Origin of the sequence: Roseimicrobium gellanilyticum, assembly GCF_003315205.1 — a bacterium.
Classification (GTDB): domain Bacteria; phylum Verrucomicrobiota; class Verrucomicrobiia; order Verrucomicrobiales; family Verrucomicrobiaceae; genus Roseimicrobium; species Roseimicrobium gellanilyticum.
In genome coordinates this window covers 325566-382552 of sequence record NZ_QNRR01000002.1, presented here as the reverse complement: position 1 = coordinate 382552, position 56987 = coordinate 325566, and the positions used below count along the sequence as shown (strand labels likewise).

Sequence of the window (56987 nt, the reverse complement as noted above, 5' to 3'; positions counted from 1 at the left end):
TGCCATCTGTATCATGCCCGGTGAAACATCCACTCCGGTCACGTGCGTGGCAAGGTAGTCACTGAGATGCCCTCCCGTGCCCACACCAATTTCCAGGAGGCTCCCGGGAAACCGCTCATTCACTGTGGCCACCAGTCTGTGACGAGTGCTGGAAAGGAACGGCTCAACGAGCGGATAGAGCCACCTGGCCCAATTGTAGAATTCGCCTGTGCTCTGATTAAGTCCGATGTCCACGCATGTGATGGCCTGGAAATGCGCCTTTTCGTACTGCGAATGTCGTCGCATAGAAATGCCTGAACATCTAATCAGCGATCACCCGTGAGAGGGAGGCAACGTAGACAAGAGGTAACCTGCAATAGTGCCCATGACCTCGACTGCGCACTTGGCTTCATGACCCGTTACTGTGGGCAACCAAGGTCTGCCATGCCCAGTACCCTGCTTGTTGCGCAGCTTATTGACCGCACAGCCAACTTCGTAGAGAGCACGCTGCACCCGTCTCTCAGGCCCCTCTCCGGGGGTGGGTGCGTCCTGAGGTGTCGCTAGACCTGCCACAACAAACGCCTGTCCCAGTAAAGTCGGAAAATTTGATGTTTGAGGGTATGTTCCATAGCGCTCTGTAACGATGTGGGCTGCAGTGGCCTCCAACAAGTCCTTTGAAGTGCCTGTCAAAAGGGCGGCATCTTCCACACCTTTTCTAGCCCTTTCCACATATGCTCGCAGAGCCTTGGTCAGGGGCACTCCCTCCAATGAATCCAGCGCTGAAGGTTGCAAGACGCCATCCGTGGCCAAGTTAAAACCTTGCTCAGCGAAACATGCCCTGAGACTAACAATAGCTTCGACACCTACGAAATTGGAAGAAGCTTCTCGAAAGCCACCGTTGGATCGAACATTCGAAACAAGCAACGCCACGAACCGCTCACCTTTAGCGAGGTCATTTTCGAGAGCCCAGCTAAGGATAGCCCGCACTCTCTTGGCCTTTCCAACAACCTGACCTTGAGCCTTTGGATCACCTTGTGACAATCCACATTGATTGACCATGAACTCGATTTCGTTGTGGCTTGGATATCGAGTTTCGGATTGCGCATCATCTACTACCTTCGCGAGTGCAAATACGATCGAGTCCGAGAGAGGCGCGGAATTTGCCATGGGTTCTGTCAGGTTAGGCATTCAACGCTCACTGTCGCACCGGCTTACGCCGCCATCGCCGCCGGCGTTCCCACCTGCTTCAGCAAGTCATCCACCAGGCCATCCACCTTCACCTGCTGCGCTTCACCTTCGAAGTTGAGGATCACGCGATGACGCAGGGCGGCATGGGCGATGCGCTGCACGTCCTCCGTGCCCACGGCGGTGCCACCGCGCACAGCACACCAGACACGGGCGCCGCGGATGAGGGCCTGGAGGCCACGCGGGCTGGCGCCGTAGGAAACATAACGGCCCACGGCAGGCAGTGCACCGGCTTGGTCCGGATGGGTGCCAAGCACGAGTTGCGAGGCATACGAAGCAATGGGATCTGCCACAGGAATCTGCGTGAGCAGGTACTGCAGGCGCATGAGTTCCACGCCGCTTAGCACGGTATTGAGATGCGGTTCGTCAAAGCCGGTGGTGCGGCGGGAGATCTCCACGAGCGATTCCAGGTTCGGGAAGGGCACTTTGATCTTGAACATGAAGCGATCGAGCTGCGCTTCGGGCAGCGGATAGGTGCCCTCCATTTCCATCGGGTTCTGCGTAGCCAGTACGAAGAAAGGTTCGGGCAGACGATGACGCTCGCCACCGGCGGTGACAGCCCGCTCCTGCATCACTTCCAGCAGGGCTGCCTGCGTCTTCGGTGTCGCGCGGTTGATTTCGTCCACGAGCAGAAGGTTCTTGAACACCGGACCGCGCTCGAAGTGCAACACACGGCGGCCATGCGCATCTTCATTCACGATGTGCGTGCCGAGGATGTCCGCCGGCATGAGGTCCGGGGTGCACTGCACACGTCCAGGCTCCAGTCCTACGACTTGCGAAAGCACCCGCACGAGGAACGTTTTGCCCAGGCCCGGGACGCCTTCCAGCAGTACGTGACCGCCGGCGAAAATGGCAATGAGGGTTTCCGTAAGCAGATCATCGTAGCCCACGATGGCCTTCTGCATCTCAGCCTTCAACTTGCCGAACAGGGCACGGAATTCTTCCAACTCATCTTCCAGCGGCTTCATGGGCAGCGTGCGCACATCCACATGCACCGGCTGCGGAGGATGCGTCTCCACAGGAACTTCGGGCATGGGGGAATGATACTCCGCCTCAGGGGCAGCAACCGGGGCCTGCGGAGCACTCTCCGCCACAGCAGCAGTGCTGGCTGTTGTTGGTTCCACCGCGGCCGCCCCACCCTTTTTGTTCGCTTTCTTCATGGGTCGCTTTTTCGCACTCTTTGCGTCCGCCGCAAGTGCGTCCTGATCAAGAGGTGCGGGCGGATAGTCGGGAAGGGAAGAGTCGTCAGGCATGGGGAAGCGAGGTGAAAATCAGTCGTTTGAATTCGCGGAATCAATCTGCCATCTCATTTCTTGGAGGCGTCCTTCGGAAGAAAGGCTAACTGAGCACGTCCCAGTTTGTCCTGATCTTTTGTGTCTTTCACGTGGTCCCACATCGCTTTCTTCAAGTTTGCCGGTACCAGCGCAAGATCCCCAGGCCGTTCTTTCGAAAAAGTCCAGCCACCCAAGAGCCGTGCCGCTCCCTCCCAGTGAGCAGGCGTAGCCATCCCCGCCGATTGCATGGCTTCCACCAATTCGCCGGTGCTGTAAGTTAGCAGGAGTTCCTCGCCGATAGTTTCATACCCAGGATAGCCTGACCACGGTCCGGCCCCCGAGCCATACCATGCGCAGAGAGCCAGCACCCGTTCCTGGGCACTTGGAAATGTTTGTTCCAATGCCGCTTGCAAGGGAGCTAGCGTCTTTGCACGGCCGACAATATCCTGATCACGGTCCCAGATGTTTTCAAGCCCTTTGGGAACGGCTGCTAGCCAGCGAACCCAGTTTTTGGAACGCTCTTCGTCACTCCTGGCATTTTCATTCACTTCTCGGCGCGGTCCAAACATCCCTCGCTCTTCAAACCATCGAACCATCAGTTCTGGATTCGTCAGGGCGGCATCACTGCTCCAGAGAGTGCATCGGATGAAGACGCCATGATGATTGGAAACACGAGCCAGGAGTTTCTCCGCACGGTAGAAATTCATACTCTCGGTACCAGCACACGCACAAGCAAACGACATCTCGGGTTGCTCTACTTTCAAGGCCCGCCCCAAGAGTTCGATTTCCTCACGGTCGGTTGATTCATACAACATCTGTCTTCCTTGGAATGGATCACCGAGAATCACCAGACGATCTGCTTTGGCAATGGCCTTGTCCAGCGCCACGACGTCCACAGGCTTCTTGAAGTACAAATAACCAATGACACCGACTACCACGGTGCTCAAGGCGACCAGCAGGCCAAATGCCCGCTTCTTGTGGAACTTCCATTCTGCCATAGCCTACCCCGTTTGTCCGTTCCCTATTCCTTCTCAAACCGCTTCCGCAGCTCGGTAAAATACCTTCTCACCTGCTCTCTCCGCGCAGGCGGCAGCGCGGACTCATCCAGCGCGTTCTCCTCGGCAGCGATGGCATCCAACGCGGTGGCTTGAGCACCACGTGAAGCCTGCTCGTTGCGGGCTTGCCCTTCCACGGCACGTACGGAGGAGGCGCCATCCGCATTGCTCTGGGCATTCACCGTGACTTGCTGACCTGCTTTGTTACCGGGGGTGGGAGTGTTGCCCATCTGCGTGGTGCCATTCCCGGCCTGCTGACCACCTTGGTTCATGCCGGGCGTCATGCCCAGCATCACAGCGCTCGGCTGTTGACCGGGATTGGTACCGGGGATAGGCGCGATGAGCATGGGCTGACCGGGCTTGGGCGGCTGGCCTTGTCCCTGACCCGGCTTGCCTATGGCCATGGGCTGCTGATTCTGCTGACCAGTGCCAGGCACGGGCGTAAGGACGGGAAGGTTCTGGCCGCCCATTCCCTGTTGTCCTTGCTGCATCTGCGGCGCGTTGGAGAGGCCGGGCATCTGCATCGGAGACATCTGCGGCGCGTTCTGCATGTTCTGCATCTGGCCTTGGCCCTGCTGGCTTTGGGGTCCCTGTTGCCCTTGCTGGCCCTGCTGCCCTGCGAGTTGCTGCATGCCCTGCGCGCCCTGTCCTGCGATGTCGCTGCCGGATTGCCGGAGTTGCTGGGCCAGTTTCTCCAGTTGGTCGCGCGCTTTCTCCCTCGCGGCGAGCGTGCGCATCTTGTCCGCCAGATCCTTGAATTCACGGCTGGCCTCCTTGGGCAGCGTCTGGGTCATCTGACGATCCGCCGTGAGCACATGCTGGCCCACGGTACGCTCCTTGTCCTCGGGCTGGCCCTGCTTGCCGATGTCCCGCAACGTTTCCGTGAAGCGGTCACGCGTTTCATTCGTGAGCGTCGGATTCCCCAGCTTTTCTGCCACATCATCCGCCTGCTTCGCGGTACGCTCAGCGGACTTCTCCGCCACCGCATCGCCGAGCTCCGCCGTGTCCGCATGCTTGCGCATCTCCGCGACCATCTGCTCGGAGGCCCAAGCGGCATCCCCTGCCCCGAGCTTCGCGGCCAGCCGTTCCGCATCACGCGCACGCTTCTCCAGATCGGAGAGCACGTCTCTTGCGGTCTTGCCCTCGCTGTCCTGCAGGGCCTTTGCGGTGTCCTGCACGTCCTTCTGCAGCTTCTCGACTTCCTTCTTCTCCTCCTCGCTCAGCGATTTCAACTTGTCCTGATCGAGCTTCGTATCCGCGAGTTTCTTGCCCTCCTGCACCGCGAGTTCCTGCCCCGTGGCGGTGAGCGGCGTGTCCGGCAGATGGATGACTCCCATCTCCGGCAGGAAAAGCATTCCCAGCGCCACCACTGGGAACAAAGCCATCCAGCGCACATCCTTCAGCGGCAGCGGGAGGTCCGCTGCGAGATTGTGCATGGCCGGGGCGAGCTTCGGCGTGTAACGCGCGAGGTGCATCTGCTGGCCGGCAGTGCGTTTCTCCACAGGCTGCTGCTCAAACCACCACGCATTGGCAAAAGCATCGCCTCGGGAACTCGCCTTGTCCCAGAACGCCAGTGCGCTGTACGGTCCGGGGCGTTTCCAGGCAGCCCAAGCCAGGCAGCCAGCACCCCACGCCAGCACCGCGCTGAACGCGAACCATCCCGTGATCCAATTCCAACCCAAAAGCCGCAGAACGATGAGTAATGCGAGGGCCGCGGCGGCGTAGCGCCAGGTGGCCAGCACCAGCAGCAGTCCCTTGCGCACAATCAAACGACGCTCCACCACCTGCGCCGAGGACGCAAAGGCATGAGCCATGGCAGCATGGACACTTGCGCTGGCACTGCCAGCGGACGGGGCTGCCGCGCTCGTGGGAGGTTCAGCGACCGGGGTCATGCGAAATCACGATAGGGCTGGGCGGTTTTCAGGGGAATTTCCTCACCAGAGTATACGCCCGCCATGGGAATGTCTTGTGAATTGAGCAGCAGGGAGTTTACAGAATTTCCGTCGGCTGCCGGGCCTCCCACAAGCGCAGCGCCATGGCGGGATGGCGAGTCACCATCGTGACGCAGGCATCGGCATCCGCACCTGGACGATGCGTGGCGGAGACCTCAGCTTCTGCCTGGCTTCCAGCCTGCTTTCCTCCTCAAAGTCCCTGGTCAGGCCCGTGTAGGCGTAGCAGGCCTCACAAATGAAATGAGCACTCAGGTAGTACCAGTCGCGCGTGCCATCCGTCCAATAGTCACTCTCAAAAGTAGTACCAGTCCATGAAGTGTTTCGGAAGGAGTGCTTCGGGAGGTAACGCTCCACCTCCGCCCGCGTCATGCCCGGCCGCACCTGTCGGGCTCTCTTTTCCCACCGCAGTCGCTCCTCCTGATGCAGCGCGATTTCCGCCTTGTCGGTGACCCGAGACGGTTTCCTGTCCGCCATCGCGCAGGATGTGAGAGCTCCGGCAAAAGCGATGAGCGACGCCAGACGGAGGAAGGAGGTCAGGAAACGGGAGTTCATGGCAGAGATGGATCAACCATGAAACGAAAACTCCGGGTCCGGTATTCAACACAAATGCAGAACCACGTGTTGCTGGTTCACTCCGACCACACTCGTCCACTACGCGGAGTATCGATCCGGTAGTCCGAAAACTTCCTCTCAAAGATCTCACGCCCCAGAGCTTCCGCATTCGCGAGCGATGCGGCAGGATCCCGCGTCACTTCTCCCCGGCTGTTCCCAATGCCGCGAGCCAAGCCCACAAACTCCGAGTGCGTGTAGCGCGCATACTCCTGAATCTGGTGGATGATGCCGAGCGACGCACCGGGATAAGTCTCCTCCGAAGCCAGTACCAGGCCGATACGCTTCCGCGTCATGCCCTCGATGACACGAGCCGAGTCGGGATAGGATGCCGCGTAGTAGCAGAACGTGCGGTCAAAGAACGCCTTCGTCTGCGCGGATAGACCGTACCAGTAGATAGGTGAGCAAAACACCACGCCAGCCGCCGGCAGGAAGTCCTCAAAGAAGAGGCTGCGGAACCCATCCTGAATACTGCACTCACCATCGGCGCGGCGGCAAGTGCGGCAATCACGCAAGAAACTCGTGATGTGATCATCAATGAAACGCAGCGCGACGCGTGCACCGGCAGCTTCCGCGCCCTCTTGCACCGCACGCGCAAGCGTCGCGGAGTTTCCCTCGCGTCTTGGACTGCCGATGAGGATGAGAAGCTTCTTGGCTGAGGATTCAGGCATCGGCAGGAGTTACGTGTGAGGATGAGTTGCCGGACAGGCGAAGTGCACAATTCGCGCCACAGCCGACAGCCAGGAACAGGAATATCTCCAGTCCTCGGAACCAGCGCTCCCACACCACAACCCACTACCTCCCTTGATACACCGCGTACCTCCGCGCCACTGCAAGGACCGTACGAAGAATGTAGGCGTCATTCTGGGGGGAGCGCTGGTTCTCCTCCGACCAACGATCATAACCAAGTTCTTTGAAGGCTACGTCATCCACTTCTCCCAGAGCCATGAGGACATCGCGGATGAATTTCCAGCCCTTGAGCTGTTTGTCCTTCAGCACCCGTGTGCCATCCACATAGGTCATGGCAGCCAGCCGCTTCAGTGCCGGTGTATCAGGAAGAGCGCCGCCCTCCGTCTCTATTCTGGCGAGCAGGGGATTCCAGAACTGCTCGGAAGCCTCATACTTCATGGAAAAGAGCTTCGCCTCCTTCTCCTCTGATGGCGGCCAGGCTCCTGCAAACTTCACCGGACCAAGCCCCCCCACCCCCAGCGCCCGTTCTGACCAGCGCGCCGTGCCCTCGGTGTACCAGGGATTCTTGAAATAGGTCACGCTATTCTGCACAATGTGGAAAAACTCATGGGTGGGTGTAAACTCCACCGACGGCCTCACTGAGGTGGCCACATTGAAGCACAAGCTCTGCGTGCCCTCAGGATCCTTCTGTCGCTTGAAGCTCTGCAGTTCATCATAGGCCACCCCTTTGCGTTTCAGCACATCCTTGTGCCGCATGTGGATGTCGAGATAAGATGCCTCCTGGAATCGCTCCGTACTGAATGGATCCGGGAAACGCAATACATCCACAAACAGCGTCTGCGCGGCAAGAGTCTGCGTGAGCAAATCTTCCACCTGATCGGGAACATCATTGCGGTTCAGATCCAGGGGATACACCGCATGCTGGCCCTGCTTGTAGTAGAACACGCGAATCTTTCCCGATTGGTGCAGCCGCAGCTTCGGCTGCATCGCTACGGAATACTGCGCACTGGCCACGGGTGCATGCGTCAGGACGCAGCATCCGCCGAATAAGCACATAGCAATTGTCCGCCAGAAGGCCGGCTTGGGGATGCGAGCCATGCATCAGATGATGCCGGTAAATCCTCCCCTTTGGCAAGGATGATGCCCTTCATCGCGGCCTACGTGCGAAATTTGAAGGTTGGATCAGGAGCAGCGGAATCGTGCTACTCTGCGAAGCCATCACGCCCCATGGAAAGGCATGCCATCCCACCTAAAGCAATTCCCCCGACACCGCTACTTGGCGATGCCAGGGGAAGCTACATGATCAGCCAGGGGTCAGGCCTCAGCGACCAAGGTGCATGGCCTCTTCGACGCGCAAGTCGTCTGCAGAGGGTTTTGATGCTGACTTGGAGACGCCTTCAGAGGGGGCACCCTGCAGCCACCGGCGAGCAAGTTCTTCACGAGCCCGATCCCAGTGTGCTTTGGTGGGCCCTTTGCCGGATCCTTCAGCCTGGCTGTACTCATAGGCCAGTGCTTCCAGAGACGTTTCCTCATCAAAGTGAGCGCCCACCGCCGACTCGGATGTCATACGAGAGCTGGCTCCCGCCTCCAGGGCATTCATTCCTGGTTTCGACTGTAGATTCTGGTTTTGAGTCTGCATGTTCGCGGATCGCATCTGGGCACGATCTTGGACCTACCGGGATAGGCTCCCGACGACAGACCCTTCGGCAGTGGAAACACCCGGGAGGGCCTACTCGATGTCCTGCGCGATCGTCTTGTCGAGATAGCCCATGAGCTTCTCCATGCCATCCCCCTCATTTGCAGAGATGGGAAAGATTTTGATGCGCTTGAAGCGCTCCTTGAGCCTCGCCAGATTCTCTTCGGACTCAGGCAGGTCCATCTTATTCGCAAGGATGCACCACGGGCGCTTCGCCAGTTCGGAACTGTAGAGTTTTATCTCCGTACGCAGCGTCTCGATGTCATTGATGGGATCGCGCGCTTCGCTGCCGGCAGTGTCGACTACGAAAAGCAACACACGACAGCGCATGATGTGGCGCAGGAAATCGTGTCCGAGACCCACGTTCGCATGGGCACCCTCGATGAGGCCCGGGATGTCTGCCACGGTGGCACGGCGAGTGTCGGTGAACTCCACCACGCCCACGTGCGGTTGCAACGTGGTGAAGGGATAGTTCGCCACCTTCGGCTTGGCATGGGAGAGCTTCGTGAGCAGCGTGGACTTGCCGGCATTTGGGAAACCCACGAGACCGGCATCAGCAATGCTGCGCAATTCGAAATGGAAACGTCCTTCCTCGCCGTCTTCACCGGCGGTGGCCTCCATGGGTGTCTGGTTGGTGGGGCTCTTGAAGTGCTGGTTGCCCTTCCCTCCCCTGCCGCCCTTGCAGAGCACGTATTCCAGCCCCACCTCGGTGAGATCCGCCACGGGCTCAAATTCTTCCGTCGGCTCGCCCGTCTCTGGATCGAAACCTTCGATGATGCGGCTGATCACCAGTCCCGGTGGCACACGGAAGATGCCGTGCTCGCCGGACTTCCCAGTACGCTGCTCACCCATGCCTCCCTGGCCATCCTTGGCGTGGAGCTTGGCATTGAAGAAAAAGTTGCGCAGGCTGTCCGTGCTGGGGTCCACTTTCAGGATCACATCCCCTCCCCGGCCGCCGTCGCCGCCGTCCGGGCCACCCTTGGGCCGGTACTTACCGCGATGGAAATGTACGCTGCCGTCCCCGCCTTTACCGGCGCGGGCATGGACTTTGATCTGGTCTACAAACATGAGGCGAGCCGTCCAGTATCCCGAATTCGGACTGGGCGTCAAACAGCAGCGCAAACTTCACGATATTCCCCCTGCGGAGAGGCGGCTACGGCACAAGGAAAATCTGACCGTTGCGTGGGTCGCGAACCTTCTGCCCGGCGGAGAGACCTCGCACGTCCAGCATATTCTTCACTTCCTGCTCGACGCCAGGGGGATAGACGAATCCCGGCTTGCCCGGCACGCGCGTGCCGTACTCGGCGGGCGCCTGCGGTGTAGCTGGTTTCGTGGCAGCTGTCTTGGCTGCGGCTCGCGAGCTGGGCTGCTGGTTCAACGCGGCGGAGGTTTCCGAAGGGAATTCCTCACGACGCTGGGACGTGCCGTAGGCTTCTGAGGCGGCTGGGCCATAGGGGTCCAGATACCGCGTCTCCGTAGGTTGGCGCATCGCATTCACGTCTGCGTCTGTGATCACCGGAGGCGCGCCACCGGGTCGTGCTTGCAGACGCACCGCAGGCATCGAAGGTTGCACCGTGGTCACGGTGACTCCGCCACCCGGCGAATACACTGAGCCTCCTGAGGAGTAGGCGCGGCGCTGTGGCACCATGCTGGGCGGGAGCCACTGCTGGGTGACAGGATCCCAGACGCGCGAGGCGGGATTTTCCGTGCCCCGGCGGGGCTGCGGGCGCGAACTCTCGTTCTGAATCTCAGAGTCATAGTGCGGAGTGGTGGTGACCGTGTAAATCCGCTGCTTGCGTACGGAGCGCACTTCGGGATTCGGCACGGGGTCCTCCAGCTTGCGGGCGGTTCTGTAGAAGAAATTGCCCACACGGTTGGCGGCAGCCTCAATCTTTTCTGCAGGTGATTGCGGCGGTCTTGCGGAGGCAGGAGGTGTGACTGCGAGAAGGCACGCAGCACCTCCAAGTAGCATCCACGCCAGCCTCTGGGGCCGTGATGCCGAAATGCTCATTTTCATGGAAAGGAGGGGTTACAAATTGAGATTGGTAACAATCATGGATGAATCGGAGAGCCCTCTGGAGCTGGATGCCGCATGGTGTTCCGTCGATTAATTCTCCCGGAGAAACAGCCTGCTTGACCTGAAGCAGCGACCATGTCACGGAAGCCTGCGTTTCCCCACTCACCCCGCCAGTTCCCTTGCCCCGTCCGATTGTCGCCAGCTACTGCACCACCTTCCTGAAGCCGGAGATGCTCCACATCTACCGGCAGATCACCGGGTTGCAGAGGTATGAAACGTTTGTCATCTGCAAGGAACGGCAAAGCGAGGATCTCTACCCCATGCCCCAGAACGGCGTGGAGCTGGCACCCGGGGTGCGCAGCAATTTTCTCCGCCGCTTCTGGCTGAAATACATCCGCCGCGAACCTCCGATTGTGTATCGCGGAGAATATGGTGTGCTGGCAAATCTGCTGGGGCGTCGGGACGCGGACCTGATGCATGTGTATTTTGGCCACACGGGTGTGCACCTGCTTCCCTTTATCCAGCGCTGGCCGAAGCCGGTGGTCGTCTCTTTTCACGGCATGGATGTGCAGACGCGCGCGCATGATCCCTCCTATGAGGTGAAGCTGCGTGAGCTCCTGCAATCCAGCACGCTGGTGCTGGCGCGCTCGCAGTCGCTGCTGGATCGCCTGCACGAGCTGGGCTGTCCGGAGAGCAAGGTGCGCATGAACCGCACCGGCATTCCACTGGACCTGTATCCCGAAGTGAAACGCGCCTTCCCACAGGATGGCGCCTGGCATCTCGTGCAGGCCTGCCGCCTCATCGAGAAGAAAGGTCTCGACGATGCGCTGCATGCCTTTGCACAATTCAGCACGAGGTACCCCAAGGCGCGCTTCACCATCGCAGGCGAAGGTCCTCTCCGCGAGTCCACCGAGGCTCTCGCCGCAAGCCTGGGCTTGGGCGACCGCGTGCGCCTTGCCGGTTTCCTGAAGGGTGCGGAACTTTCCGCTCTCTATCACGACGCACATGCCTTCGTCCACCCGAGCCGCATGACCTCGGACCAGAATCAGGAAGGCGTGCCGAATTCCATGCTGGAAGCCATGGCAACCGGGCTGCCGGTAGTCTCCACCCTCCACGGCGGCATTCCCGAAGCGGTACGTGATGGCGTGACCGGCTTTCTCGTGCCGGAGCGTGATCGTGAGGGATTGCATCATTCACTGAGGAAGCTCACCGAATCCGAGACCACCTGGCGCACGATGGGCGAAGCGGCGGCGGCGGATGTGCGCAGAAATTTCGAATCCACTCAACAGATCGCGAATCTGGAGGCTGCGTATGATGAGGCGCGGGAGCTGGGCGCGGTCGGGCGACATGCGCGATGAAAGTGTTCCTTAATTGACCGCGCCCGCATCAAATGGCATGCAGTGGATGCTCTTTCTCACTCGCCGCCCCGTCGATGCCCGATCCCCTGCCCCACGTCATTTCTCTCTGCGGCACCTTCTTGAAGCCGGAGATGCAGAGCATTTACCGCCAGGTGACGGGGCTGAAGCGCGTGCGCACCACCGTGTACACGCAGAGCCACGAGAATGCGGAGATGTTCCCCTTCGAGCCAGTGGTGACGCTGAAGAAGCTGCCCCGGCCGAGATTGAAGGGGAATTTCCTGCTGCGCTTCTGGTTCAAGCATGTGATCAAAAGCTGGCCGCCGCCCTTCCCCATCAACAAGGAGGTGAGCCCGTACTATCCGTATGATCTTGTCGAGCTGTTGAAAGCGGACAAACCGGACCTCGTGCACGTGTACTACGGGCACAAGGCGGTGCACTACCTGGATATGCTGGAGGCTTGGGGTGGCCCGTTCGTGGTTTCCTTTCACGGAGTGGATGTGTCCAAGTTCCTCGATCAGCCCGAGTACGTGGCAAAGCTGAAGACAGTGTTTAAGAAGGCCAACCTCGTGATGGCGCGCAGCCAGTCCCTGCTGGATCGCCTGGAAGAACTCGGGTGTCCCGCGGACAAGCTGCGCATGAATCACACACCCATCCCGCTGGAGCATTTGCAGGCGGAAGTGCGCCAGCCCCCCAAGGACGGTCAATGGCGGCTCGTGCAGGCCTGCCGATTGATTCAAAAGAAGGGCATTCTCACCACGCTGAAAGCACTCGCCATCGTGAAGCAGAAGCATCCGCTGGTGCGCTATGTGCTCTGCGGCGAAGGACCGCTGAAGCCGAAGATCGAGGAAACGGTGCACAAGCTCGGTCTTGAGGACAATGTGGAAATGCTTGGCTGGCTGGATCAACAACAGCTGCTGGAGCAGTACCGCATCGCCCAGATGTTTCTCCATCCCAGTCAAAAAACCAAGGAGGAGGATCAGGAAGGCATCCCCAACTCCATGCTTGAGGCAATGGCCACTGGCCTGCCAGTCGTGGCAACGATGCATGGCGGCATTCCTGAAGCGGTGCACTCCGGCGAAGACGGCCTGCTTGTTCCTGAAAAGAATCCGGAGGAACTCGCCCAAGCCATCCTGAAGATCATGGAGACGCCCTCGGAACTGGCTCGCCTCTCCCAGAATGCAGCCGCGTCCGTACGGGAGAATTTTGGCAGTGAAACGCAGGTGGCAGCCATGGAAGACGTGTATCTTTCCGCCATCTGCCTGCACGCCACGCACGGCAAGACTTCGGTATGCTGTCCCTGATATTGACGCGCTCTCTTTTCGCACGCCTGACTGCAGCAGCGCTGCTTGTGGGGGCGCTGTCGTCTACTGCTGGGCGTGCCGAGGAAAAATCGCTGCCGCCCGTGGTAACGCTCCCCTCTGTGGCCAGGGAGGTCACTGTCGCAGAGGCCGCGCCGCTCGTGCAGGCGCAGACCGTGAGCATCCTGGACATCCGCACGGCTGCCGAAGTGAAGGAACAGGGCCGCATTCCCAGTTCGAAGCATCTCGACTTTTTCCGGGAGGACTTTAGCCCGGTGCTGAAGGATCAGGTGAAACTCGACCCGGCCAAACCATGCCTGGTCTATTGCGCTCTTGGAGGCCGCGCCCAGCATGCTGCGCAGCGGCTGGCGGCTCTTGGATTTAAGGATGTGCTCGTACTTAAGGACGGTTACAACGCCTGGAAGAAGGCGGGGCTGCCTGTGGAAATGCTGAAGTAAGCACCGTTTTCCTCTCCCCGTGGGTGCGGTACGCATGACCCCGTGGGTCATTTTTCCACAGAACCATCAAATCTGTCCGCTCACGCCGCAAATCGGAATAAAAATCGCACTGCGGGCCTCTAATTTGCTCCATGTTGCGTCGTTAAAGAAACACTCAAATTCGGTTGCCTCGCCGCTGTGAACGATCTAAATCACGAGTCTCAAAAATTAAGCTTTACACTGATATTTACTTAAATTATAGCTGGTAAGCACTTTTGTAAGGAATTTCCCCGGAGCGTCGTTATACTTTTCCATGCAAGCCCTCGCCATTTCTTATCCAGCACGCATTGTTTCCGGAGAGCTTCCCTTCGATGTCACAGCGATCGTCGGTCTTACCTGCAAACGGCAAAGAGCCACCGCTATGAATGAGTATCTCATTGCCTCCATCGAAACCGCCCAGCGAACCATCCAGCGTTTTGCCGAGGCGGGATTCGAACCTGCCCAAGCCATCGAGCGCCAGCTTATCTGGTGTTGGAAACGCGCCCAAGGAGAAGTGGATGGGCCGCCCCCCGCAACCCTGTGCATGAGCTACATCATGGCCCAGGAATTTGAGAAATACGGATCCTACCCCATGCTCGCGCACCACCTGCGCGCCATCGAAGCCATGATCGACCTTTTGGACATGAACGCGGAGGACGCGGCGAAGTATGCCGCGCTATCCGCTTGAAGGGATGCCTTTTTCCCAGCGCTGTGAAAGACGCTGGAAACTCAGTGTGAGTACTTGAGTTCACTCAAAGCACACCCCGCCCCGTGGAGTTGGTAGACCACGGGGCGATTTTTTTTGTCCTGACGATGCCGGCCCTCTTCTTTACCTTCTTTTCACCGTGGCGGCAGGAGTTTCCCCGAACATATTCTGATAAGCGTCGGTGAACCTCGTCAGATGAGTGAATCCAACCTGCACGGCAACAGTTTTGACAGCGCTCGATTCTCCACGAGCAGCGACCAGTGCATGGCGTGCAGCACTGAGACGCCGCTGCCTGACGAAAACCAAGGGACTCACTCCATAAACTTCCTGAAAGGCCAGCTCCAACGCGCGAGCGCTTAACCCGGCAACCCGGCAGAGGGTTTCCATATCGAGTTCCCCGCCGAGATTCTCCTCAACGTAATTGCGCACAAGCCTCGCGATGCGCCAGTGATTGCGCACAGTGCGGCGCTCTGCCTCCGCCTTGTGGCCAGCGAGGGCCACACACAGGGCCTGGAGCACGCTCCCTTCACACTTGCGGTCCCAAACCTCAGCGCGCAGAATCGCTTCCGGACTCGTGGGCGTGAAAATCTCCCCCGTCGATTCCCGCAACAAAGTCATCGCCGCACCGGACAAACGCAAGGTTGCGGTGTGTTTCAAGATTTCCGAAAGCGGCAATTGGAACAGCGCACGCACGGCACGCTCCAGTCGTTCCTGTGAGATGATGAAATTTGTAAAGCCATACCCCCCCGGCACCCGGTACGCGCCCTCGTCTCCGGGGGTTAACACCCCGAGGCAGTCCTGGGAGAGTTCGTCGCCATTGAGCCATGAGGACCCTTTCCGTTTGGTCGACATGACCGCAGTCACCATTCCATAAGGCACGGTGCCGTGAATGCACAGTCCGCGGCTGTACTGCTCCCGGCAAAAGACCATCTGCATGCTGCCTCGATAGAGGCACTCTCCCTGAAAGTCCCCCGCTTCCATTTGGTCATAGCGGATGTCAAACCCATCACCGTTGTGCATCTCGGAGAGCTGACCACATTCCTCCGGTGCGATGAACAGTGTTTCCATGGAGCTGGATGCAGTGAGAGCAGCGGTTCGTTACGAGGCAGCAGTTGGGAAAAAGGCGCTCCTCTTTTTCGCTCTTTTCTTCCACATTCGTCACGCACGAATGCATACATAAAGGTTTACCTCTTCGTTGCAACGCCCTCCTACGAAGGGAAAATGCAGCGAACCAAGGCGTAAACCAGCGCTTACCCCGCAAACCACCGGTTTGAAATGACAATCCCGTGCCAAAACTTGGACGCTCCGTCGATCCACAGCGGAAGACGACCTGCTTCCATGTTCATGCCCATCGCCAAACTACCTGTGCTTCCCGCATCATCAGCGCTGGCTTACTCGGACAAAACCGCTCGGGCAAATGCCTGCAACTGGGCAGCAGTGAGGACGCCGAGCGTGAGGACCTTCACCATCTCGCCTACGACGAAGCCGATGTGATGCCAGGTCTGCGGTGGTATTCGGCCAGCCATCACCTCCATGACGCGGGCATCCAGCGTAGGATAAAGAGCAAAGGTCTGGAATGCGAGGATCCCGGTTGCCACACCGAGGAGGATCACACTGCCTCGCGTACGCACCACCCGGATACGCAGCACCAGGAACCATGAAAAGGCACAGCACACCCACTCGATGCGGTTGAGCAGGTGAAACACCCGGTGGCCAATGGCCAGTGCATGCTGCAAGGCCGGAGTAACCACATCGAAGTTCTCGATCTTGAGTGCCTGAAACTTCGCCGGAGCCTCCACAAAACTGATGGCTACGATGAAGGTGAGCCAGACGAGGGTGATGACAAAGGAGTAGAGGGCGAGACGACGCATGGAGCGGAGATGCTCCTGCGGGGAGGAAGCAAGATCAATCAGACATTGCACGAGGTGACTGAGATATCATGCGAAAGAAAATAAGATAATGCCTTAATTTTTGTCTCGACAGATATGTGGTGGTTTGGCAAGATGAATTATACAATGAATAAAGATTTAGAATAAACTGAGCCAATTAGCGCTACTATACCCTCTCAATCTTCAACATTGATTGTATGTTCTGGAAGAAACTCACGATTCAGGTGCGGGGAAAGTCCCCGATGGTGTTTGTTGGTCGAATCGAGCGTTGCGGAACCCAGCTTTGTGCCGTCCGCAGCGAGGAAAATGAGGTAGTGTTCCATTACCGTCCCGACGACGTCGTGTCTTTGATCGAAGAAGACGCGGACGAGTTGTCCTACGCGTAGAGAACGTCTCAGATACTGGCGAAACTTTGGACCAATTCACCCCAGATCACGCGGCAGGCTGCGTATCTGGGGTGAATTGGTTTTCTGGTGTGCGTCTCAGGATTGATTGCAGGGGGCAGTCAGCGCAGTCATCTCGCTCCGCCTGGCGCAACGTGGATCCCATGCATGTGATCCACACACCGACACTGGCGCAATCTCAGCTTTGAGCAATATCCTCATCCCTCGCTATGGAACCGAGTTCTCCCGCTCCTGTCGGCCACACTGGCTTCACCGTTTACGTGGACGAGAACTCGCACTACCGGGATGAAGAAGAGCGTTACACCAAGGGAGTGTATCCAACCTATGAGGAAGCGCTGAGCATTGCCAAGAGCATGCTGGAACAGGATCTCCACCAAAGTCTTGAGAATGGGAAAACTGCCACGGAGTGGCTGGATCTCTATTTCACATTCGGAGAGGATCCGTGGATCTCACCCACGCCTGACGGTGTCGCGAAATTCTCCGCGTGGGACTACGCACGGGAACTGGCGAAGCAAAAGGCACCGCTGTCCTGACTCACTTCCCCGGCAATTCCCACACGGGGTCAAAGCCTTCCGAGTTCTTCTTCAGCAGCTCATCCACCACCCGGGACATGAGCAGAAGTGAGGGACCGTCATCCGGATAGTCATCGAGGAGCTGGCCGAGGAGGCTGGAGGCTTTGCGAAACTCAGCTGTCTCGAAAAGCTGCAAGGCGGTCTCATACTCGGTCCGCAACCGGTGCCAGGGATCGGTTTGGTCCGCGCCTTCCAGCTCATGAATGTACACCGGCGCATTGATGTTGTTCACGCGAATCCGCGCGAGCCGCCGGGAAAAGATGGGCACAGTCAGGCGTTCGATCGTGTTGCTCGTGGCCAGCATGCGGGCACGGGCGTACTTGCAAGCGCCCTGGATGCGGCTGGCGAGGTTCACGGTATTCCCCAGCGCGCCGTATTTGAACTTCTGCGGTGTGCCGATATTTCCCACGTAGGCATCACCGGTATTGATGCCCACGGAGATCTCTGTTGGATGACCGATTTCCTGCTGCCACTTCTCGTTCAGCTCTGGAAGGCTGGCCTGCATAGCCAGGGCCGTACGACACGCGCGATCGGCGTGATCCGGCTGGTGATGCGGTGCGCCCCAGAGAGCCATGACCTGATCGCCCGTGAAGTCCACCAGCACTCCTTCCTCCTCCATGATGCAGGCGGACATCGTGCCCAGCACATCACTCAGCCAGCGAATGGTCCGCTCCGGGCCGTGCCGCTCGCTCACCCGGCTGAATCCGGAGATATCACAAAATAATACACTTACCTCCACCCGCCGCCCTGCCGCAAGCTGCTCGGGGTGACGATGCAGGTGGCGCGCAAGCTCTGGGGTGAAGTACTGCGCCAATTCACGCTCACGAAGGCGCTGGCGCTCCAGGCAGGCATTCACACGCGCGCGCAGCAGCCGGAGGTCGATGGGGCGCGCGAGAAAATCCACCGCACCCATCTCGATGCCCCGGATGGCATTGGCATTCGCATCAAGTCCCGAGATGATGATGACAAAGGTGTAGCGCAGCTTCCTGCGGAGACGCAGAGCCCGCAGCACCTCAAAGCCATTCATCTCGGGCATCACGAGGTCCAGCAGGATGAGGTCGAAATCCATCTCATCCACGCGATCGAGCGCCTCCCTGCCCGTGGTGGCAAAGACGACCTCATGCCCCTGTGAAGTGAGAAAGCGCCCCAGCACCTCGCGGCTGCCCGCACTATCATCTGCGACCAGGATCGTCGCACCCGAAATAGGCGCACGCGCCTCCTCCTCGTCATCGAAAGGAAGTGTGAGCTTCGCTGTGGGCGGACTGATGGCCAGGTCGATGCCCCGCTCAGGCGCGATATAGTCGCGGTTGCGATCCAGCACAGTCACGCATGCATGCGCATGCTCCATGATGGAGGTGAGTTCGCACTGCACGGTCTCCGGCTGCTCCTCTTCCTCCAGCACAAGCTGGCAGCGGCCGAGAATGTTCTGGAGGAAGCCACGCAACTCGTGACGCAGCCCCTGCAAATCCTCGCCCGACACCAGGTGCGGCTGCATGAAATGCTCCGTGGCAAGACGCTCGCGTACGAGTCGATAGATGCCCAGAGCCGCCTGACGGATGCGCTCCACATCCCGATGCCAGACGGGCAGCTCCTGCCCTTCCGGGATGGCATGCAGAAGGATCTGAGCCGCGCTGGACATGGCGTCCGCATGCTCTTCCATCGCATCCCGCAGGACCTGGATCTGAGTTGGCGCACTGGTGCTCACTTCACTGGGAATTGGATTTCTTGAGTGCGAGTTCGATGGCCTCAGTCAGATGCGCGAAATTCTCAATCGGCTTCGCCAGCATGTCGACACAGCCCGCATCGAGAATCGCCGCGCGGAACATGGTCATCATGTGTCCCGTGAGCGCGATGATGGGAATGGCTGCAAGCTCCGGCTTGGCCTTGATCGCGAGCACGGCATCCAGCCCGGCGCGGTCACTCACATCTCCCGTGGCGCTCACGGGCATGCGCATGTCCATGAGGATCAAATCCGGCTTCAGTGCCTCAGCAGACGCCACGGCATCCGCCGCATTCTGCGCGACCTTCACGGTATGACCACGTCGCGGGAGAAGGCGGGAGCAGATCTCCACCATGTCATCGTCGTCGTCTGCTAGGAGGATGTTGGGCATGGGGAAAAGTAATCAGTGTTCAGTAAACAGTAGTCAGTAAGTAGTAGCTAGTAAGTAGTCAGAAGAAGGAGTGCGGGGGGGGCCAGTGGTCATTGGTCAAGGAGTCAACCGGGGGTATCGGAAATGTGTATTTGAGCGAAGGGGGTTCTATTCACTACTCACTACTGACTACTGCTTACTGAACACTGACCTACTGAATACTGTTTCTCTCCCTCACACCCGCTTCCCCTCCTCCGAAGCTGCCAGATGCACCAGATGGAGGACCTTGCTGAGCAAATCCTCCTGGGTGAAGCCGCTCTTTTCCAACACGGTGCGGACGGAGCTGGCGAGGCGCTCGCGATCTTCACGTGTGACGTGCTTCGCGGTGATGACGATCACCGGGATGTCGCGCCATTGGGGATGCAGGTTGAACTCGGCGATGAACTCGAAGCCATCCATGACGGGCATCATGAGGTCCAGCAGGATGAGTGAGGGCTTCTGCTGGCGGAGCTGGGTGAGCGCCTCCGCACCGTTCGCGGCCTCGATGATGGAGATGCCATCCATGGCGAGCGTGCGGCGGAAGAGTTCACGCACATCCGGGTCGTCATCCACCACCAGTACCGGTTGCGTCGAGGCGCTGCCACGGATGACCTTTTGCAAGGAGCCAAGCAAATCCTCCCACGCGATGGGCTTCACCACGTAGTCTGCGGCTCCGAGGGCGAAACCGTGGCGTGATTCCTCCAGGAAGGTGACAATGATGACGGGGATGGAGGCCGTAAGCGGATCATCCTTGAGTTGGGAGAGGACATCCCAGCCAGTCTGCGCGCCAGGCAGCACTACATCCAAAGTGATCACCGTGGGATGCTGTTCACGCGCGAGGACCATTCCTTTCTCCGCGTCCTCTGCCGTGATGACTCGGAATCCTTTGCCACCGAGATAGCGCGTCATGAGTTCGCGCACCGAGGCATCGTCATCGATCACGAGCACCGTCTGCTGGGGTGATACAGAAACCGCCTGTGGAGCGGGAGCTGCAGACGAAGTCGGGCGCTCCAGCGTACGCCTGGGCGTACCGCCAGCGCGCTCCGGCACGGCAGCCGGCACACGCACGGTGAAAGTCGACCCCTGGCCGAACTCACTCTGACAGGAGATGGTGCCCCCCATGAGCTCACAAAGCCCCTTCGAGATCACGAGGCCCAACCCCGTACCCGTCTTGTTCCCTTCGCGGGCGGAGAGCTTCTTGAACCTCACGAAGAGTCCCTGCATCTCCTCGGGCTTCATGCCGCGACCGGAGTCTGCAACATCAAGGGTGATCCAGTCTTTGCCAGTGGCATCTGTATCGCGACTGGCGCTCAGGGTGACGGTGCCGTTTTGCGTGAACTTGCACGCATTCGAGACAAGGTTTGTCAGCACCTGCTGCAGGCGGGCGCGATCGTTGAAGATGGTGCCCAGTCTCTCCGCACCGCGTAGTTCCAGCTTGTTCTTCTTCTCGGTCGCCTGCGGCACCATCGACTCCTGCAGAGAAGTGAGGAAGGCCGCGGCATCGATCTCCTCCGGATCGAGTTCCACACCACCCATGATGATCTTCTGGTAGTCGAGGATGTCATCGATGAGACGCCGCAGATACGTGGCGGCGGAGCGGAGTTTGGCGAGATCATGCTTTTGCTCGTCCGTGGGCTCCGAAAGCTCCAGGAACTGGAGGAAGCCAAAAATGGAATTCAGCGGCTGGCGCAGCTCGTGACTCACGCTTGCCAGGAAGGCATCCTTCGCGGAGGCGAGTCCACGAAGCTGCTCATTGGCTTCGCGAAGCTCCGCTGTCTGCTCCTGCACACGTGTGTCCAAGTCTGCATTGAGCTGGCGGAGCTGCTCGTGCCCATTGAGCACCTGACGCAGGAGAGTCTCCAGGCTGCGTGCGATGTCCCCCACCTCGTCATGCTTCCGCACCGGCAGGGACTTGCGCACGGCCTCGATTTGATTCTGCAACTGCAGGGCTTCCGAGCCCGAACGCGTGACGGTCTGCGCCGAATGCGTGATGCGAGTGAGCGGGCCGATGAAGTACAGCACGATGAGGAATGCCAGCACGCCAGCACCCGCCGCGAGCCACACCCCGGCACGACGCAGCGTCTGCAACTCATGCGCAATGCTGGAGGCGAGCTCCTCCCGGAAGGCTGAATATGCAAAGTAATATGGGAAATCGCGCCCGCCCGGAGTGGCGCCGTCATGCTGGGGATGGCGGAGGTAGAAGCGCGTGAGCTGGACGTCTCCATGCTCCAGGCGTACCACAGCCTCCCATTTCACGGGATTGCTTCTCAAATCGCCAAAGCGATAGCGATACTCCGCCTCTGCCTCACGGCGTGCGTGCTCGAGCACATCCTTGCTGCGCGAGAGCAGACGTATCCCCGGGCTGCTACGGGAGGCGCCGCCAAAAGGCACGCCACCCGATTCCATGTTCGACCGAAGGCGCTCCGTCCAATCGAGCAACTCAACGCGGTTTGCATCGTGTGCGGCGATGAGCTTCTCATGCAGGGCGGGAGCCAGTCGGCCCTCCAAAAAATAGAGTGGGCTCTGCAGGGTCTGGAACCGGGGCCTGTCACTGCGCTGCACCTGTGCCTCCGCTTCCACCGGCCCTCTCCCCCATTTCTCACCCCGGGTAATGGCGTCGGACTCTGCATAGAGATCGAAGTCGGAGAAAATCTGCTCCTCCTTCCCATCCGGACGCGCGAAGGGATGCTGTAGAAAATCCCCTTCCCCACTCATCACAAAGGTCAGGTGCCGGGCCGAGCGTCCGCGGTCCAATGATACCAGCATGGTGATCACCGTTTCCGGCACGGAGGGGATGCGGCACGCAATCCAGACGGCAGGAATCCGCTGCCAGCGATCCGGTGAGCTCCCGGAGTTGGCAGCGCCCTTCACCGAGTCATACCCGGCGGGCGTGACCAGAGAGAGAATGGGGCCAATATGCGGGCCATTCGCGTAGCGCGCGGCCGCAAGAAGCGCGCGATTGGGCTCCGGTGCGGCAAGTCCCGGGGTGCGGTGAAAGGTCTGGGTCGCCTCTCCATTGGGACGGACCTCCAAAGCCAGTACATAGCGCCACCACTCCTGCTCCCCGCGTTCGGCGGAAGCCCCCCTGGCGGGAAACTCGGCCAGGCAGGTCTTCAGGGTGGCCAGCTCACGGGGATCCTTGGCACAGTGCTCGATCTGCAGGCGGGCCTGGTTCACCCAGTCGATGATTTCCCAGCAGCGCAATTCGGCCTCGTCCTGCAAGTCCATGAGTTCATGGTCCTCCACCACCTTCCGCGTGCGCTCAAAGAGCAAGGTGGGGAGCGCGAAGGCCACCGCCAGCACGAGCACAAACGCCAGCAGCGCAAACTTTTCCCGGATGCCGAAGCGAAGTTTCATCCCAAACCACGTCGGCGGATCGACCGCCTCCATGCTAGCTGGAGTGTCTGGAAGAGGCTGTGGTTTGTCAACCATGATGCGATGCAGAAGAGACGTGGGGAGAAGGCGATAGGATGCCCCACAGGGTTCTGGTGCCTGCCGATGGGATCGTGACAAAAGAAAAAGCCGGCGGCGAACCCGGTGAAGAAATCCGCCCCGGCTGCGAAAATCTCCCGCTCATCATCTTCCCATCATCTTCGCATGGCATGATGACCGCGTGGCCACCCCCAAGGCCCCAAAAAGAAACAAACCCCAAAAACGACAATGAAAACAAACCCCACCCCCACTTCCAAAATCGCACTCCTGCTCGCCACGCTCATGGGCACGGTATTCCTCGGCGCTGCCCAGGCAGACTCGAATGAAGTGCCGCTCAACTCCTGCCCGGCGCCAGTACAGGCCGCCATTGAGAGTCACAAGCAAGGTGGCAAGCTGGATGAGATCAAACTCATCAATGTGGAAGGTCGCCAGCTTTATGTGGCCGACCTCGACCTCGCCGGCAAGCGCGACCTGAAGCTCCACATCACCGCCGATGGTACGGTGGTGAAATCCCGCGAAGACGTGTCCCTCGCGCAGGCCCCTGTCGCCGTGAAGGCCGCCGCTGAAAAGCTGGTGCCCACGGGAGGTCACATCGACGACGTAGAGAAGGAAGTCTCCGGCGGCAAGACCACCTATGTGGTGGACATCGATGTGAAGAATGGCACTGACATCAAGGCCGTAATCACGGAAGATGGCACCGTCGTCAGCCAGCGTGCTGACTGAGGAAACCCTCGACCCTGATCCACCTGCGGCATTCATCGTGAGACTGCTCATCATCGAAGACTCCGAACGACTCCGCACCACCGCGGCCCGGGCGCTCACGCGCCTGGGCCATGCTGTTGATGAAGCCGGGAGCGCGGAGGAAGGCGACCAGCTCGTGCGCGATCACACCTATGATGCCATTGTGCTGGACCGCATGTTGCCTGGTGAAGACGGTCTCACGCTTCTCGGTCGCTGGCGCAGTGCCGGCCGGGACACACCTGTCCTGCTGCTCACCGCGCTGCATGCCGTGGAGGAGCGTGTGCGTGGTCTGGCCATGGGCGCTGACGATTACCTCACCAAACCTTTTGCCCTGGCGGAGCTTGCCGCAAGATTGGAGGTGCTGGCAAGGCGCAGCCATGGCAAGGCCGACTCCAAAGTGCGCATTGGCCCACTCGAAATCAACTTCGCGGCCAAGACCGTAAGCCGTGACGGCTCAGCCGTGGAACTGACCGCGCGTGAATACTCCCTGCTGGAATGTCTTGCACGCCGGCCGGGACAAATCCTGAGCCGTGAACAGATTGAAGCGCATCTCTACAATGAGATCGACAGTCCTGTAAGCAATGCCGTGGACGCTGCCGTATACGGATTGCGCCGGAAACTCAGCCCTCGCGGCACGGCTCCGCTCATCCACACCCGGCGAGGTCTGGGTTATGTGTTGCAACAGGAGAAGGATGCCTGAAGAGCGCCTTCACATTTCCCCTCAGCAGCGCGTATCCATTCCATCCACCATCATGGCCACCTCGATACGCGGGAGACTCACCTGGATGCTGTGCCTGCTGGCGGCGGGCCTCCTCCCGCTGGCAGGCTTCGTGGTGTACTACACCGTGAGAAGTGTACTGCTGTCCCAGATAGACGACACACTCGCGGCTCGCGCCCAGGCCATCATCGTGGCCACGGAGGTCGACCGTGACCGGCTGGAAATGGATGATGACCTCGTGGCCTTCGCGGGATTCGGCCAGGGCAATCCGCGCGACTTCTTTGCGATGTACCATGCAGATGGTGCGCGTCTCTTGCGCTCCTCCTCCCTGCCTCTCGGTTCACTGGATTTCATCAAACAGGAGATCCTGGAGGCCTCCACGCAACCGGGCTATCTCTTTGGGACGCTGCGTGACGGTCGAGCCGTGCGTGTACGAGTACAGGGCTTCGTCCCTGCCGGCTCGGTGGATGGTGGCAGCTACCACGACCTGAGACTGGTCACAGGCACAGAGGCACGGGGCCTGTACGATACGCTGCGCACGCTCGCGCTCGTGCTGACAGGGACGGGATTGGCGTTCTTTCTTGCCACGATTGCAGTCCTGCGTGGGTCACTGCACCACGGCCTGCTCCCTCTGGAGCAGCTGGCTCAACGCATCCGCGCCATCCGCCCCGGCACACAGGACTCGATTCACCTGCCCCACGCTCTGCCGGACGAGTTGTCGCCAGTGGTGGAAAAGCTCAATGAGCTGCTGAAACGTGTGGATGAATCGCTGGCTCGCGAGCGACGATTCAGCAGCCACGCGGCCCATGAATTGCGCACTCCGCTGGCAGAGCTGCGCGCCTCCGCAGAGCTGGCAGCCACCTGGTCGGAGGAAGCCACTCCTGAGCGGTTGAAGGAGATGCAGCAAAGCGTGGCTGAACTCGAACAATTGGTGGAGAAACTCGGCACTCTCGCCAAAGCCGATGCCAACGCGCAAGCCGTACAAGAGCCGGTGGATATCGAAGCGACCATCCGTACAGCAGTGGAACGCTATCGGGAGAACGCGGACGCACGCAAAATCACCGTGAATACGCAGGTACAGCCGGGCGCCTTCCGCACAGATGCCACCCTCTGGTCCACTATTCTGACCAACCTGATAGGAAACGCGATCGACCATTCACCTCCAGGATCAACGGTGACCATCAGAGCGACCCCCGCACGACTCGCGGTAAGCAACCCGGCGCCTCACCTGCAAGTCGATGACGTACCGCATTTATTCGAGAGATTCTGGAAGAAGCACAACAGCATGGCAGCCAGGAAACAGCATTCAGGACTGGGCCTTTCCATCGTGGAATCCTGTGCCACCGCCATGGGTGCCAATTGTCATGCCTCGCTTGGCAACACCGATGGAGCCGACAAGACACTGACCATCGAAATAGAGTTCAGCGAAAAGCAGGACTCTGCCAACGCGCAGTGATCTGAGCATCAGCACATTGCCTGCAATTGCCAGCTAATCATTCCCGCATATTGCCGGACACCATTTGTTCCTCTTTGATCATGAACAGAAGGCACCGGAAATTTTATGCATGATCAGAAAACCCTGGCAGTCCACTCTCGCAATCATCGCAGCAAGCATCGGCCTTGGCAGCCTCGCAAATGCACAAGAACTCACACTGGCTCAATGTCCGCCGGTAGTACAATCTGCCATTCGCAACAACAGCCAGGGAGGCACACTGGAAGAAATCAAACTCGTGGACCGGGATGGAGCCAGCCTCTACGTGGCTGAAGTGGGCCTCGGTGAAAATCGCGACCTGAAGATGTACATCACTGCTGATGGCACCGTCGTCAGATCACGGCAGGAGATAGACTTCAAAACAGTGCCGGTGCCGGTGCGCCGTACGGTACTGGGTCTCCTGCCAGAAGGTGCTGTCGTCAGTGATTGCGATGTGGAAACCGCAGAAGGCGCCACCAAGTACGTAGTCGAATTCATGATCAGCCCCACTCGCGAGCGTAAGCTCACCTTGGGCGCGGATGGCACGGTGCTGAGCGAGCACGAGAAAGAGAAGAACTAGACGTGCAAACTGCCTGCGCGCCCCTGCAGTTCGTGATGAGCTGTTGAATAAGAACAACTGGACGAAGCGCGATGTAATCGCGCTTCATCCAGTCTAGCCCACGGGCATCTGTCTTCCCCTGTAAGTTCGAGCGCCTCATCGCAGTGCGTCATCTTCACCGATGATTGCAATCAGGGGTGAAGGCATTCTCGTTGCTAAATCGGGCCTTTGAACCACGGCCAATAGACGGTTGGCGGGCGATTCGCGGTTCTATATGAAAACGCACCTGCACCTTAAAGTTGGCATCGGCGCGCTGTTGCCAACCATGCTGGCCGCATTGTCTCTCGGGACGGCCAAGGCAGATCCCAATGAAGTGACCCTCACCTCATGTCCTGCGGCAGTCCAGGCCGTCATCACAAGCCACCAGAAATCAGGCAGGCTGGAAGAAATCAAGACCATCACATCGGAAGGTCGCAAACTCTACCTAGCTGACTTTGAACTGGCAGGCCGGCAGGACCTGAAGCTCTACATCGCAGAGGATGGATCCGTAGTCACCACTCGCGAAGATCTCGCGCTGGCAAAGGCCCCTGCTGTAGTGAAAGCTGCGGCGGAACGGCTCGTGCCTGCTGGAGGAAAGGTTGAGGATGTAGAAAAGGATGTCACCAACGGCAAGACGACCTATCTGGTCGAAATCGACGTAGCGAATGGAAAAGATATCAAGGCAGTGCTCGCTGAAGATGGCACAGTCATCAGCCAGCGGACTGACTAGCAGAGGAATGCCTTCCGGGGCCGGAAATCAGATCACAGCTAGAATCTCGAAAACTCCATGCAAGCCCTTGCATGGAGTTTTTTGTACATTTACCGAACAACACTCACGTCCAATGCGCCGTCTTGACAGGAAGAAGCCGTATAACTTCGAAGGCTAATTATAATTGTTATTTGTCCTCTCCACATGCCGACGCATCAAACTAATCCTTTATGCAGTTGGAAAGATTGAATGTGGAGGTATTCAACACATAGATAACGCGACCTTGGCATAAACTGCCATTTACATTCCAGGCCCCAACGGAAGCCATCATCATGGACTACTCCTCCGCCGTCACCGAGCTCAATGAGCGATTGAACCAACTCAACTTGCCGGCGCTCGATGGTGACGGCAGGTGCATGATTCGTGGCCCGCAAGGAAATCGCTTCATGTTGGAACTCGCCCCAGAGGGCGAGTTTTTCAGTTTTTATGCACCGTTGCGACAGGTGAAGGAAAATGGGAACAGGGCCGCCCTCTTTGAAGCGGCTCTCACCATGAATCTCATGCCTGACTTCATCGGCGGCGCATCCTTCGCGTTCGATCCTCGAACAAGCTCCATTGTTCTCAGCCAGCCCATTGATCTGGCGAACCTCGACACGGAGTCCCTCACCATGGCAATGTCCGCCTTCTCGCTGGCAAGCCACATGGCACAAGAGGCCCTCTCCGGAACCCCCAACTGAGGAACTAGCCATGCTCTTCAATGCCGGCAAGACTTGCGTCTGCAAAGCGACAAAGGAGTTGATGCAGAAGGCCTTTCTGAAAGAGGGAGGCGAGACCTTCACCAAGGCCGCAACCAACACGGTCAGAGACCTCTTCAAGACCAAGCCCGGGCAAAGCACCTATCCACCCAAGATCCCGGTGGAATTGAGTCCAAGGGTCAGTTCCACGCTGACTCAGACCCCGCCGCTTCGCCGCACCTTGACTCAGGTCGCTCTTACCGAATCCCGGACACGGTCCCGGACCCTGATGTCGGCCGACGACATGTTCAAGCATGGAGCCCCAAAATTCTACAGCACCACCTCCGGCAGCGATGGTGGCGAAGGCCAGAAGTTCCCATCATCCCAGCGGCAGGGCAGATTGGATGCCCTTGATTTCCTGAAGGACTCCTTTCCTGCCCCGAAGAAGGGAGAGGAGATTCTTCTGGGACATATTGTGAAAAGGGGAATCGAACAATTTGCCCAATCGCTCCCTGAACGGATGCAGGATGTTGCGTCAGGATCCATTGGGAAACACTACCGTGAAGATGTCGGCGGACTGATGAAGCTGCCAGGTTCCGATCAGAATCGGGCGCTGCTGGCATGTGTGGAAACAGTGCAATGGAATCAAGAAGCGCAGCGGACTGGCCAGGCGCTTGGCGCGAGCATGAGCGCAGCGGATCGTTTCTCCATCCTTACCCAGGGCAAGAATCTGGACAATCTACCACCGGGATTTCATCAGGGAATGGCGGCAGCTCTGACAGGCTCGTGGGAGCCCATCTCAAAAACCGCGTCGCTGACACCTGAGCAGCGCAAGATCTTCGAAGCCGTTTCGAACGAAGTGACAGTGATGGCCGCCTCCCTTTCAAAAGACGGAGTGGTGAACGTCAAACAACTGGGGGACGCAGTCACCAAATGCGCGGAACTGAGCGAGAATGACCCCACCAAATTGCTGAAGCTTCTGAAGGAGAAGAATGACGCCTTGAAGCTCGAACAACCCGACAAGAATCTCTCCCTGGAAAATGCCCAGAACATGAAGCTGAATAGCGGGTACACCTTGGGCTCTGCCATCGGGAAGCCTCGGGAAGCCCAAGGCCCCAGTGTTGGGACACGAGTGCAATGAGGAAGGAGGCCGGCAGAATTTCACCTGCACCTTTTGAAGTTTCCATGTGTGTCGTAGAGCCAGCTCATCCGGCATCTGCGATCAGGCCAGCCTGTATCTCGGACTTTCCCCGCATCGCCGAGATCTATGAACAATCTCCCCTCGATGATATTGCTCAGGCCGACTCCTCAGTCGTAGATTGGTCTACGTGGACGTCCTGGTGGGAAATACACAGTCCCAGCCAGCACCCGCTGTGGGTTTGTGAAGAAGGCGGGAAGGTTGTCGGATGGATCAGTCTGTCCCCGCACCACTATCGAAAGGAATTTCGCAGGACCGCGCAGGTCGGCCTCTACGTGGCTCCTGACGCGCAACGCCGTGGGAATGGCACGAGACTGGTCCAGCAATTGATGGACTCCTGTCCGATGCTGGGCATTCGAACGGTGCTGGCTTTCATCTCCAGGCACAATGAAGCCAGTCTAAAAATCTTCCACCGCGCTGGGTGGGAGCCCTGGGGACACTTCACCGGGGCTGGTCGAAGTCACGCAAGCCAATTCGACATCGTTCTTCTGGGAAAAATCTTCGAGCAGCATGACGACTGATGCTAGCTCGCGTACCACGAGGGCTCGTTGCCCGGCTTCCATTTGATATTGCACCCGGTGCTGGGGCGCTGTTCGGCGAGTGGGGGTGAGCCATCCAGCAGGGCCTGCACGGCAGCACGGAGACTGTCACCCGTCACGGGTTTGCCATTCTTGGGCCGCGAGTCATCGAACTGGCCGCAATAGGTAAGGCGCAGCTCATGATCAAACACATAGAAATCCGGCGTGCATGCCGCTCGATACGCCTGTGCAACCGACTGGGTTTCGTCATACAGGTACGGAAAGGTCCAGTCGTAGGTCTTTACCATGGCCTGCATCTTCTCCGGGCTATCGGCGGGATAGCGGGAGACATCGTTGGAACTGATGCCCACAAAGCCGACGCCCTTCGCTTCACAGATCGCGGCGAACTCGCCCAAGTGCTTTGCAAGGTGCAGCACGAAAGGGCAGTGATTGCAGAGGAAAGCGACGATGAGGCCCTTGGGTTCCCGGACATCCGCGAGCGTCACAAGCTCTGCTCCGGGCTCAGGCAGGGAAAAATCCGGCGCGGGAGCTCCGAGAGGCAGGATGCGGGTGGAAGGGACTTCAGCCATGGACAACCGCCCGTTTAAATCCAAGTATGGCGCAGGTCAACCACGGGCGGCATGAAGTCACACGACCACGCAGCCGGGTCTCGGAGCGGTCGTGCATTTTCTCCGCTGGACACCGTGAGGTACCCGGCGGCATGATACGAAACTCAAGCGCGCTCCGCACGATACTCTGCTCACGAGATATGCACTCCTGCACCCATCGATTTCTCCTGTCCGCCCTCGCTCTGGCCGCTACCACCGCAGTGACACTGGTGCCGGGCACGCTCTTTTCCCAGGCGCCGCCGGCCTCCGCGGAACCACCCAAGGTGAATGACGCCACCATGCAGGTGACGCTCTTTGCCCAGGAGCCTCTGGTGCAGCAGCCCATTGGCATGACCTTCACAAAGGATGGCAAGCTGCTCGTCATCCAAAGCAACACACACTTCCCTCCCAAGGGCTTCACGGGGCCGAAGACGGACCGCATTCTCTGGCTGCAGGACAAGGATGGCGATGGCAAGGCCGAGAAGGCGGAGGTGTTCTTCCAGGACTCGGTCATGACCATGGACATCGCCACGGCGCCAGATGGAGCCATCTACCTCGCTACGCGAGATGAAATCCTGCGCCTGCGCGATGACGATGGCGATGGCAAGCCTGAGAAGGTGGATCGCAAGCTGGTGTTCCTGGAAACAACGGGACGCTATCCTCACAATGGTCTCAGTGGTCTGGCCTTCGATGAGAAGGGCGGCCTCTACTTCGGCATGGGAGAGAATCTCGGCGCCGCGTACACACTCATCGGCGCGGATGGGGTGAAGCACAGCGACCAGGGCGAGGGCGGGAACGTCTTCCACATCACTCTGGATGGCGGGAAGCTGCGCCGCGTGGCCAATGGCTTCTGGAATCCCTTTGGTATGTGCGTGGACACGGATGGAAACATCTTTGCCACGGACAACGACCCGGACTCTCGCCCGCCGAACCGCCTGCATCACATCATCGAAGGCGGCGACTACGGGTACAAGTTCCGCTATGGCCGCAGCGGGTTGCATCCCTTCGTGGCGTGGAATGGCGAGCTGCCCGGCACCCTGCCCATGCTCGCAGGCACCGGTGAAGCTGCGTGCGATGTGATCTACTATGCCCCATCCCCCGCCAAGGACTTCCGCGGCCTGCCGGCCCAATGGCATGGGCAGCTGCTGGTAGCCTCATGGGTGGACCACACCGTGGAAGCTTACACACTACCGGATCGGGAGCATGCGTATGATGGAGCGAAGAAGAAGGTGCTCGTGCACGGTGGTCAGGATTTCCGCCCCGTGGCCTTCGCCGTGGCGGCGGATGGTTCCATCTACCTCTCCGACTGGGTGAAGCGCGATTATGAACTCCACGGCTACGGCCGCGTGTGGCGCATCTCCGCCAAGGAGGCTCATGAACTCAAGGCCCCGCTCGCCGCGAAGTCCGGCATCACCTGGAAGCAGGAGCAGCTCAGCAAGATCCTGAACAAGGAGAAGGTCACCCCGCTGGAAGCCACCGACCGGCTGAATGATGCGAACCCGTGGCGATTCTCCACGGCTGTCACGCGATTGGGACGTGACACAGATCTGCTCTGGATCATGAAGGACAAGCGTCTCTCCTACCCGCGTCAGCGTCAGGGATTGCTGCTCGCGGTCCAGCAAGATGCTGCGCGGACGAATGCGGAACCCATCATCCCGCCGCAGAAGTTTCTCGAAGATGAAGACCCCACGGTGCAGCTACTCGCGCTGAAGTGGATCTCGGATGTGCGCTACGCGCCCTCACGGAGTGCCGTGGAGAAGTTCCTCGTAAACCCTGAACTCACACCGGCACTCTTCTACGGTGGTATCACCGCTCTGAGTCGCATCGACTCCGCGGAAGTGAAGGAAGCGGACCTGGTGAAGATGCTGAAGCAGCGCATCACAGACCCTGCCACGCCGGCACGACTCAAGCGCACGGCGCTGGAGATTCTGCCGGATCGTGAGCGCCAGCTCCTGGCGAAGGATCTGGAGCCGTTGCTCTCCGAGGGCGACACGACCTTCCAGGAGTGGGTGACGCATGTGCTCGGCGCCCTGCGCGACAACAACCGCGAACCCTTGCTGCGCAAGCTGGCCTTCGATGAGAAGCGCTCCTCCTCCGTGCGAGTAGCCGCGCTGATGTATCTCACGCTCACCGATGCGGACAAACCCGCGCTGGATGCCATCAAGACCGACGGCGACAAGGCGCTCGCGCGTGCGAAGGAAGTGGCTGCACCAAGTTATCTGCCGGTGGCTCCTCCTGCGACGCGTCCTCCGCTTCAAGATATCGAAGCTTGGGAGAAGTATCTCGCCAAGGTGCCGGGCAAGCCGGATCTCGCGAATGGTCGCACGGTATTCCTGAGCCCTCGCCAGGGCGGCTGTGCCATGTGCCATCGCGCAGAAGGATTGGGAAATGTCGCTGGACCCAATCTCTCCACCATCGGCTCCGCAAAGACCTCCAACTATATCCTGGAATCCCTGCTCCAGCCGAACCGGAGCGTGGCTCCGCAGTTTGAGTGTTACGTACTCGCCACCTCCGATGGCCAGACGCGCACCGTCTTCCAACTCGCCGAGCGCGGAAACTTCCACACCTACATCGGCCTCGATGGCCACGCCTTCGAAGTACAGATCCAGGACATCCTCAAGCGCGACCACTTCCCCCTCTCCATCATGCCGGAAGGCTTGGTGGCGAAGCTGACCGATGAGGAAGTGCGGGACCTGGTGGCCTATTTAAGGGAGAGGAAGTAGCCCGAGTAATCAGTAGGTCAGTGCGCAGTATTCAGTAAGCAGTGAGTGAGTGGTCAGTAGTAAGTAGAACATAACCATGCGGCCGACTTGGCTCATGACTTGCTCTCGCCCGCCACTACTGACTACTGACTACTGACTACTGACTACTGACTACTGACTACTGACTACTGACTACTTCGCCCTCGCTTCCTTCACAAACTTGTCCCACATCGCCTTCTGCTCGCCCAGCGCCTTGACCTTGTCCTCCACCTTGTCGGCGGCTTCACAGAGAACCCAGCCATCATAATCAGCTTCGACGAGAAGCTTCGCGAGGGTGGCGAAGGGGTACTTGGGATCATCGAGCTTCCGCACGTGGGTGGTGCGGCCGAGATAGTCCTTCACGAGGGCAAAGTTCTTCTCAAGACCTTCGCCCTCGAGATCGGCTGGATTGGAGTTCCAGCAGACACGCACGTTATCGGCATCAGCCACTTCCATCACTTTGCGGACATCGGCGAGGTTGGTCACCTGGCCATGCACCTCGAGACGGATTTCCTGGCCGAAGCCGATGGCGTAGTCGCCGAGTTCCGCAAGCGCTTTGCCGATCTGCTCCAGGGTCTTCTCCTTCGGCACACCCTCCTTCTCGTGTAGCTTGTCCGGCTTCACCTTCACACCGCTGCCACCGATGTCGTGGCTCAGCTTGATGAACTGCTTTGCAAGCTCAATGTTCTCCTTCACCTTCGCGGGGTCGATGGCGTCGAACATGCAGTTCGTGCCCATTCCGACGATTTCAATGCCGCCCTCGGTGAACTGATCCCGCACCTTCACACGCTCTTCCGGACTCAGCGCAGGTGAAACCTTGTGCGCATGATCCACACGCAGTTCCACGCCGCCGATACCGAGCCCGGTCAAGTTTTTGATGATGGTGGGAATGTCCCACTCAGCACCCCACATATAGGTCACGAGACCGTAGGAGATGTTTTCTCCCTGGGGCTTCAGTTGTTGGGCCAAGGCAGAGAGTCCAAGGGAGCCGGCAGCGGCGGCAACGGACTGGCGGAGAAAGCGGCGGCGCGTGTTCATGGGTCCAAATGCTGGCAGGGTGAGTTGGAGGTGTCAATGTGGAGCGGAGCGTGCGCGACGCGATTGACAGTGCAGCATCCTCTCCTACACGATGACGGCATGTCCCCACGATTTCTCTCGCTTCTTTTTCTGATGTTTGCGCTGTCACCCGCCCATGACTTGCAGGCGCAGGCACCTGCCACGGCGCCGCAGGGAAATCCTCTCGCGAAGAAAATCTGGCCTAAAGAAGTAAAGCGTGTCGACATCCCGTGCAGTGATGGCCAGATGCAACCTGCCATGTGGTACGCCCCCCTGGATCGCAAGCTTCCGAAGCCGCTGCTCGTGGGTCTTCACACATGGAGCAGCAACTACGCCTCCGCTGGAGGTGATGCCGTGTACGCGGAGTGGTGTATCGCCCAGGGATGGGTCTTTGTTCATCCAGACTTTCGCGGCCCCAACAAGACCCCTCTGGCGCTTGGCAGCGATCGTGCCGTGCAAGACGTGGTGGAAGCCGTCGAATGGGCCAAACAAAAGACCAACATTGATGAAAACCGGATCTACCTCATCGGCGTGAGCGGTGGCGGTCACATGGCCCTGCAAATGGCCGGCAGGCATCCGGAGATCTGGGCCGGTGTGAGCGCCTGGTGTGGCATCTCGGATGTGGGGCAATGGCACGCAGACCACGTGAAGACAGCCATTGTTGATGGCAAAGAAACGCCAACACCTGACAAGTACGCACGTGACATCGAAGCAGCAATCGGTGGTCGACCAACTGCCGACGGGGCGCTTCGCAAGGACGCGTGGAAACGCTCTCCCCTGAGCTCGCTGGCTGCCGCAAAAACGGTGCCGCTAGACATCGCCGCCGGCGTGCTGGATGGCCGCAGCGGCAGTGTGCCGTTCACGCACTCCTTGCTGGCGTTCAACGCCGCGGTGGACAAGAACGAGCGTCTACCGGAGGCCTTGATCACCCAGTATTACAAGACGCAAAAACTTCCGGGTGAATGGGCCGCATCTGAAGCTGATCCCACCTACGGCGCATGGACACCCCTCTTCCGCAAGACCAGCGGGAACACGCGCGTGACCATCTTCCAGGGCGGGCATGAGATCGTACACCAGGCGGCGCTGAACTGGCTGGCCAGGCAACAACGAGGCAAACCACCAGTGTGGGACACCCGCGACTTCATCAAACTGGACGTGCAAGGCGGCGAAAGCGGGAAGTGAACCTCCACCACACGCTGCAAGCCGACTGCGGACGATTCGTTCTATTGTCATGCGGTGGAAAACGCTCTTCATGGGTTGCTTGGGTACTGCACTGGCAGCATCCGGTGCTTCAACCATGTCCAAGGCCGCTGAACCTGCGAAGCCCGACATCCTGATCGTTGTGGCGGACGACTTGCGTCCCGACGTGCTGCACACGCTCGGACATCCCACCGTCAAGACACCCCACCTAGACGCCCTGGCAGGGCGCGGCACTGTCTTCACACGGGCCGCATGCGGCTACCCCATCTGCCACGTGAGTCGTACAGAGATGCTCTCAGGGCGCTGCGTGGTGAAGGCAGCCTCGACAGGTGGCAATATCCCCTTCCCTGCCGGGTGGGTGCTCTGGCCACAGGCGATGAAGTCGGCAGGATGGCACACAGTGCACTCCGGGAAGTGGCATGTGCACGGCACGCCTGTAGCGAGAGGCTACGCGGCGACCGCAGGCCTCTTCAGCAGTGGTGGTGCTGGAAAAGACGCCGCCCTTACTTCTCCCCAAAGCGCCACCGGTCGCCCGGTGACTGGCTACAAGGGCTGGACCTTCAAATCATCCGACGGAAAGGCGATGCCAGAGCTCGGTGTAGGCCTGACGCCGGACACAGATAGCCACATCGCCGATGCTGCGAGCCAGGTGCTGCAATCCCCCAGGGAAAAGCCCTTGTTCCTTCATGTGAACTTCACCGCCACTCATGACCCGCTGCACTGGCCCAAGGGAAAGGAAGGCCGCTTCAAAACAGAAGACACACCCCTGCCCGCGAACTTCCGCCCACAGCATCCCTTTGACCACGGCAACATCAATGGCCGCGATGAAGTCATCGTTCCCGCGCCACGCACGGAGGAACAGGTGAAGGCCGAGACCGCGGTCTACCTGGCCTTGGTCGAGCAACTCGATGCGCAGATCGGCAAGTTGGTGAAGGCTCTGGAAGACACGGGGCGCCTCAGCAATACCCTCATCATCTTCACCAGCGATCAGGGACTCGCGCTCGGCAGCCACGGGTTGATGGGCAAGCAGAACCAGTACGAGCACACCATTAATGCACCACTCATCATGGCTGGGCCCGGCATTCCCAGCGGCAAACGTTTCTCAGCACAGTGCTACCTGCGCGACCTGTATCCCACCGTATGCGAGCTGACTGGAGTGGAGATTCCTGAAAGCGTGGAGGGCAAAAGCCTCTTGCCCGTGCTGCGCGGTGGAAATCCGGAAATCCACGGCGCCATCTTCGGGTATTTTACCGACACCCAACGCATGGTGCGAACCACGGATGGGTGGAAGCTCATCTGGTACCCACAGGCGAACCGCACCCAACTCTTCCATCTCTCAGAAGACCCGCATGAGCTGCAGGATCTCGCCTCGCAACCGGAGCAAGCTCAACGTCGGGAAGCGATGATGGGAGAGCTGAAAAAGTGGATGGTGGAGAAGGGAGATCCAATTCTCCGCAAGGAGTAAGCAATATTTGGTATTACATCCTGCCGACGCGCCCTCACTCCTTGTGGAGCGCCGCTTCTTCCTCCGTGCGCCGGCGGCGCACAAGGTGATCATCCGGAGTGTCCTCCGGGAAAAGGAGGAGACCGCGGAAGATATCGCGAAGTGTGGGATGATCCCGATGGTCTTCGAATTCCTGATAGGCCTTCCGATACTCCGCAGCGTATTTTTCAGCATCTTCGAGCGTGGCGTCCTCGGGCAGATGCTCAAGGATCTGACGGGTGACGTCGTCCGCCTTGTCGAGGCCGTATTCTTTGCGCATCTCGAGCTGGAAACGCGTGGCTATGGCGTGAGCGCGCAAGCTGGCAAGACGTCCATCGATGTTGACCCAGTGTCCCTTCCACGAATCGTACCAGGGATCGAGATCACGCTGGGGCACGGACTCACGGCCGATGCGCTGGAGCGTATCAAAAAGACGATCAAGCTGGGCATCCTGTGCGGAGATGTCGCGCCAGGGCTCAGGAGCATGTTCGGAATCACCAGCCTCATAGAGCCGCCAGGACTGTGCGGCATCCTCGCGGATGGCGGAAAGAGTTTGCCACACTTCACTCCACGTCTGGTCCCACAGGGCGCGCTTATCCGGTGGAATGTGCACGTCCGCGCGTGCGTGGGCGTCGCGAAGCATGGCTTCCAGGGAATCTTCGATTTCCTCAATCTGCGACCACTGCGTACGCAGGCCGTAGTTGAGCTGACCAAGGATGAATGTGGCGCGCTCTTCCGGTTTCATAACGGATGGTTGGCTATGTGTTGACTCACCGCAGCCAGCCCGCAGGCAGGTGCTGCAGAGATATTTGTCATAGAATACAAGAAAAGGGTTCAACCTTCAATCGCGACTCGCACACGCTGTGGCGGTGGTGCAATTGGTTGAACGCTTCTCCCGGCAACCATTGGCCTGCCCGGAACGTACGCCTAGACCGGAGCGCCAGGTTCACTCTGGCGAGCCTGCCAGACCTTGAAACACTCCAGGAAGCCCCCTGCAAAGTCCTGCGGTCTCGCGGCAATCCAATCGGCAATCTGCTCCATGCGGAAGAACTGCCCGCCCGCAATCTCCTCCGGGGCATAGTGCATGGGACCAGAATGCTCTGCGACGTGGAGTTCCACGAACTCCCACCCGGTGGCTTCACATGCCGGCACGGTGCCCACACATACAGTGGGCGCTTCAATGCCGAGTTCCTCCTTCAGCTCACGTGCAGCGGAGGCAGCATAGTCTTCCCCGGCATCCAGGTGGCCTGCAGCACTGGAGTCCCAGTCGAGGGGATGCACGTCCTTCAGGTGAGAGCGCTGTTGCAGCCAGAGCTCGCCGTGTTTGTTGAACACAAACACATGCACTGCGCGGTGCCACAGGCCTTTCGCGTGCACCTCTCCACGCGTGGCCTGTCCGGTCACTTGATTGTTCGCATCCACCACATCAAAGATCTCGCTGGCCTTCTGACCCCGGTCTTCTTCATGACGATTCTCATAGTGCCGGGTGAGGCGCACCCATTCCATCAGGGACAGCTCCTCTGCACGGACGGTGACCGGCTTACCAAGTGAGTCCATCAGTGCCTGCCATCCACCAGGAGCTTCAGGGAGGAGATTCTTGAGCTGCTTGCGTCGTTGGGAGAAGCCCATGCGCACCAGCCGGTCGAACAAACGGCGGTCGTGCACGGGAAGCGTTCCCGGCGCCTTCGGTGTGAGCCGTACGATGGCGGAGTGCACGCGGGGACGCGGCTTGAAGGCTTCTGGTGGTACGATGCGCAGGATGGAGGCATCCCAGTCATGCTGCACCAGAAGGCTCAGCGCACCATAGCCATCATCCTCCAGACGCGCGGCGATGCGCTCGCAGACTTCCTTCTGCAGCATGAACACTGCCTCCACGACGGGCGTGGGCGGTGTGAGGAAGTGCTTCAGGATCTCGCCACCCATGGAGTACGGCAGATTCCCCACCAGCTTCACGCCACCGTGCCTGTACAGCGGGCGGAGGTCAAAGCGGGTGGCATCACCATGCCAGAGCTCCGCATGGCCGCTGTCCGCCAGCTCCTCCTGCAGGTCCGCGGCGAGTGTGTTGTCCTTCTCAATCAACAGCAGGTGCTGGGGCCGGCCGAGCAAGTGCTCCGTGAGAGCACCCTGCCCCGGGCCGACCTCAATGACAAAGGAAGCACCATCCGGCTGGATCTGGTCGGCAATCCACTTCGCGAGGTTGGCGTCACTGAGGAAGTTCTGGCCGAGGCTTTTCTTGGGTTTGAAGGACATGAGTGCAGGTCTGGGGCGGAACAAATGAAGTGCGGAGAGTAGACGCAAAGCAGCGAAGCAGCAAAGAATGATAGGAATGACAGCGGCAGCGCAGGAACATCGCGGTGAACATGCGGCATTGACAGGTTTATTTGTCAACGCATGCTGTGCGGTATGATGCTCGATGTGGAAGTCATCGCCGATCCGGAAGCCGCCACCGTGGCGCTCCATCCCGTGCGAAGCCGCCTGCTGTCCGAACTCGCCCAACCCGCCTCGGCGGCGGAGCTTGCAGTGCGCTGTGGCCTGGCACGGCAAAAGGTGAACTACCACCTGAAGGCGCTGGAGGAGCACCATCTCGTGAAGCCTGCAGGCGAGCGCAAGTGGGGTGGTCTCACGGAGCGGCGCATGGTGGCTACCGCGATCTCATACGTCGTCTCGCCCAAAGCCCTGGGTCCGGTGGCCGCAGATACCACGCGCACGGCAGATCGCCTTTCCGCCAGCTACCTCATCGCGCTGGGCGCACGCATCGTACGTGAGGTGGGTGACCTGTGGCGCCGCGCCCGGGAGGCGGACAAGCGGCTCGCCACTCTATCCATCGATACTGAAATCCGCTTTCGCTCGGCTGCGGAGAGAGCCGAATTCACGCAGAAGCTCACAGAGAGCATCACCTCACTCGCGGCCCAGTACCACGATGCAGAGGCTCCGGGAGGCAGGCCGCACCGTCTCGTGCTGGTGGCCCATCCCCTTCCCTCTGAGCCTTCACAAAGCACTGAAGAAAGCGCTGACACCACCCCCGCAACACCAACGGCACGCGTGGATTGAGCCCGCACCCATTTTCTTCGTCACCTTGTTATCTCCGAAGGTAGCACGTCTGGCATTGGGTGGCGCCGCAATTGATCCGTGCGCAACATTCTTGTCACTCGCCAATACCCCAATTCTGAATTGGTTGCTCAATGCCACCGCCAGCAGAGGCTGTTGTCACCCAATGTGTCGCCGAACCCGTCCTCAGAACCGGATGGTGGTGGAGCAGACTGTGGCGGAGGCATGCGCGCATTGATGATGCAACAGCCCTGAATGCATGCCGCATCCTCCTGCTCGGCTATCTCTGCGGACAGTACTTGATGTACAATGATTTTCTCCGGGGGCTTTGGATGCTGGCACTGGTGCCTCTTGCGTTTGTGTGCATGCCCTGGACGGCCATCTGGACGCAGGCACGTGGCGACGCCTTTCGCGCCATTGCCACGTACTTCCTCTGCTGGATGACGGTCCGCTCCCTGTTTGGCTATGGCATGGTGGATGGCAGGGATGGCATGATTGCTACCGGTTGGCTGCTGGGGGGAGTGCTGCTGGCTTGCTTTGCCATCGTCACCTGGCATGTAGCGCAGGATTTGCGCAGCCTGGATCGACTTGGACTGTGGACAGGCTACAGCGCGGCCTTCTCGGCTGCAGTGAGCATCGTCATCTTTTACGGCATGCTGCCCAACCACGTCTTTGGTGAGCGGCTGACAAACTGGTTTGTCCATGGTGGACTCAACTCCGTGACCACGGGCCTCACCTACGGCTTCGCCCTCATGTGGCTCTGGTGCATCCGCGATCGTGTGGCGGCGCCGCGCGAGCGACTGCTTCTGAACATCTCACTGATAATCCTGCTGGCAGCAGTATGCTTCACCCGGTGCCGCGGAGCGCTGCTGGCCCTGCTCGCAGCCCACGTAGCTCTGACATTCGTCCGCGGAGTACGCCGCTCAACGTTGCCGTGGGTCGCTTTGCTCGGAGCGATTACGCTGTTCCAGATCACGGGTCCCTCCGTAGCGAGACTGGTGAACTGGCAGGTGGCCACACGAGCAATAAGCCCTCCCGTGGAGGCTTCCCACACCTCGGCACCCATCCAGGAAATGCTGACACGCTGGGACGGAGGACGCACAGAGATCTATGCGCGGGCCATGCGTGGATTCATTGATCCGCATGAGTGGCTCATCGGCGTAGGCCAGTGGGGACCGGCAGAGATTTTCACACGCAGTCTGTCCTACATGCACATGCACCACCACAGCATCTTCATCGCCACGCTGGTGCACGGTGGCCTGATTGGCCTGGGGCTCATGCTCACGCTCCTATTCATTGGGCTGAAGCGAGCGCATTCGCTTGCGCGTGCCAGTGAGGACACGTGGTTCGTACTGCTGGTCTTTGGTTGCACAGGGCTCATCTTTGATGGCCAGACACTCACCAGCCTGTTGAGCATTCCGCAGATGGAGCCGCTCCTGATCACCTTTCCGCTGGTGACTGCCGCGTCCGCCTGGTGGAAGCGGAGGGATGCGCTGGCGTAGAGGGGATAGTGGAGCGGTCTGAGCCGGAGGCGACGATTGCGGCTTCAGATTTTGGGCGCGTTGCTGAAAACCTGATCCGGAAAACTTCACACTTTGGGCTGGACTTCACAGGGAGCGCATTGAATTATCGACCTCTCGCGCCTCCCCTTCCCTGCTCTTCGTGAAAGCTGCTGCACGGCTTCTGTTGATCGTGACCCTCATGGTATCCATCGGGGCGCATTGGGGTGTTTTGCAGGTCGTAGCCTGGGCCCAGATGATCAAGAGCTACACCGCCGAGAAGGGTCTGGTGCAGGGCATCGAGGAAACCTTCAACGGCGAACATCCCTGCGCGATGTGCCAGAAGATTGCCGAGAGCAAAAAGCACAACGACGAGCAAGCCCCTCTCCCGCAGGACCGCACGGAGATGTCCAAGTGGCTCAGCCTTCCGTCCGGCTATGTCATCACGACGGTGATGCCTTGTGATTTGGTCCCCGGTAAAGTATCGGGCGACATGCAACTGGGCTCTTCCCAGTGGGAGACGACTCCCCCGACACCACCGCCACGATGCGGCGTGTAACAACGGCATGCCGTTGATGATGCCCTGTCCTTGCCACGTTTCGCGTACGATCGGTGATCGGTCGCAGCAGTGAAACCAGATGGGGTAGATGATTGCGAGAGTTGCACCATTGCAGCTTCGAGCGGTCCCCAAACACACGGCATTCCCGGGAGATAGTGTCTATGCGAGCTCGTGCCGCATGGCCTTCTCCACCCTACTCATGGGCTTCCTGAACCAGGCGCTTCAGGTCCATTCCATACCTAACGCAGTCACTCATCTGCCTTGATGAGCCGCGGCCCTGTTGTGGTGGCCATGTCCATCACACCTAGCTGTGCCGTGTTTCTTTATTCGTAATACTTTCTCCATGCATTCTCGATTCCGTTTCTGCGGCTCGGCCGCAGCGCTACTCCTCGTGCTAACACCATGCCTCCCTGTCCAGGCATCCAAGCCTGGCGGGAAGGAGGGTCATCATCATGAAACTATCCCCGGTGTGCAGTCTCTGGACGTGTACGCTACCACATCCCAACTGCACCTGCTCACCGGCGGGCTCTCAAACGACGGCAGTCGCACCGAACTCTACCACCAGTCCAGCAGCGATGCCGGGAAGACCTGGTCCGCGCCAGTCCGTGTGGATGCCGGTCAGCCCGCGCCCCATGCCGCACACCGGGGCATGGATCCCCAAATCGCCGCCAGCGGCGACCAACTCATGGCTGTGTGGATGACACCGGGCACGGATATGTTCGGCGGTGGTCCCATGGCCACGGCACTATCGAGTGACGGTGGCAAGACTTGGAAGGCTGGCCCCAATCCCGCAGACGATGGCTCGACCACCGGCCATGGCTTCCTCGACGTGGCAGCAGATGCCAGGGGCAGCTTCCATCTCACTTGGCTGGACACACGCGGTGAGAAGCGCGGGCTGCGCTACGCACGCTCGGAAGATGGAGGCACAACGTGGTCCAGAAATGACACGGTCGATGCGGAAACCTGTGAGTGCTGCTGGAATGTGCTCGCAGCGGGTCCGGATGGCCGTGTGGGCATTCTGTATCGCAACAAGGAACCACGCGACATGTCCATCTCATGGTCATCCGCTGCGGGCACCTGGTCAGCACCGGTAAGCGTGGGTGGATTCAACTGGGAATTTCAAGGCTGCCCGCATGTGGGTGGCGGACTCGCCGCAGGCGGAGAGCAGACCTCGCCCATCTGGCATGCGGTGGTGTGGACAGGCATGGAGGACTCTCTCGGCGTGCACCACGTCTCCTCGCCTGATGCCGGCGCCACGTGGTCGAAGACACAGCGCGTCGCCGGCAAAGGTGCCTCACATCCAGACATCGCCGCACGCGGCCAGGAGGTCATCATGGTATGGGACACCACGAATGAAAAGGGCAGCCACATCGAGGCCGCTCGGTCCTCCGACGGAGGGAAGAGCTGGCAGACTGCTGTTCGCCTCTCCAGTGCCGGTCCCAGTGCCACTCACCCCCGCGTGGTAGCATCAGCCGACGGTGGGTTCCGCGTCTTCTGGACACAACGCCAGGGAGAAGGCCCCACCACATGGCAGTCCTCACCTTTCCCTTCTTCCGCAGTCTCCACCGTGAGCAGCAACTCAAACACCCGCTGACCTCATGCCCCTTCCCACTTTCAGTTTCACATCACACTCTTCACATCAACTCATGAAAAAATCATCTCTAGGTGCCCTGGTGACCATGCTTTGCAGCACGGCGCTCATGGCCCAGCAACCAGCACCTGCCTCTGCCGTCCCCGAATCGGGCACCACGCTCCCTCCCGTCGTTGTCACTGCAGACTCCCCTTCCCTCACCGTGCCCTCGATTGAGCAGGTGGAGGAAGCCCAAAAACTCACCGCCGGTGCCGTGAATGTGGTAGATGCCGAAGAGTACAAGACCGGGCGTGCCATCACACTGAAGGATGCGCTGGACTATTCTCCAGGCGTCTTTGTGCAGCCGCGCTTCGGTGCGGAAGAATCACGCATCTCCATCCGCGGCTCCGGCATCCAGCGCACCTTCCACGGTCGCGGACTGAAGCTGCTCCAGGATGGCGTCCCGCTGAACCTCGCGGACGGCGGCTTCGACATGCAGGCAGTAGACCCTCTCACCGCGGAGTACATCGAAGTGTATCGCGGTGCGAATGCGCTGCGCTATGGCTCCACCACGCTGGGCGGCGCCATCAACTTCGTATTGCCCACCGGCTACACGGCGCCACCGCTGCAGGCGCGCTTTGAGTACGGCAGCTTCAATACCTTCCGTGGCCAGCTCAGCGCGGCGGGAGTCGAGGGGAACTTCGACTACTTCGTCACGGGTACTCACTACTCCACGGACGGCTTCCGCGATCACAGTGAGCAGAGCACGCAACGCCTCTTCAGCAACTTCGGCCTGAAGTTGAGCGAAGCGGTCGAGACTCGCTTCTACCTCACCTACGTCCACACTGACTCGGAACTGCCGGGGAATCTTACGAAGGAGGAAATGTACGCGAACCCTGAGCAGGCCGCGCGCAGCAGCTTCAACAAGATCTTCGACAACGTGGACAGCAACTGGAAGCGTGACTTCGATCTTTTCCGCATCGCGAACAAGACAACCTTCACACTCAGTGATGACGCGCTCTTCACGGTATCCAGCTTTTACGCGTACAAGGAACTCGACCATCCGATTCTGTTCGTCATTGACCAGAAGAGTCACGACTTCGGCTTCGACTTCAACTATGTGAACAAGGCCGACCTCGCAGGACGCAGGAACAACTTCATCGTGGGTCTCACGCCCACCTTCGGCTTCCTGCATGACCAGCGCTATCGCAACGTGCTGGGTGATCGCGGTGACAAGTTCGCGGACAGCGACCAGGACTCGATGAACCTCGACCTGTATCTGGAGAATGTGCACTACCTCACGGACCGCTTCGCCCTGAGCCTCGGCGGCCAGGTGAGCTATGCGCGCCGTGAGAATGAGGACAACTTCCCCGTTTCCGCCACGGACCCGGACAACAGTGACACGCAGGACTGGTGGGGATTCAGCCCAAAGGTCGGCTTCATCTATGACGTGACGGACTCCGCGCAGGTCTTCTTCAATGCCGCTCGGAGCTTTGAGCCCCCGAGCTTTGGTGAACTCTCCGCGGCTGCCACCGGTGGCGCAGGACTGGTGGACCTTGATGCGCAGACGGCCACCACCCTCGAACTCGGCACGCGTGGGCAGACACCAGATGGCCGCATCCGCTGGGATCTCGCCTACTACTACTCCTGGTTGGAAGACGAGCTTCTGGAACTCAGTGTGGCTCCTGGCCTGACGCAGACCGTGAACGCCGGCAAGACCAACCACCAGGGAGTGGAGTTCGGCCTGGACATCACGCTGCTGGAAGGACTCTTCACCAAACGCGTGGAGGGTGTGGCTGCTGTGAGCGGCAAGAGCGCGAAAAACGTGCTCGCTGTGGAACCTCGTGAGCCGGACCGCATCGTGCTGCGTCAGAACTATCTGTGGAGCAACTTCCACTTCGATGATGACGCCGAGTTTGGCGACAACCAACTCCCCGGCATCCCCGAGCACTACTACCGCGCCGAGCTGCTCTACACGCACCCCTGCGGTTTCTATGCTGGCCCAAACCTGGAGTGGACCTTCTCCGACTACCCCGTGGACTCCGCGAACACGCTTGATGCCGACTCCTATGCGCTACTCGGTTTCAAGATTGGCTATCGCACGAAGAAGGGCCTCTCCTTCTATGTCGAGGCCAAGAACCTCACGGATGAAATCTACGCCGCCACCACCGGCGTGATCAGCCGCGCAGGCCCCTTCAACTCCAATCAATTCCTGCCCGGTGACGGCAGGTCCTACTTCTTCGGACTGGAGTACAAGTTCTAGCCACCGGCGGACCCTTCATTCCCACCACTTCCCTAGCTAAGCAGAGCAATGGGTCAGCGGCCCGTCCCCACGCCACCGTTTTGGCGGAGGGGGCGGGCCGCACTTCCATCGAACAGCCCACTTTCTTCTACCTCTTTTTCACTATTCCTGCTGGAGTCCCATGCCGTAACATCACCGCTCAAAAACACTGCTCTCACCCATGAACACCACCCTCACCCGTATCCCACTCGTCGTCGCCGGCTGCTTGCTCGCAGGCTGGAGTCTTCAGGCGGAACCTGCCAAGCGCAGCATCAGCACTGTGATGAAAGACGCCATGAAAGGCGACACCAGCCTGCACAAGAAGGTCGCCCTCGGCAAGGGCACCGACACCGATGCCGCAGCGCTCCTGGACTACTACAAGTCCCTCCCTGCCGAAACCCCGCCGGAAGGTGAAGCCACGAGCTGGCAGGAAAAGACGGCCAAACTCATCGCCGCAGCACAGGCCGTGGTGGACAAGAAGCCCGGCGCCACCGAGCAACTTCAGACCGCTGGCAACTGCAAGGCCTGTCACAACGAACACAAGGGCAAATAAGACGCCCTCGTGCTATTGCTACTGTCATGAAGTCGCTTGCACGCATCGCCCTGGTTGTTTCCCTGATGATTTCCATCGGGGGACACTGGGGCATGCTGCAAGCAATTGCCTGGGCGCGGATGATACAAGACTATTCGGAAGAGAAGGGTCTTGTGGAAGGTTTCAAGGAAACCTTCAGTGGAGAACGCCCTTGTCCCATGTGCTTGAAGCTGCGCGAATCACAAAACGAGGCAGGCAAAAACAAAGCTCCGATCTCAAAGGAGAAAACGGACCTGACCCTCAAATGGTATGACCCTTCTTGGGAGGGCGCCTTCAAGGTGACGCCTCCATTTCCCGAAGCATCCACCAAGGCCCGTCTTTACTTTACCGCCTCCTTGAGAGGAGAAGGCAGGGCCAGACCCGCAACGCCGCCTCCACGAGCTATCCAGAACGCGTAGCCGCACCGCGCCTGTTTGGTGTGCGTTCCTGACATGTGGAACGGTCAAACACACCATCACGCCGCGACCTGCCCGGCTCCAATCGGCGCTCTCCTCGCACGCGTTGCGAGTGCCATGCTGCGCCAATGCATTCGACTGCCATCCGGCTCGGAGCTCGGATAGGTCTCGCCCCCGCGCTCGTGCTTCACGTTCGCGCCTCACTACCGCTATCCATTCACATTTTTTGTTTTTCCATGCACAATACGAATATACTTTTTATCGCCTCGACCTCAATTCTTCTCTTTGCGCCCCTGCAACTACAAGGTCAGGACCCTGCTCTCGAAGCTCAAAAGCATGCGGGACAGCAAATCTACATGACGGTTTGCTTCGCCTGTCATCAGCCGGCCGGACAAGGCCTGCCCGGCATGTTTCCACCTCTGGCAGACTCAGATTGGGTGAAGTCAAAGATGCCTGACCGCCTGATCCGTATGATCCTGCACGGCATCACCGGTCCCATCACGGTGAATGGAAAGCCATTTGTAACGCCTGCGCCGCTGATGCCACCACAGGCTACGCTCAGCGACCAGCAAATCGCGGATGTGCTGACGTACATCCGAAGCTCATTTGGAAACTCAGCACCACCAGTCACTACGGAGCAAGTGGCGGCGATTCGCAGCACTGAAAAGGCCCGGTCCACTCCGTGGACCGAGGCGGAACTCCTGAGGATCTCCGTGGAATGAATGCCGACAGCGAATCGCCCAAGGGCATCTCCACGGGATTCAACGCGACCCGCTTCTGGATCGTTGTGGTCACTGTCTGTCTGATGATTGTGGCAGCCGCCACAGTCTTCTACCGGGTCTTGAACCAACGATTCCGGTCGCCTGCGTCACTTCCCCGCTTTCATACGGTGTCCCGTGACCTTGAGGCCTACGAACGGACCGGGAAACAGGTGCGCATGTCAGATCTCCGCGGGAAAGTGCATACTATCGCCTACCTCTACACCGTGTGCCCGCACGGATGCGCGGCCGTCATCGGTGAAATGCTGAAACTTCATCGTACTTACGGTTCGCGCAGTGACTTCCATCAGGTGTCGATCTCGGTGCTTCCCGAGCGCGACACCGCGGAGATGCTGGCGGCATACGCGAAAGGCATAGGCCTGGATGAGACTGCTCCCTGGTGGTTCCTCACCGGGAAGCAATCCAGCCTGTGGGCATTCATGACCGGGGGGTTGCAGCTTGAACCCGCTGCCACCATTCCCCAGGAAGAGCAACTCAACCCGCTCGATACCCACATGCATGATCTCCGCATCGTGCTGGTGGACCGCAGCGGGTGTGTGCGTGGGTACTACGCCGTCTTCCACTCACAACCGGAGATCGCAAGCCTGATGCGCGAGCGCCTCCAACAGGACGTCCAGAAGCTGTTGGACGAGCCTGCGTCATAAACAGAATACACTCCAAAATCACACATCCAAAATATGACCCGATTCATTCTTACCATCGTTGCATTGATTCTTGGCATCATGCCGGACCTCAAGGCTGGGGACAAAGCCACAGCCGCTCATGTCTATGAGGGCCGCATCACAGGCCTGTTTTGCGGCGCCTGTGCAGGCAAGGTGAAAGCATCACTCCGCAAACTCGCTGGCGTTGCGGAAGTGAAGATCACCAGCACCTCTGAAACAGGGGTGCAGAAGGTCCGCATTGAGTCCTCCTCCGCAGATATCACCAAGGAGGCTGCCATCCTGGCACTGGGTGAAGACGCCAGGAGCTTCACCCTCCTGGATCTGGAGAAGCTTCAGTAGCGACCTCCAATCGTTGATGCTGCGTATAGCTCAGGCAAAAAAACCGCGACTCTAACAAGGGTCGCGGTTTTTTCGTGTGGAATACCAAGCGTCCCGTGGGATACTCGCCGAAACTTCCATGCAAAACCCACCACGCCGCAGCCGAAAAATCGGCCTCACCCAGGGTGGCCGGGTGAAGGATGGCAGGACTGTCGAGAAGTCCTCCAGGAGCCGACGCGAAGATTTTGCAGAGAACTACGCTCTCACCTGGGCTCGGACCTTGGGCCAGCTGGACTGATCGGCAAGCGTCGCTCCTTCAGGGCACGGCTCAGGGACGCAGACAATAGCGGACTACCGCGTCAGACTATCGTACATCATTCAATGAGGCAGCTTCCTGAGTGCACTCAATTCAACGTTTGTTTAACAAACATATTGGCGTAAATTGAATGGAAAACTGCCTCCTCCTCATGTGTTGGTACCTCTTCCCGTCAGCCTATCACGAACTGCCTTCGGCAATGTCCAAAAGGCCATCGCATGGCTTGCTGAAAATCAAGCAACTAGCCTGCAAACGATAGTTCGTTTGGCCAAAACTCGATTTTTCTGCCGGATGAGAGCCCAGGAGTATTGCGTTCCCGCCGCCAACCCTGTGGAATGCCCCCGGCGAGGAAAGGTGCCCGCATCACCTTCGTTTCATGCAGTGTCCCAAACTCGCCTCCTGCGCACATTTTACATCGCCATGCAGCTCCGCCGACTTTTGCACAATTTTCTGAAGGTTCTCGCCGTCACTGTGCTCTCCATCCTGCACACCACCAGCGCGCAGGCAGCAGGTCCGGCCAAGCCCAACATCCTCTTCCTTTTCACGGATGACATGCGCGCCGACTGCATTGGCGCGCTGGGGCATCCGGTGGTGAAGACGCCCAACATCGACACACTCGTGAAGCGGGGCATGACCTTTGACAATGCCTTCTGCCTGGGTGCGAACATTGGCGCTGTGTGCACACCCAGCCGGAACATGCTGCTGAGCGGACGCACCTACTTCCGCTGGAAGGGACAAAACCTCGCCCCCGCGGATGGACCGAATCTCCCCGTGGCACTAAAGGGCGCGGGCTACGAAACCTGGCACCTCGGCAAAAAGGGAAACACGGCCACAAACATCCAGGCCACCTTCGAACACAACAACTACATCCACGATGATCAGGGAGAGCGCCTGAATGGCGAACCAGGGCGCGACTATGTGGATGGAGCGATTAAATTCCTTACGCAGGAGCGGGACAAGAAGCGCCCCTTCTTCATGTATCTCGCGTTCGGGAATCCGCACGATCCGCGCGTGGCCGCAGAGCCCTACCTGAAGCTCTATGATCGCGATGCCATCCCATTGCCGGAGAACTACGCACCGCAGCACCCGTGGAACATCGGCTCCAACACCGTGCGGGATGAGCTGCTCGCCCCCTTCCCCCGCACGCCGGATGTCGTGCGCCAGCATCTGCACGAGTACTATGCCGTCATCTCCTGCATGGACGGACACATCGGACGGCTGCTGGCCACGATGAAGTCCCTCGAACTGGAAGAGAACACCATCATCATCTTCTCCTCGGATCACGGACTCGGCATGGGCAGCCACGGTCTCTTGGGAAAACAGAATGTGTATGACGATGGCTTCCGCGCGCCGCTGGTCTTCGCGGGACCGGGAATCCCTCAAGGACGCACGAAGGCACTGTGCTACCTCATGGACATCATGCCGACCATCTGCGATCTCGCAGGCGCCACGAAGCCGCAAGGCATGGATGCCCTGAGCCTGACCCCCGTCATCGATGGCAAAGAGGACTCGGTGCGTGATGCGCTCTTCCTTTCCTACACCAACACACAGCGTGCCATCCGTGAAGATCGCTGGAAGTTGATCCGCTTCCCACAGGTCGACAAGACACAGCTCTTCGACCTGTCAGATGATCCCGGTGAGGTGAATGATCTCGCCACCCAGCCAGAGCAAGCCGAGCGTGTGGAAGCCCTGATGAAGAAGCTCGCGTCGCTGCAAAAGGAAGTAGGCGATGATGCGCCGCTAAAAGTGGACTCTCCTTCGGTAGCTGAGTTCACACCACCCACCGAGGAGGAGCGCGCAAAGCTGAATGCAACCGGCAAAGCCCGCAAGAATGCGAACAAGGCCAAATCTGCCGCCCGGTAGAAAAAACAATCAGTCGCCGAACGCACCCTGACACGTACCGTGAGCATGAACAAAGTGAACACTGGCACGCTTGAGGAGGACACCTGGGATTCTCCAAAGGGAAAGTTTCGCGGATCCGCCAAGGAGATCTCAGAGGCGCTGGGCCGCAAACCCCTCTCCACGGACTTGATGGAGCGGCATCCCTTCGATGTGGAAATTCTTCGTGTGGAGCCAGGGCAGACACCCTACCCCTACCACTCCCACAGCGCCCAATGGGAGTTCTACCACGTCATCTCCGGCACAGGTAAAGTGCGGCACAAGGACGGAACCGATACCATCGTCGCGGGCGATGCCTTCCTCTTCAAACCCGGCGAGCCGCACCAAATCACGAATGATGGCACCGTGGATCTGCTCATCTATGTGGTGGCAGACAATCCCATCGGCGAATCCTGCCACTACCCGGACAGCAACAAATGGCTGGTCCGCTCCCCGGAACGACGAATCGTACGCTCCGAGGACCTCGACTACTACGACAGCGAGGAGTGACGCTCACTCCCCTCGCCTCCCGGACGCTACCTCCGCTTCCGAGTGAGCATGATTTCATTCCCCTCCGTATCCATGCACATGGCCAGGTGCGGAGGCTCGTCATCCTCCGGTTGGGGTTCGCGCGTGAGTTGTCCGCCAGCAGCGACAATCTCTGCAGCCCCCGCAATGACGTCCGGCACCTGAAAGCTCAGGCCCGTCCACGTTCGCTTGCCTTCACCACCGCCATGGATGCCAATGATGCCTTCGCAGATGGCCACCTCGCTGATGATGTCATTCTGCTTGAGCACCCGGCCGCCGAAGACCTTCACATAAAACTCCACGGCGCGGCTCATGTCCGCAGCCCAGATGACATACTTGAGTCTCTCCACGATCATAGGGGGTACCTTGACATGAGTGGCTGCGGAGGACAGGGAAAGTTGAGGGAAGATTTCAAGGATGCGCAGAACTTCCAGCACCTGCCTTCATGCAGGCTTTCCTCAACCCACCAGCACTCGGAGGCTCGATGCGGTGAACGCATCCCGCAGCATCTTCAGCTTCGCAGCGGTCAGCGTGCGCAGTGAGGCGGGAGCCTTCTTCGCGCCGGTCATGAAGTGACGCAATGCCTCCAAGAACAACGCAGGCTGCTCGTCCATCGAAACGCCGGGTTCTTCAGGGAATACGGCGTCGAGAATCGCGAAGGAGTACTCCGTCTCTCCGGCCAGCTCCATAGCCCAACGCAGGACCGTTTCGGTCGGAGCCATCGCAGGGAATCGCTGTGCCACCAGTTCCAGCAAATCCTTGCGCGTCGGCACATTCATGAGCAGCGCAAGGAAGAAGCGGTGCTCCGGCTCTGAGATGGAACTGCGCATCTCCTTGATGGCATCCCGCCGCACATTCTCCTCCAGGGTGGCGGCGACGCCAGCTGCGAGTTTGCCGTGCTTCTCTTCAAAGGCTTCCAGCACCGGCTCCCATTCATCCATCTGGGCGAGATGACCCATGGCATGCTGCAGGATGAAAAAGCCGCGCTCAAAATCCAGCCCGGCAATCATCTCCTGCACCAATGCTGCGTAGTCTGGGTCGTCGGACTGCTCCATCACTTCCAGCAGTTGCTTGCGGCGCATGGTGAGGGTGTCGCTGAAGACCGGGTCCAGCGCGATATGCGGCGGCAGGTAGTTGAACTGGGGGCCCGTGCCCGGATCATGCTGCGTGCGCACCACCACGGTGACGGAGGGTGTGTCCAGATGGAAGAGCGAGTGGATGCAACGGTGACCCGAGATGATGGGCACGGTGCGACCGGTCTCCAGCAGCTCAATGTGCTTCATGCGCACGTCACCCACACGGAAGTGCGGCGTCACGGACTGCGCGTTCTCAAAGACGTAGTGCGCATGGATGCTGGACCCGGCCATAACATGGAAGGCGCCAGAGAACTCATGCTGGTGGATGTCCGTGGTGCCATCCAGCCAGAAAAGAATCTGGATGTAGAAGCGCGGATGATTGTACGCGACCAGCTCCGGCTGGCCGAAGCCTGAGTCGGTCTGCAGCGGCTGATCATCATTCAGCAGGAACTCGCGCATGAATGGCCCCAGCTCCACATGCTCCGCCGGTGGCCGCTCCTCAAGCGCCACGCGAGCAATGTCCGGGAACGTCTCCAGAGAGAAGTTCTCCTTCTTCCATCGCTCCAGCACCGTGCGGCCGAGCTCATCAAAATATGGGTCCATCTCCACCCATCCGCCATGCCGTTTCCAATCACAAGGACCATTCGCCAGGACCATTCGCCATTCCGCTTGCGGCACAGGAAGCCCCCTTTGCCCGGCCCTTCCTGCTTGCGGAGCTGCATGCCTGCGCGTTTGGTAGGTGATTGGCAGCGGCTGTCCGCTCCAGGCGGTCCCCATGACACCCTTCGTCACCATCGCTCAAGCGCGCACTCCCCAGGGCGCGGAACTCACGCTGCACTCGCATGGCGCACACTTCTACCTGCGGGTGAATCGCGAGCCGCTCATGGGGACAAATGCTCCCGAGTCCGAGAAGGCGCTGGCCCAATGTGCCTGCGCTGGTCTGAAGGGCAGAAAGAGCGTGCACGTGCTCATCGGCGGACTGGGATTTGGATTCTCCCTGCGCCAGACACTCGAACTGGTGGGCCACCATGCCAAGGTCGAAGTCGCCGAGCTACTGCCCGAGGTGGTAGCGTGGAACCGCGCCTACCTCAAGGAGGTGAATGGCGCGCTGCTGGATGACCCACGGGTGAAGGTCGTCATCGCGGATGTCTTCCAGACGCTCACGAGTGCTCCCGCCGCACACTACGATGCCATTCTGCTGGACGTGGACAATGGTCCCGTGGCCATGGTGCAAGATGGGAATGCGCGGATCTACCGTGCGCGCGGCCTTGCGGCCATCATGCAGGCACTGAAGCCCGGAGGCCGCGCCACCTTCTGGTCCGCCACCCCAGACCGGCAATTTGGCAAAGAACTCGGGAAGGCCGGATTCGTGGTCGATGTCGTCTCAAGCAAGTCCCATGCCCACGCCCGGCGCCATAATCACACCATCTTTGTAGCGACGAGGAAGGAAGAAGTGGGCAAAATGATGCCTGCAGGCAAACGCCGCGGATCATAAAAGTTGCCGTAATCGCAAATTCGTTTTAACCCAGTCTCATGCCGCCCGCCCTTCACGGCAGCGGTTTTCAAAGAAGAAATCCAGCAACCCAATCCCACCATGAAAGCGCAAGACGCCAAGAAGGAGAAAAAGAAACTGCCGCAGAAGTCGCTGAAGGAAAAGCGCGCCGCCAAGGCCGAGAAGAAGAAGAACAAGTAAGCACGCGGCTGAGCCAAACGTGATTCCAAGGGAGGTGCTGCGATGGCGGCACCTCCCTTCTTTTTTTCAGCCCGGCACTACTTTACCGGCTCTAGAGGCTCCGTCTGCGCTTTGAGTCTGCCCGCGGCTTTCTTCTTGAGCATGCCGGGCGAGTTCCACTTGATCACGTGATACGTCGCCAGGGTGTCCCCCGCGTTGCGGATGCTGTGCATCTGGTTGGAGGCCTGGAAAATGACGGAGCCCGGTCCGAGCTTCGTCCAAACGCCATTCACCAGAGATTCCACCGTGCCCTCCTTAACGATGAGCAGTTCCTCATCCGGATGCTGATGCGGTGCATGCGCCTCCTGCCCTGGATTCAGCGTGGTGATGTGGCACTCCAGTTCATCCAGCGTGGCCGTGGGTGCCTGTACCACCTTGCGCACCTCGCCCTTCGCCGTCTTCTTCACGGGAAGCTGGGTCCAGTCAAAGACGGTGGACCCCATGATTGCCGTTTGTTGAGAAGACGGCGGGGCAGGAGCGGGAACTTCCTGCGCCACCGTCATGGCGCCAATAGCCACGCCTAGCGTAGCCATGATGATGAGTCCATCGCGTAGGGTGGGCATGGAAACGTTCGGTTGGGATTTGGTCCTTACTTCTTCACCGGCTCCGCGTTGTACACCTTGATGTCGTCAAAGCAGCCATCTTTCCCGGCAACCCCAAGCTCAATCTTCGACTTCGTCTCGTGAGCGATGCCGGAGGACTTCAGGTATGCCACAGGCTCGCCATCGATGGTGACACGCATCTCATCTCCCACCGTCTCCACCACGAGGTTGTACCACTTGCCGGTCTCAAACTTGGCGGGATAAGTAACCTGCCGGCCCTGCAGCAGCTTTGCCACTTCCTCCTTCTTGCTGGGATCATTGCGCATTTCACGGATGTCGTTGCGCATGTTCCCATCACGCTCATCGATGATGGTCACGCCATTCAAGCGGACCTGGGTACGGCAGAGGTGACCGTAGTGGGCGCCGGTGTACTTCCGGTCATCAAATTCCACGTCAATCATCGTCGCTCCATCGAAACGGATCTTGGCCTCCACCACGCTGTCCTTCGTGGGAATCTCCAAGCCGTGCACCGCCGCGTGCGCCCTCACCTCGGGCTTGCCATCAGCGGCGGGGATGGTCTTGTCACGCGTCTGCGTGCCCTTCAGCACGCCATTCTCCACCACGAAGGTAGGCACGACCTTGTGCCAGATCTTGTCTGGAGTCGCCCCCTGGAAATCATCGGAAAATAGCAGCTCCTTTTTCACCGCGATAGGCTTGGACGGCACCTTGGGAAGCTTGGGAGCATTGGCCGGAGCGCCGAAGGAAGCGGTCGCAAGCAGTGCCGTAGCGAGAATGAGATGGCCGGGGCGAATGAGGATATGCATGGTGCGTAAGTCGGAATGGGAGGAACGGCGATACGACACGCTTCTAGCGCATTTCAGCTACCAGGCATCTCTTTCTTTTTCCTCCCGCCCCGGGACGAGCCCAGCCAGCCCACCCTGCTCCAGACCAATCACTCCCCCAGGGCCTTCAGCATCGTCTTCGCAAATCCCGGCCCCACGCAGGTCTCCTCATGCTTGAAGTAGACGAAGGCCTCCGTCCATGCCTTGCCCCGCTCCTGTACAAACTGCGCCCACTTCTTGATCTGAGGTACGGTGTAATCCTCGCGTCGCAGACGCAGGTAGCCAAACTTGGCAGTCGCCTCAGGGGGCGTCTCAAACTCCTCCGACTCCGCAATGCACAGTGCTGCGTTCTTCTCCGAGAGCACGCCGAAGACCTTGTCTGACAACCACGACTCATGCCGGAACTCAAAGGCTGCACGCAACTCCTTGGGTAGAGAACCCAGGAAGTCCCGCAACAGGGCCGTGTCTGCCTTGAAGGTGGGTGGCAACTGGAAGAGCACAGGCCCCATCTTCTCTCCAAGACCCACGGCGGCCTTGTGGAAGACATCCATGACCTCGCCGCAATCCTTCAGCTTCGCGAAGTGGGTGACACGTTGGGGTGCTTTCAAGCTGAAGCGGAAATTCGCAGGCGTCTCATCGCTCCAGCGCTTCACTGTCTTTTCACTGGGAATGCTGCGAAACGTGTAATTCACTTCCGTAGTGCCGAAGATGCTGGCGTAATACGTCAGCATCTTCGCAGTGGATAGGGTCTCCGGGTAAAACTTGCCCTTCCACTCGGGGTACTGAAATCCGGAGGTGCCGATCCAGGTGTTCATGGGAATTCATCGCCACGGAATGGCCTTTTCACAACTGAAAGGAAGTCACCCGTACACCAGAACCGGTCACTCCATGCCCATGCAATACCATGGACATCCCTGGCGTAGGTGATGAAAGTTTCCGTTTCATCCGTCTTGCCGCCCTCCATCAGCATGCCCCTCCCCATCCACCATTCGCGTCGCTCCTTGTTGAAACTTTCCTCCGCACTTGCGGCAGGCCTCATCCTGCCAAAGCCGCTGAAAGCAGCGCCATCAGCTCAGAAGGGCAAACTCATCGCTTATGTGGGCACCTATACCTCACCGCTGCAGAACATGAAGGCGACCCAGGTGGATCTGCCTCCGGGAAATGGGCGGGGCATCCATCTCTTTGAAGTCAACCGCTCCACTGGCGAGATGACGCCATGTGGTGTGGTGGAGATGGGCACCAGCCCCTCCTGCCTGGCCTTCAATGCGGCGAGGACTCACCTGTACTCCGCAAACGAAACCGAGAGGACTGGAGACAATGAAGCCGGTTCTGTAAGCGCATTCCAAATCGATCCCGGAAGTGGCCAGTTGAAGCTGCTGAACACTGTCAGTTCTGAAGGCAAAGGACCTGCACATCTGAGTGTTCACCCCTCCGGGAAGCATGTGCTGGTGGCGAACTATTTCGGCGGCTCCGTCGCTGTGCTGCCCATTCTCGCCGATGGCAGCTTGGGGAAGGCGACTGATGTAAAAGTGGACCAGGGAACTGTGGGGCCACGCAAAGCCACGAACGCACCTCCCGGCAGCTTTGCCTTCAGCGGTCACGATCAAACTCATGCCCACATGATCGAGGCTGATCCCTCCGGGCACTTTGTGCTGCATGTGGACCTGGGATTGGACCAGATACTCATCTGGAAGTTTGACGCGGAGAAGGGGTTGCTTACGGCCAATAATCCTCCGTTCATTTCCCTGCCTCCCGGAGACGGGCCGAGGCACTTTGCCTTTCATCCCAGCGGGCGCTGGATGTACTCCATCCAG

Annotated in this window: 56 protein-coding genes (2 of these 56 cut by a window edge); 31 read left to right on the top strand and 25 right to left on the bottom strand. The window is 59.3% G+C overall.

All coding sequences use genetic code 11. The features are described from left to right. The 11 genes from DES53_RS06945 to DES53_RS06895 form a co-directional block, all read right to left on the bottom strand. On the bottom strand, window positions 1-285 hold the start of the coding sequence (locus DES53_RS06945; protein ID WP_113957509.1) for a class I SAM-dependent methyltransferase. It extends 363 nt beyond the left edge of the window; 285 of the gene's 648 nt are visible here — the first part of the coding sequence; its start codon is at window positions 283-285; its stop codon lies off the left edge, out of view. 27 nt (window positions 286-312) lie between these two features. After that, on the bottom strand, window positions 313-1146 hold the full coding sequence (locus DES53_RS06940) for an abortive infection family protein (RefSeq protein WP_113957508.1): 834 nt from the start codon (window positions 1144-1146) through the stop codon (window positions 313-315). A 44-nt stretch (window positions 1147-1190) separates the two neighbouring features. Then, a complete protein-coding gene (locus DES53_RS06935; protein ID WP_245958109.1) occupies window positions 1191-2477 on the bottom strand; it encodes an AAA family ATPase in 1287 nt (428 codons plus the stop codon). A gap of 53 nt (window positions 2478-2530) precedes the next feature. Next, the gene (locus tag DES53_RS06930; RefSeq protein WP_113957507.1) at window positions 2531-3496 is read right to left on the bottom strand and encodes a hypothetical protein; all 966 of its coding nucleotides are present in this window, start codon (window positions 3494-3496) and stop codon (window positions 2531-2533) included. Window positions 3497-3519: 23 nt separating this feature from the next. Next, window positions 3520-5445: a polyadenylate binding domain-containing protein gene (locus tag DES53_RS06925; RefSeq protein WP_113957506.1), complete on the bottom strand. Its 1926-nt coding sequence runs from the start codon at window positions 5443-5445 to the stop codon at window positions 3520-3522. A gap of 159 nt (window positions 5446-5604) precedes the next feature. Continuing rightward, window positions 5605-6057, bottom strand: a complete 453-nt coding sequence (locus tag DES53_RS06920) for a hypothetical protein (RefSeq protein ID WP_113957505.1) — start codon at window positions 6055-6057, stop codon at window positions 5605-5607. A 77-nt stretch (window positions 6058-6134) separates the two neighbouring features. Continuing rightward, window positions 6135-6785 (bottom strand): flavodoxin family protein, encoded by a 651-nt coding sequence (locus DES53_RS06915; protein ID WP_113957504.1) that lies wholly within the window; start codon window positions 6783-6785, stop codon window positions 6135-6137. Between the two features lie 124 nt (window positions 6786-6909). Further along, window positions 6910-7818, bottom strand: a complete 909-nt coding sequence (locus tag DES53_RS06910; RefSeq protein ID WP_211325471.1) for a hypothetical protein — start codon at window positions 7816-7818, stop codon at window positions 6910-6912. Between the two features lie 307 nt (window positions 7819-8125). Continuing rightward, window positions 8126-8371, bottom strand: a complete 246-nt coding sequence (locus DES53_RS06905) for a hypothetical protein (protein WP_147263261.1) — start codon at window positions 8369-8371, stop codon at window positions 8126-8128. A gap of 162 nt (window positions 8372-8533) precedes the next feature. Then, entirely contained in the window at window positions 8534-9568 is a 1035-nt protein-coding gene (gene obgE / locus DES53_RS06900) for a GTPase ObgE (protein WP_113957501.1), read from the bottom strand. A gap of 85 nt (window positions 9569-9653) precedes the next feature. Then, window positions 9654-10517: a hypothetical protein gene (locus tag DES53_RS06895; RefSeq protein ID WP_170156917.1), complete on the bottom strand. Its 864-nt coding sequence runs from the start codon at window positions 10515-10517 to the stop codon at window positions 9654-9656. 179 nt (window positions 10518-10696) lie between these two features. Here DES53_RS06895 and DES53_RS06890 point away from each other — a divergent pair, with 179 nt between their 5' ends. From DES53_RS06890 to DES53_RS06875, 4 genes are all read left to right on the top strand, one after another. Next, window positions 10697-11875: a glycosyltransferase gene (locus tag DES53_RS06890; RefSeq protein WP_113957499.1), complete on the top strand. Its 1179-nt coding sequence runs from the start codon at window positions 10697-10699 to the stop codon at window positions 11873-11875. A 74-nt stretch (window positions 11876-11949) separates the two neighbouring features. Beyond that, window positions 11950-13176, top strand: a complete 1227-nt coding sequence (locus DES53_RS06885) for a glycosyltransferase (protein ID WP_170156916.1) — start codon at window positions 11950-11952, stop codon at window positions 13174-13176. A 101-nt stretch (window positions 13177-13277) separates the two neighbouring features. Further along, window positions 13278-13631 (top strand): rhodanese-like domain-containing protein, encoded by a 354-nt coding sequence (locus DES53_RS06880; RefSeq protein ID WP_170156915.1) that lies wholly within the window; start codon window positions 13278-13280, stop codon window positions 13629-13631. Between the two features lie 292 nt (window positions 13632-13923). Further along, a complete protein-coding gene (locus DES53_RS06875) occupies window positions 13924-14337 on the top strand; it encodes a hypothetical protein (protein ID WP_113957496.1) in 414 nt (137 codons plus the stop codon). A gap of 141 nt (window positions 14338-14478) precedes the next feature. Here the strand turns inward: DES53_RS06875 and DES53_RS06870 are convergent, their stop codons facing one another. Together DES53_RS06870 and DES53_RS06865 are read right to left on the bottom strand one after the other, a co-directional pair. Further along, window positions 14479-15423: an AraC family transcriptional regulator gene (locus DES53_RS06870; protein ID WP_113957495.1), complete on the bottom strand. Its 945-nt coding sequence runs from the start codon at window positions 15421-15423 to the stop codon at window positions 14479-14481. A gap of 323 nt (window positions 15424-15746) precedes the next feature. Continuing rightward, on the bottom strand, window positions 15747-16226 hold the full coding sequence (locus DES53_RS06865; protein WP_147263260.1) for a hypothetical protein: 480 nt from the start codon (window positions 16224-16226) through the stop codon (window positions 15747-15749). 631 nt (window positions 16227-16857) lie between these two features. On the opposite strand from DES53_RS06865, the gene DES53_RS06855 reads away from it, so the two are divergent. Further along, a complete protein-coding gene (locus DES53_RS06855; protein WP_113957492.1) occupies window positions 16858-17181 on the top strand; it encodes a hypothetical protein in 324 nt (107 codons plus the stop codon). A 1-nt stretch (window position 17182) separates the two neighbouring features. Here the strand turns inward: DES53_RS06855 and DES53_RS06850 are convergent, their stop codons facing one another. The 3 genes from DES53_RS06850 to DES53_RS06840 all read right to left on the bottom strand — a co-directional run bounded on the left by DES53_RS06850 (window position 17183) and on the right by DES53_RS06840 (window position 22781). Then, window positions 17183-18859, bottom strand: a complete 1677-nt coding sequence (locus DES53_RS06850) for an adenylate/guanylate cyclase domain-containing protein (protein ID WP_211325470.1) — start codon at window positions 18857-18859, stop codon at window positions 17183-17185. Window positions 18860-18926: 67 nt separating this feature from the next. Next, the gene (locus tag DES53_RS06845; protein WP_113957490.1) at window positions 18927-19331 is read right to left on the bottom strand and encodes a response regulator; all 405 of its coding nucleotides are present in this window, start codon (window positions 19329-19331) and stop codon (window positions 18927-18929) included. 213 nt (window positions 19332-19544) lie between these two features. Continuing rightward, the gene (locus DES53_RS06840) at window positions 19545-22781 is read right to left on the bottom strand and encodes a response regulator (RefSeq protein WP_113957489.1); all 3237 of its coding nucleotides are present in this window, start codon (window positions 22779-22781) and stop codon (window positions 19545-19547) included. 228 nt (window positions 22782-23009) lie between these two features. Between DES53_RS06840 and DES53_RS06835 the strand changes: the two genes are divergently transcribed. From DES53_RS06835 to DES53_RS34015, 8 genes are all read left to right on the top strand, one after another. Beyond that, a complete protein-coding gene (locus DES53_RS06835; RefSeq protein WP_147263259.1) occupies window positions 23010-23504 on the top strand; it encodes a hypothetical protein in 495 nt (164 codons plus the stop codon). Further along, window positions 23473-24222, top strand: a complete 750-nt coding sequence (locus tag DES53_RS06830) for a response regulator transcription factor (protein ID WP_211325469.1) — start codon at window positions 23473-23475, stop codon at window positions 24220-24222. Before DES53_RS06835 ends, DES53_RS06830 begins: the two co-directional genes overlap by 32 nt. 52 nt (window positions 24223-24274) lie before the next feature. Next, complete coding sequence (locus tag DES53_RS06825) at window positions 24275-25696, top strand: sensor histidine kinase (protein WP_170156914.1); 1422 nt, start codon at window positions 24275-24277, stop codon at window positions 25694-25696. A 109-nt stretch (window positions 25697-25805) separates the two neighbouring features. After that, complete coding sequence (locus tag DES53_RS06820; protein WP_147263258.1) at window positions 25806-26291, top strand: hypothetical protein; 486 nt, start codon at window positions 25806-25808, stop codon at window positions 26289-26291. 253 nt (window positions 26292-26544) lie between these two features. After that, the gene (locus DES53_RS06815) at window positions 26545-27039 is read left to right on the top strand and encodes a hypothetical protein (RefSeq protein ID WP_113957485.1); all 495 of its coding nucleotides are present in this window, start codon (window positions 26545-26547) and stop codon (window positions 27037-27039) included. 311 nt (window positions 27040-27350) lie between these two features. Beyond that, entirely contained in the window at window positions 27351-27755 is a 405-nt protein-coding gene (locus DES53_RS06810) for a CesT family type III secretion system chaperone (RefSeq protein ID WP_113957484.1), read from the top strand. 10 nt (window positions 27756-27765) lie between these two features. After that, a complete protein-coding gene (locus DES53_RS06805; RefSeq protein ID WP_113957483.1) occupies window positions 27766-28893 on the top strand; it encodes a hypothetical protein in 1128 nt (375 codons plus the stop codon). After that, window positions 28890-29471 carry a GNAT family N-acetyltransferase gene (locus DES53_RS34015; protein ID WP_113957482.1) on the top strand — a complete coding sequence of 194 codons (582 nt, stop codon included), beginning with the start codon at window positions 28890-28892 and terminating at the stop codon, window positions 29469-29471. The genes DES53_RS06805 and DES53_RS34015 overlap by 4 nt, the downstream gene beginning before the upstream one ends. Before the next feature lie 2 nt (window positions 29472-29473). Here DES53_RS34015 and DES53_RS06795 read toward each other — a convergent pair whose 3' ends face one another. After that, window positions 29474-30058: a thioredoxin family protein gene (locus DES53_RS06795; protein WP_113957481.1), complete on the bottom strand. Its 585-nt coding sequence runs from the start codon at window positions 30056-30058 to the stop codon at window positions 29474-29476. Between the two features lie 179 nt (window positions 30059-30237). On the opposite strand from DES53_RS06795, the gene DES53_RS06790 reads away from it, so the two are divergent. Further along, entirely contained in the window at window positions 30238-32799 is a 2562-nt protein-coding gene (locus DES53_RS06790) for a PVC-type heme-binding CxxCH protein (RefSeq protein ID WP_170156913.1), read from the top strand. A 171-nt stretch (window positions 32800-32970) separates the two neighbouring features. Here the strand turns inward: DES53_RS06790 and DES53_RS06785 are convergent, their stop codons facing one another. Next, a complete protein-coding gene (locus DES53_RS06785; protein WP_113957479.1) occupies window positions 32971-33855 on the bottom strand; it encodes a sugar phosphate isomerase/epimerase family protein in 885 nt (294 codons plus the stop codon). A gap of 99 nt (window positions 33856-33954) precedes the next feature. Here DES53_RS06785 and DES53_RS06780 point away from each other — a divergent pair, with 99 nt between their 5' ends. Together DES53_RS06780 and DES53_RS06775 are read left to right on the top strand one after the other, a co-directional pair. Further along, entirely contained in the window at window positions 33955-35055 is a 1101-nt protein-coding gene (locus DES53_RS06780) for an alpha/beta hydrolase family protein (protein WP_170156912.1), read from the top strand. Between the two features lie 49 nt (window positions 35056-35104). Further along, window positions 35105-36538, top strand: a complete 1434-nt coding sequence (locus DES53_RS06775; RefSeq protein WP_113957477.1) for a sulfatase-like hydrolase/transferase — start codon at window positions 35105-35107, stop codon at window positions 36536-36538. Window positions 36539-36572: 34 nt separating this feature from the next. Here DES53_RS06775 and DES53_RS06770 read toward each other — a convergent pair whose 3' ends face one another. Then, the gene (locus tag DES53_RS06770; protein WP_113957476.1) at window positions 36573-37301 is read right to left on the bottom strand and encodes a hypothetical protein; all 729 of its coding nucleotides are present in this window, start codon (window positions 37299-37301) and stop codon (window positions 36573-36575) included. Between the two features lie 182 nt (window positions 37302-37483). After that, complete coding sequence (rsmA, locus tag DES53_RS06765; RefSeq protein ID WP_113957475.1) at window positions 37484-38806, bottom strand: 16S rRNA (adenine(1518)-N(6)/adenine(1519)-N(6))-dimethyltransferase RsmA; 1323 nt, start codon at window positions 38804-38806, stop codon at window positions 37484-37486. A gap of 156 nt (window positions 38807-38962) precedes the next feature. Here rsmA and DES53_RS06760 point away from each other — a divergent pair, with 156 nt between their 5' ends. The 13 genes from DES53_RS06760 to DES53_RS06705 all read left to right on the top strand — a co-directional run bounded on the left by DES53_RS06760 (window position 38963) and on the right by DES53_RS06705 (window position 50963). Further along, window positions 38963-39607: a helix-turn-helix domain-containing protein gene (locus tag DES53_RS06760; protein WP_113958119.1), complete on the top strand. Its 645-nt coding sequence runs from the start codon at window positions 38963-38965 to the stop codon at window positions 39605-39607. A 362-nt stretch (window positions 39608-39969) separates the two neighbouring features. Then, complete coding sequence (locus DES53_RS06755) at window positions 39970-41106, top strand: O-antigen ligase family protein (RefSeq protein ID WP_211325467.1); 1137 nt, start codon at window positions 39970-39972, stop codon at window positions 41104-41106. Window positions 41107-41266: 160 nt separating this feature from the next. Beyond that, on the top strand, window positions 41267-41662 hold the full coding sequence (locus tag DES53_RS06750; RefSeq protein WP_147263256.1) for a hypothetical protein: 396 nt from the start codon (window positions 41267-41269) through the stop codon (window positions 41660-41662). Between the two features lie 343 nt (window positions 41663-42005). Then, window positions 42006-43256, top strand: a complete 1251-nt coding sequence (locus DES53_RS06745; protein ID WP_113957472.1) for a sialidase family protein — start codon at window positions 42006-42008, stop codon at window positions 43254-43256. 52 nt (window positions 43257-43308) lie between these two features. Further along, complete coding sequence (locus tag DES53_RS06740) at window positions 43309-45495, top strand: TonB-dependent receptor family protein (RefSeq protein WP_170156910.1); 2187 nt, start codon at window positions 43309-43311, stop codon at window positions 45493-45495. Window positions 45496-45694: 199 nt separating this feature from the next. Continuing rightward, on the top strand, window positions 45695-46066 hold the full coding sequence (locus DES53_RS06735) for a hypothetical protein (RefSeq protein ID WP_113957470.1): 372 nt from the start codon (window positions 45695-45697) through the stop codon (window positions 46064-46066). 26 nt (window positions 46067-46092) lie between these two features. Further along, window positions 46093-46503, top strand: coding sequence for a hypothetical protein (locus tag DES53_RS06730; protein ID WP_113957469.1), 411 nt, complete (start codon window positions 46093-46095; stop codon window positions 46501-46503). Window positions 46504-46736: 233 nt separating this feature from the next. Then, complete coding sequence (locus tag DES53_RS06725) at window positions 46737-47222, top strand: c-type cytochrome (protein WP_170156909.1); 486 nt, start codon at window positions 46737-46739, stop codon at window positions 47220-47222. Beyond that, window positions 47219-47923: an SCO family protein gene (locus tag DES53_RS06720; protein ID WP_113957467.1), complete on the top strand. Its 705-nt coding sequence runs from the start codon at window positions 47219-47221 to the stop codon at window positions 47921-47923. The genes DES53_RS06725 and DES53_RS06720 overlap by 4 nt, the downstream gene beginning before the upstream one ends. A gap of 33 nt (window positions 47924-47956) precedes the next feature. Next, on the top strand, window positions 47957-48280 hold the full coding sequence (locus DES53_RS06715; protein WP_113957466.1) for a heavy-metal-associated domain-containing protein: 324 nt from the start codon (window positions 47957-47959) through the stop codon (window positions 48278-48280). A 118-nt stretch (window positions 48281-48398) separates the two neighbouring features. Further along, window positions 48399-48557, top strand: coding sequence for a hypothetical protein (locus DES53_RS33435; RefSeq protein ID WP_211325466.1), 159 nt, complete (start codon window positions 48399-48401; stop codon window positions 48555-48557). 438 nt (window positions 48558-48995) lie between these two features. After that, entirely contained in the window at window positions 48996-50438 is a 1443-nt protein-coding gene (locus tag DES53_RS06710; protein ID WP_170156908.1) for a sulfatase family protein, read from the top strand. A 45-nt stretch (window positions 50439-50483) separates the two neighbouring features. Then, window positions 50484-50963 carry a cupin domain-containing protein gene (locus DES53_RS06705; RefSeq protein ID WP_113957464.1) on the top strand — a complete coding sequence of 160 codons (480 nt, stop codon included), beginning with the start codon at window positions 50484-50486 and terminating at the stop codon, window positions 50961-50963. A gap of 26 nt (window positions 50964-50989) precedes the next feature. Here the strand turns inward: DES53_RS06705 and DES53_RS06700 are convergent, their stop codons facing one another. Next, on the bottom strand, window positions 50990-51337 hold the full coding sequence (locus DES53_RS06700) for a VOC family protein (protein ID WP_113958118.1): 348 nt from the start codon (window positions 51335-51337) through the stop codon (window positions 50990-50992). 102 nt (window positions 51338-51439) lie between these two features. Beyond that, window positions 51440-52660: a hypothetical protein gene (locus DES53_RS06695; protein ID WP_147263255.1), complete on the bottom strand. Its 1221-nt coding sequence runs from the start codon at window positions 52658-52660 to the stop codon at window positions 51440-51442. A gap of 172 nt (window positions 52661-52832) precedes the next feature. Here DES53_RS06695 and DES53_RS06690 point away from each other — a divergent pair, with 172 nt between their 5' ends. Beyond that, window positions 52833-53552 (top strand): spermine/spermidine synthase domain-containing protein, encoded by a 720-nt coding sequence (locus DES53_RS06690; RefSeq protein ID WP_113958117.1) that lies wholly within the window; start codon window positions 52833-52835, stop codon window positions 53550-53552. A gap of 275 nt (window positions 53553-53827) precedes the next feature. Here DES53_RS06690 and DES53_RS06685 read toward each other — a convergent pair whose 3' ends face one another. The 3 genes from DES53_RS06685 to DES53_RS06675 all read right to left on the bottom strand — a co-directional run bounded on the left by DES53_RS06685 (window position 53828) and on the right by DES53_RS06675 (window position 55988). After that, window positions 53828-54352: a cupin domain-containing protein gene (locus DES53_RS06685; protein WP_211325465.1), complete on the bottom strand. Its 525-nt coding sequence runs from the start codon at window positions 54350-54352 to the stop codon at window positions 53828-53830. Window positions 54353-54378: 26 nt separating this feature from the next. Beyond that, on the bottom strand, window positions 54379-55155 hold the full coding sequence (locus tag DES53_RS06680) for a hypothetical protein (RefSeq protein WP_113957462.1): 777 nt from the start codon (window positions 55153-55155) through the stop codon (window positions 54379-54381). Between the two features lie 128 nt (window positions 55156-55283). Further along, on the bottom strand, window positions 55284-55988 hold the full coding sequence (locus DES53_RS06675; protein WP_113957461.1) for a DUF72 domain-containing protein: 705 nt from the start codon (window positions 55986-55988) through the stop codon (window positions 55284-55286). A 153-nt stretch (window positions 55989-56141) separates the two neighbouring features. Between DES53_RS06675 and DES53_RS06670 the strand changes: the two genes are divergently transcribed. Continuing rightward, window positions 56142-56987, top strand: partial view of a lactonase family protein gene (locus DES53_RS06670; RefSeq protein ID WP_113957460.1) — the 5' portion only. The gene runs 426 nt beyond the window's last position; only the first 846 of its 1272 coding nucleotides appear in the window; its start codon is at window positions 56142-56144; the stop codon falls past the right edge of the window.

What these genes read in the sequence shown, in the direction of transcription:
- DES53_RS06940 (WP_113957508.1), bottom strand. Translation starts at nt 1,146, where the DNA reads ATGGCAAATTCCGCGCCTCTCTCGGACTCGATCGTATTTGCACTCGCG.
- DES53_RS06935 (WP_245958109.1), bottom strand. Translation starts at nt 2,477, where the DNA reads ATGCCTGACGACTCTTCCCTTCCCGACTATCCGCCCGCACCTCTTGAT.
- DES53_RS06930 (WP_113957507.1), bottom strand. Translation starts at nt 3,496, where the DNA reads ATGGCAGAATGGAAGTTCCACAAGAAGCGGGCATTTGGCCTGCTGGTC.
- DES53_RS06925 (WP_113957506.1), bottom strand. Translation starts at nt 5,445, where the DNA reads ATGACCCCGGTCGCTGAACCTCCCACGAGCGCGGCAGCCCCGTCCGCT.
- DES53_RS06920 (WP_113957505.1), bottom strand. Translation starts at nt 6,057, where the DNA reads ATGAACTCCCGTTTCCTGACCTCCTTCCTCCGTCTGGCGTCGCTCATC.
- DES53_RS06915 (WP_113957504.1), bottom strand. Translation starts at nt 6,785, where the DNA reads ATGCCTGAATCCTCAGCCAAGAAGCTTCTCATCCTCATCGGCAGTCCA.
- DES53_RS06905 (WP_147263261.1), bottom strand. Translation starts at nt 8,371, where the DNA reads ATGACATCCGAGTCGGCGGTGGGCGCTCACTTTGATGAGGAAACGTCT.
- obgE (WP_113957501.1), bottom strand. Translation starts at nt 9,568, where the DNA reads ATGTTTGTAGACCAGATCAAAGTCCATGCCCGCGCCGGTAAAGGCGGG.
- DES53_RS06895 (WP_170156917.1), bottom strand. Translation starts at nt 10,517, where the DNA reads ATGAAAATGAGCATTTCGGCATCACGGCCCCAGAGGCTGGCGTGGATG.
- DES53_RS06885 (WP_170156916.1), top strand. Translation starts at nt 11,950, where the DNA reads ATGCCCGATCCCCTGCCCCACGTCATTTCTCTCTGCGGCACCTTCTTG.
- DES53_RS06875 (WP_113957496.1), top strand. Translation starts at nt 13,924, where the DNA reads ATGCAAGCCCTCGCCATTTCTTATCCAGCACGCATTGTTTCCGGAGAG.
- DES53_RS06870 (WP_113957495.1), bottom strand. Translation starts at nt 15,423, where the DNA reads ATGGAAACACTGTTCATCGCACCGGAGGAATGTGGTCAGCTCTCCGAG.
- DES53_RS06865 (WP_147263260.1), bottom strand. Translation starts at nt 16,226, where the DNA reads ATGCGTCGTCTCGCCCTCTACTCCTTTGTCATCACCCTCGTCTGGCTC.
- DES53_RS06855 (WP_113957492.1), top strand. Translation starts at nt 16,858, where the DNA reads ATGGAACCGAGTTCTCCCGCTCCTGTCGGCCACACTGGCTTCACCGTT.
- DES53_RS06850 (WP_211325470.1), bottom strand. Translation starts at nt 18,859, where the DNA reads ATGTCCAGCGCGGCTCAGATCCTTCTGCATGCCATCCCGGAAGGGCAG.
- DES53_RS06845 (WP_113957490.1), bottom strand. Translation starts at nt 19,331, where the DNA reads ATGCCCAACATCCTCCTAGCAGACGACGACGATGACATGGTGGAGATC.
- DES53_RS06840 (WP_113957489.1), bottom strand. Translation starts at nt 22,781, where the DNA reads ATGGTTGACAAACCACAGCCTCTTCCAGACACTCCAGCTAGCATGGAG.
- DES53_RS06835 (WP_147263259.1), top strand. Translation starts at nt 23,010, where the DNA reads ATGAAAACAAACCCCACCCCCACTTCCAAAATCGCACTCCTGCTCGCC.
- DES53_RS06830 (WP_211325469.1), top strand. Translation starts at nt 23,473, where the DNA reads ATGGCACCGTCGTCAGCCAGCGTGCTGACTGAGGAAACCCTCGACCCT.
- DES53_RS06825 (WP_170156914.1), top strand. Translation starts at nt 24,275, where the DNA reads ATGGCCACCTCGATACGCGGGAGACTCACCTGGATGCTGTGCCTGCTG.
- DES53_RS06820 (WP_147263258.1), top strand. Translation starts at nt 25,806, where the DNA reads ATGATCAGAAAACCCTGGCAGTCCACTCTCGCAATCATCGCAGCAAGC.
- DES53_RS06815 (WP_113957485.1), top strand. Translation starts at nt 26,545, where the DNA reads ATGAAAACGCACCTGCACCTTAAAGTTGGCATCGGCGCGCTGTTGCCA.
- DES53_RS06810 (WP_113957484.1), top strand. Translation starts at nt 27,351, where the DNA reads ATGGACTACTCCTCCGCCGTCACCGAGCTCAATGAGCGATTGAACCAA.
- DES53_RS06805 (WP_113957483.1), top strand. Translation starts at nt 27,766, where the DNA reads ATGCTCTTCAATGCCGGCAAGACTTGCGTCTGCAAAGCGACAAAGGAG.
- DES53_RS34015 (WP_113957482.1), top strand. Translation starts at nt 28,890, where the DNA reads ATGAGGAAGGAGGCCGGCAGAATTTCACCTGCACCTTTTGAAGTTTCC.
- DES53_RS06795 (WP_113957481.1), bottom strand. Translation starts at nt 30,058, where the DNA reads ATGGCTGAAGTCCCTTCCACCCGCATCCTGCCTCTCGGAGCTCCCGCG.
- DES53_RS06790 (WP_170156913.1), top strand. Translation starts at nt 30,238, where the DNA reads ATGCACTCCTGCACCCATCGATTTCTCCTGTCCGCCCTCGCTCTGGCC.
- DES53_RS06785 (WP_113957479.1), bottom strand. Translation starts at nt 33,855, where the DNA reads ATGAACACGCGCCGCCGCTTTCTCCGCCAGTCCGTTGCCGCCGCTGCC.
- DES53_RS06780 (WP_170156912.1), top strand. Translation starts at nt 33,955, where the DNA reads ATGTCCCCACGATTTCTCTCGCTTCTTTTTCTGATGTTTGCGCTGTCA.
- DES53_RS06775 (WP_113957477.1), top strand. Translation starts at nt 35,105, where the DNA reads ATGCGGTGGAAAACGCTCTTCATGGGTTGCTTGGGTACTGCACTGGCA.
- DES53_RS06770 (WP_113957476.1), bottom strand. Translation starts at nt 37,301, where the DNA reads ATGAAACCGGAAGAGCGCGCCACATTCATCCTTGGTCAGCTCAACTAC.
- rsmA (WP_113957475.1), bottom strand. Translation starts at nt 38,806, where the DNA reads ATGTCCTTCAAACCCAAGAAAAGCCTCGGCCAGAACTTCCTCAGTGAC.
- DES53_RS06760 (WP_113958119.1), top strand. Translation starts at nt 38,963, where the DNA reads ATGCTCGATGTGGAAGTCATCGCCGATCCGGAAGCCGCCACCGTGGCG.
- DES53_RS06755 (WP_211325467.1), top strand. Translation starts at nt 39,970, where the DNA reads ATGCCCTGGACGGCCATCTGGACGCAGGCACGTGGCGACGCCTTTCGC.
- DES53_RS06745 (WP_113957472.1), top strand. Translation starts at nt 42,006, where the DNA reads ATGCATTCTCGATTCCGTTTCTGCGGCTCGGCCGCAGCGCTACTCCTC.
- DES53_RS06740 (WP_170156910.1), top strand. Translation starts at nt 43,309, where the DNA reads ATGAAAAAATCATCTCTAGGTGCCCTGGTGACCATGCTTTGCAGCACG.
- DES53_RS06735 (WP_113957470.1), top strand. Translation starts at nt 45,695, where the DNA reads ATGAACACCACCCTCACCCGTATCCCACTCGTCGTCGCCGGCTGCTTG.
- DES53_RS06730 (WP_113957469.1), top strand. Translation starts at nt 46,093, where the DNA reads ATGAAGTCGCTTGCACGCATCGCCCTGGTTGTTTCCCTGATGATTTCC.
- DES53_RS06725 (WP_170156909.1), top strand. Translation starts at nt 46,737, where the DNA reads ATGCACAATACGAATATACTTTTTATCGCCTCGACCTCAATTCTTCTC.
- DES53_RS06720 (WP_113957467.1), top strand. Translation starts at nt 47,219, where the DNA reads ATGAATGCCGACAGCGAATCGCCCAAGGGCATCTCCACGGGATTCAAC.
- DES53_RS06715 (WP_113957466.1), top strand. Translation starts at nt 47,957, where the DNA reads ATGACCCGATTCATTCTTACCATCGTTGCATTGATTCTTGGCATCATG.
- DES53_RS33435 (WP_211325466.1), top strand. Translation starts at nt 48,399, where the DNA reads ATGCAAAACCCACCACGCCGCAGCCGAAAAATCGGCCTCACCCAGGGT.
- DES53_RS06710 (WP_170156908.1), top strand. Translation starts at nt 48,996, where the DNA reads ATGCAGCTCCGCCGACTTTTGCACAATTTTCTGAAGGTTCTCGCCGTC.
- DES53_RS06705 (WP_113957464.1), top strand. Translation starts at nt 50,484, where the DNA reads ATGAACAAAGTGAACACTGGCACGCTTGAGGAGGACACCTGGGATTCT.
- DES53_RS06700 (WP_113958118.1), bottom strand. Translation starts at nt 51,337, where the DNA reads ATGATCGTGGAGAGACTCAAGTATGTCATCTGGGCTGCGGACATGAGC.
- DES53_RS06695 (WP_147263255.1), bottom strand. Translation starts at nt 52,660, where the DNA reads ATGGACCCATATTTTGATGAGCTCGGCCGCACGGTGCTGGAGCGATGG.
- DES53_RS06690 (WP_113958117.1), top strand. Translation starts at nt 52,833, where the DNA reads ATGACACCCTTCGTCACCATCGCTCAAGCGCGCACTCCCCAGGGCGCG.
- DES53_RS06685 (WP_211325465.1), bottom strand. Translation starts at nt 54,352, where the DNA reads ATGCCCACCCTACGCGATGGACTCATCATCATGGCTACGCTAGGCGTG.
- DES53_RS06680 (WP_113957462.1), bottom strand. Translation starts at nt 55,155, where the DNA reads ATGCATATCCTCATTCGCCCCGGCCATCTCATTCTCGCTACGGCACTG.
- DES53_RS06675 (WP_113957461.1), bottom strand. Translation starts at nt 55,988, where the DNA reads ATGAACACCTGGATCGGCACCTCCGGATTTCAGTACCCCGAGTGGAAG.